Consider the following 55,044-nt stretch of genomic DNA (forward strand, 5'->3'; position numbering starts at 1 on the left):
CGCTCGGCACACGGTCGATCCCGAGCTGGAGCGGCGGTTGCTGGCCGCCGTGGCGGAGAGGGAGCTGACCTGGCCGGACATCCGCGAGATCGGGCACGGCATCCCCTTCACCTCGCTCGATGTCGCGGCGCTGGTGCTGCGGCACCGGTGGACATGGGAGCTGGGCCCCTACCGGCTGCGTTCCACCTGAGGCGAGCCGGGCTCCGCCGGCTCCGCACCAGCCTGCTCCCCGCGCGTCGCGCGATACCAGCGCCCCCAGGCGTCGAGCTGGTTCGCGATGGCGTCCAGGCTCCGGCCCGTCTCGGTGAGCGTGTAGTCCACGCGCGGCGGCACCTCACGGTGGACGGTCCGCGTGACCAGCCCGTCCGCCTCCAGCTCCCGCAACTGGCGCGTGAGCATGCGCTGGGTGATCCGCGGCAACGCGCGCTTGAGCTCGCTGAACCTCTTGGTGCCGTCCAGCAGTTTCTTGAGGATCGCCAGTTTCCAGCGGCCGCCGAGCACTTCCATCGCCGCCTCGACGTCGCAGTACTCCGGTGTGTCCTCGATGTCGCCCCGCACGGAGCCCACCTCCCCAACTCGGTATACAGAATGGCACTATGGCACATTCATGACCGTACTTGTCCTGTGCGTCAGTAGCGGCCCATAGTGCCGTCATGCCCCGAAGCGAGACGCCGACACGTACGAATCCCCCCACGGCCAAGGATCAGCCCTTCCCGCCCGCACGGCGCTGGACGGTCCTGGCCGTGCTCTCCACCAGCCTGCTGCTCTGCGGCATCGACCTGACCGTGCTCCATGTGTCCGTGCCGAGCATGACGAGGGACCTGCACCCCAGCGCGGTGGAACTGCTGTGGATCGTCGACGTGTACTCGCTGACGCTGGCCTCCCTGCTCGTGACGTGCGGGACGCTGGGCGACCGCATCGGCCGCAAGCGCATGGTGCTGAGCGGGTTCGCGGTCTTCGGTCTGGCGTCCGCCTGTGCCGCGTTCTCCGCGACCACGCCCCAGCTCATCGCCGCGCGCGTGGGGCTCGGGGCCGGCGCCGCGATGATCATGGCGTCCACCGTCGCCGTGATCCGCGTCGTCTTCACCGACGACCGGGAGCGGGCCGTCGCCATCGGCGTCTGGACCGCGGCGCACAGCGTGGGAGCGACCGTGGGGCCGCTCGTGGGCGGGCTCGTGACCGAACGATGGGGGTGGGGAGCCGTCTTCCTCGTCAACGTCCCCATCGTGCTGGTCATCCTCGTCATCGGCGCGCGTGTCATCCCCGAGTCGAGGAACCCCGCGCCACGCCGCTGGGACCTGGCCAGCGTGGCCCTGTCGGTCGTGGGCCTGGCGGGGGTCGTGTACGCGCTGAAGCGCGCCGGCGAGCATCTGACGGTCGACGTCTCCGTCGTCGTCACCGCCGCGGTCGGCGCCGGCCTGCTGGTGCTCTTCGTACGGCGTCAACGGCGCCTGGCCGAACCGCTCCTGGACGTCGCCCTGTTCAACGACCGCCGCTTCTCCACCTCGACCGTCTGCGTGATCAGCTGCTTCGGCTCCTATGTCGCCCTGCTGTTCTTCCTCACCCAGTGGCTCCAGCAGGTCGGGGGCTACTCGCCGCTGAGCGCCGGGCTCGCCCTCGTGCCCCTGGCCGCCACCAACGCGGTGGGAGCCGCGACCGCGCCCTGGCTCTCGGCGCGCTGGGGCAACCGCTGGTCGCTCACCGGCGCCCTCACCGCCTGCGCCGCCGCCTTCGCCCTGCTCGCCCTGATCGGTGACGCCGCCCACTACGCCACCCTCGTCGGCACGATGCTCGTCGCCGGTTACGGGGCCGGTGTCGTGATGACGCTCGGCGCCGACTCCATCATGGGGGCGGCCTCCCCCGAACGGTCGGGTGAGGCCGCCGCGATCCAGGAGACATCCTTCGAGCTCGGCGCCGGCCTGGGCGTGGCCGTACTCGGCACCGTCCTCGCCGCCGCCTACCGCACGGGCCTCCCCGGCCTCCCCACGCTGGGCCCGGACGACCGGTCCGCTGTCGAGCAGTCCTTCGGCGGGGCCGAGGACGTCGCCGACCGTGTCGACACGGCGGCCGCCCGGCAGGTCATGACGGCCGCCCGGCACGCCTACGACCACGGGTTCACGGCCGTGGCCGCGGTCGCCGCCGCGGGTCTCGCCCTCACCGCTCTGCTCGCGGCCCTCGTACTGCGCCCGCGCGGGACGGACCGTTAGGCGGGACGGACCACCAGGAGCGCGCCGAGGCCGGCACGCACCCCGCCTGAGCGCTCCGCGGGAGGCGTCACGGCGGGGCGTCGATCGGCTGCGGCGCCGTCGTGGCTGGTCGCGCAGTTCCCCGCGCCCCTTCGGGCGCGGCCGGGCCCACCGGCCCCTCAGTCCTCTGCGGACCGGGCCGGTGGAAAGGCCTGCCGCATGCGCGCGAGGAGGGCCCTGGCCGCCGGTGCGGCCGGGCCGTCCGCCGGCCAGGCGAGAGCGACCCGGCCACGGAGGCGGGGGCCGGTGATGGGGAGGGTGCGCAGGCCCAGCGCCGCGGCACCCTCGGGCGGCAGCTCGGGGAGGATGGCCACCCCGAGGCCACGGGCGGCGAGCCGGGCCAGCAGCTTCGGCGCGGCACTCTCGAAGGCTATGCGAGGCTTGAACCCGGCCTGCTCACAGGCGTGTTCGAGCACCGCGCGCAGGCCCGTGCCGCGCGGCAGGCTGATCAGCGAACGGCCGGCGAGCGCGCTCAGCGGGAGCGCGGCACGGCCGGCAGGTGCGAGCAGCGGATCGTCCGGGGCCATGGCGGCGACCAGCGGGGTGTCGACGACGACCTGGAGGTCGATGCCCGGCAGGGGGTCCTCGCCGGCGAGGCCGACGACGGCGAGGTCGAGTTCGCCGAGGCGCAGGGCCGCGAGCATTCGCTCGGACGTGTCCTCGGTGAGCGCTATCTCGACCCGTGGGTGGTCCTCGTGGAAGTCGGCCAGCACGGTGGCCACGTCGAATCCGTCGGCGACCGCGCCGGAGACGAGCCCGATGGTGACCTGCCCCCGTATGAGCCCGGTGAACTCGTCCACCGTCTGCCGCAGCCCCTCGACGGCCGCGAGTGCCGCCCGGGCATAGGGCAGGACCGCCTCGCCCACGGCGGTCGTGGTGACAGTGCCGCCGGAGCGGTCCAGCAACGCCTGCCCGAGCTCTCGTTCCAGTTGCCGGATCTGAGCACTCACTCCCGGTTGGGCGAGGTGGAGACGGGCGGCGGCGCGGGTGAAGTTGGCCTCCTCGACGACGGTGAGGAAGTACTTCAGCTGGCGGAGCTCCATAAGCAGGGATTCTAGCGACGAGAAATACCGGCTCTTGGACTTCTCACAGGCTCTCGATCAGGCTGGTGGCCATGGAGAGTACGACGGTGGATGTTCGTGCGGCGGTAGCGTCGGAACGGCGTGAACTCGCCGATGTCCTCGACGGCTTGACCGAGGCCCAGTGGGACGCGCCGTCCCTGTGCGCGGGATGGCGGGTACGGGAGGTCGCCGCCCACATGAGCCAGGGATTCCGGTACTCGTTCGGCAGGACGGCACTGGAACTCGCCCGGTCGGGCGGCAACCTCCACAGGATGACGGACCGGCTCGCACGCCGTGACGCCGCGGCCCTGTCCCGGCTCGAGATCGCCCAGGCGCTGCGGGACAACGCCCATCACCCCTGGAAGCCGCCGGTGGGCGGGCTGCCGGCGGCGCTCGGGCACGACGTGGTCCACGGCCTGGACATCACCGTCCCCCTCGGCCTCGGGCGCCGGGTCCCCGAGGAACGCCTGCGGATCGTGTTCCGGACCGTCCAGCCGAGCACGCTCCGGTTCTTCAAGGCGAAGCTCGAAGGCGTCGAGCTTCGCGCCACCGATCTGGAGTGGTCGTACGGCTCGGGCAGGACGCTGACGGGACCCGCCCAGGAGCTCCTGCTGCTCGCGTACGGGCGTGAACTCCCGGCCGGCCACGCGACGGCGACCCTGAGCTGAACCGCCTTGCCCGAGCGCCTACATGGCCACACCCTCCGGATGACAGGCTGTCACTTTCCGTTGCCATTCGGGGTGATGGAAGCCCTCAAGGAGGGTGGGTGAATGCCGTAAAGGTGACGCATCATATTTAACCCGTCACCCTTCCCCCGGTCGGCAGTTAACCCGAAGTGAAAGTACGCCGGTCATACGTGCGCCGGCGTCGACTGGAGGGGAATCCTGTGGGCATCATCCAGCGGGTCGCCGCGGCCGTCACGCTCGCCATCACCACCATCGGAGTGGGTTGCGGGACCGCCTCGGCCGCTTCGGCGGATTCAGGGCACGGCGAGGGTTACACGAACATCTACTGCAACAACCCGTACAACGCCAGCCTGGTCGACGCCTCCGGAGGAACCGCGGTGGTGCGGCAGGCGCAGGATCTCCTGGGTGTCGGTGTGGGTGGTGACGGGACGGGCGGCTCCGGCGCCGGTGGCACCGGCTCGGGCGGCAACGCCTCCAGCGGTGACGCCAGCGGCGGGTCGGCCGGGGCCGGCGGTGGCGGCAGCGTCTTCGGCGGCGGCAGCCCGGACGCCACGGGCGGCAGCGGCACCAGCGGCCCCGCCTCGGGCGGACCCGGCACGGGCGGCCTCGGCACCGGCGGCCCGGGCAGCGGCGGCTCCGGCTCGACCAACGGCGCTCAGCACCAGGGGGCGACGGCCAACGGCGGCAAGGGCGGCACGGCGGACCTCTCCAACGTCCAGCAGGCCAACCACAACCGTTGCGGGCAGATCTCGGAGTCCCAGGTCAGCACCACGGTCGACAAGAGCACCACGATCGACAACAGCACGTCGGTCGACAAGTCCGTCAGGACGAACAACCAGCGCTACGACCGTGTCGGCCGGCACCCGCAGCACTGATGCGCGCTGAGACACAGCCGGCCGAGCCGACGGACCGGTAGCGAGCCCTCGGGGGTGTTCCGCCGTGACGAACACGGCGGAACACCCCCGCTCTCACGGTCAGGCGAGGTCGGAACGCCACCACTGCTGGGACTGGAAGTTCTTGGCCCACAGCTGCGCGCGGGCACCGTTGCCGGGCACGTTGGTGTCCCGGTCCAGGACGGTGTTGCCGCCGTTGTAGAACAGGTCGTTGTAGATCGCGAGGTCGTTCCGGAACGTGAACCACCGCTGTTGTGCCGTTCCGTTGCACTGCCACAGCTGCACCTTGGTGCCGTTGCGGCCGCCGCCGTTGGTGTCGGCGTCGAGGCACATGCCCCGGAACCGGACGCTCTCCAGCGCCCCGTTGTCCCAGGAGATCCACGCCTGCTGGTCACTGCCGTTGCATGCCCAGACCTGCACCTTGGTGCCGTTGCCGCCCGCGTTGGCGTCCGCGTCCAGGCACTGGCCGGGGGTCCGGCTGTAGAGGCTGGCGATCCTGACGACCCCCGACTGGACCCGCTCCCCGAGGGTACGGGCACCCTGGTGGGCCCTCTGGAGCGAGGTAGCGGCAGCGGTGCCGGCGTTCGCCGGTCTTGCGTCACGGGGTGTGGCCGAGGCCGTGGCGAGGCCCGTTCCGGTGAGCAGCGCCGTCGTCAGTGCAAGACCGATCGTGACGTGTCGAGGTGACATGGACGATCCCCTTCCTGATTCCGTCATGAGCGCGCTTCATGTCGTGGTCATGACTAGCCCTGCCGACAGCGGTCGTCCATATACAGAACCGGCCACCCCTACTACCCCGCCAGCACCGTCGACGCCCCGGCCAGAGCAGCGGCCGCGGCGAGGGTGAGAACGGGGAGCGGAGGCAGGACCGATCCCGCGCCGCGGCCGTCGCCCAGTTCGAGGGTGAGGGTGACGACGGCGATTCCGAGGGCGGTGCCCAGGGCCCGGGCCGTGTTGACCATGCCGCCACCCGTGCCGGACAGCCGGCGTGGCACGGCCCGCATCAGGGTTTCGTTGTTGGACGGGGTGAACAGGCCGAGCCCCAGGCCCAGCACGGCGAGCCAGCAGATCAGCCACCGGTCCGCCGGGCAGGCGAACGCCAGTCCCATCAGCCCCGCCATGGACAGCGCGGCCCCGGTCAGGGCGCGGCGGCGGCCGTTCCACCGCCGGGGAAGCAGGTGCTCCTGAAGGTTGGAGGCGAGCGCGAACGCGGCGGGCAGGGCGCCGAGCAGCAGGCCGGCCCGCATCTCGCTCTCCCCGTGCCGCGTCAGCACCAGGGGGACGAGCACCAGCGGCCCGAACAGGACGAGGTACCCGGCCAGGGCTCCCACCAGCCCCCATCCGATCCGCCGGTCCCCCAGCAGCGACAGCGGCACCAAGGGCTCGGGGGCGTGCGCCTCGCGCCGTGCGAAACCCCAGGAAGCCGCCGCCGACACCGCGAGCAGCACCATGCCGGACCAGCCCGGCAGCGGCGTGCCGGAGAACACCGAGACCCCGCCGAGCAACGCGGCCGACGCCACCGCGAGCCAGGCCGTCCCCCGCAGATCGAAGCGGGTGCCGCCGGCCCGTTCGACCGTACGGGGCAGCAGGTAACGGCCGAGCAGTGTCGCCAGGACGCCGACCGGCACATTGATCCAGAACACCCAGCGCCAGCCCACCGTCGACACCAGCACCCCGCCCAGCGTCGGCCCGGCCGCCAGGCCCAGCGCCTGCCCTCCCGCCTGCATGCCCAGCGCGGTGCGCAGCTTCTCGCGCGGGGCCACCAGGCTGACCAGGGCCACGCTGTTGCCCGCTAGCATCGCCGCCCCCAGCGCCTGTACGGCGCGGAAGCACACCAGCGCCGTCAGGTCCGGGGCCAGGGAGCAGGCGGCGGAGGAGAGCGCGAACAGGCCGAAGCCGTGGAGGTAGACCAGTTTGCGGCCCACCACGTCCGACACATGGCCGACCGCGACCAGTACCGCCGCCGTGACCAGCATGTACACCAGTGACACCCACTGCACGGCGGCCAGCCGTTCGCCGAACTCCCGCTCAAGGCTCGGGTAGGTGAGGGTGACGATGCTCGCGTCCAGCTGGCTCATGAAGCCGCCGAAGCAGACCGTCAGCACCGCCAACCGCCAGGAGACGGGCGACTCCCGCACCCATCGCGGCCGCGCGCGCTCACGCGGTACCCGCGTTCTCCATCCCGTGGGCCGGTCGTCCATGGAGAACACTGTCGGCGCGGGCGGACGAGAACACACGGCCGGGCGCACACACGGGTGCCGGGTTCACCGGATCGGCGCAGATGTCGGCCGTGGCGGGCAGGGGTGGCGGGCTCAGTCCTCGCGGCCCGCGCGGAAGGCGGTGGCCCGGGCGAGGCGGGCACGGGCCTCGAGGTCGTAGGGGCACTGGGGGCGGAGGCCGGCGCGTTCGCTCAGCAGGGTGCGGGCCAGGTCGTGACGTCCGGCGCGCAGGGCCGCTTCGACCAGGGTCTTCTGGAGGACGTCGCGCTGGGCGTGGCTGCCGCCGAAGAACTGGAAGCGGCGCCGTAGCGGAAGCAGCTCGTCGACGACGTCGCCGTAGCGTCGCTGCCCGTACGCCACGAGGGCGCGGCAGGCCGGGAGCCCGATCCCGGCGGTCATCGCGACGTTGGACACGCCCGCTCCGGTGCCGGCCCCCTCCAGCCAGGTCCGCCGGTCGTGGATGAGGCGTTCGGCGTCGGGCAGGCGGTCGGCGCCAACGTAGGCCATGACGGCGTGGACGTCGTTGAAGGCGTAGTACGGGCCGTCGTGCCGCGCTGCCCAGGCGTCGGCCAGTACGGGCCAGCGGTCGCCCGTGTCGGTGTCCGCCAGGTACAGCCGCCAGAGCAGCGCGGCGGCGTCCAGGAGTTCCATCGCGCTCCCGGCGGAGCCGTCGTGGTGGACGGCGGCGTCGTAGACGGCCAGGACGTCGTCGGTGCGGCCGGTCTCAAGGATGTAGAGGGCGTAGTGCCACCAGTTGTGCACGGTGAGGTAGTTGCCGGTCGACCAGTCGTCCGTACGGTTGTCGAGGAAGCGAATGCCGTCCTCGTGCCGGCCCTGCATCTCGTAGGAGTGCACCACGGCGTGGATGCCCCATACGTCGCGCGGGTTGCGTTCGACGGCTTCCAGGCCCACGTGTTCGGCGCGGGTGTAGTGGCCCGCCTCCTCCAGGCCGAACGCGTACATGCCCTGGAGGAGTCCGTAGTGGGGATCGTGCTCGTCCCAGGCGGACAGCGCGCCGCCGATCCGGTCGCGCAGCAGCGCGGCGTTGCCGGTGAAGAAGTCTGTCTGGTGCCCGACCGCCAGGGCGAGGGCGTCCTTCGGGTACGCCACGACGAGCTCGGCGAGGAGGCGGCCGGCCTTGTGGAAGTCGCCGCCCAGCCAGGAGGAGGCCGCCTCGACGTGGATGCGTTCGCGCGGGGTCAGCTCGGCGACCGGTACGTCCTTCCGGTAGGCCGCGAACGCCGTGGCCGCCTCGGCCGCGTCCTTCTCCTCCGTACCCAGCAGTCCCAGATACGCCCTGAGGACGTTGCCCATGGCGGAGCGGGGCGAGGCGTCGAGCGTCGCCCCGGCCTCCGCGGCCGTCTCCTCGCGGAAGAAGAGGAGGTTGTCCAGCGCCTTCTCGTAGTGCCGCACCGCTTCGGCGCCGGTGTGCGTCATCGCGTGGGCGTGCCGGTCCGTGGCCACTCGTCGTCCTTCCGCCGGGTCACCTCATCCGGTCGGGATCCCTGCCCCGCCCGGGAGCGGTGGACACAAGCGCCCTTCCTCCCTTGGGGGGTTCCTGGAACCCGCAGGCCACGACCACCCCAACTCTTGCTACATTGCGCAACTATATAACCGACGAGTGGGGCGAGCCGGCCGTTCCCCGGTAGCCACGCGGACGAAAGCGCACATATGACAGGCACATCGGTGGCTCCTCGGCGTCAGAGCCGGCAGGCCATCCGCATCCGGGAGCGCCGTCGCGGCCGGGTGCGGCTCATCACCGCCATATCGGCGTCCACGGCCGTGCTGATGGTGGCCGCCGGGGGCTGGCTCTACTACGAGTTCAACGGCAACATCGACAGCTTCGGCGCGGAGGGCCTGTCGAAGAACCGGCCCGCCGCCGGATTCGGTGGCCAGAACGTCCTGGTCATCGGATCGGACTCGCGTTCCGGGGACAACGCGCGGATGGGCGGCGGAGGCGACGACTTCGGCCGCTCGGACACCGCCTTCCTCCTGCACGTCTACGGCGACCAGAAACACGCCGTCGCGGTGTCCATCCCCCGTGACACCCTGGTCGACATCCCCTCGTGCCGGCTCCCCGACGGCACATGGACGGCTCCCCAGAGCAATGAAATGTTCAACTCGGCCTTCTCGGTCGGGCGCACCGCGAAGGGCAACCCCGCCTGTACGCAGAACACGGTGGAGAAGCTGACCGGTCTGCGCGTCGACCACACGGTCGTCGTGGACTTCGTGGGCTTCTCGAAGATGACGTCCGCCGTCGGCGGTGTGAACGTCTGCCTGCCCAACGACGTCTACCAGGGCGACCTCAACCCCAACCTCGGCTCGAAGGGCCGGCTGATCTTCCCCAAGGGCCCCCGGACGGTCTCCGGCCAGGAGGCGCTGGACTATGTGCGGTTGCGGCACGGCATAGGGGACGGTTCCGACATCGGCCGCATCAAGCGGCAGCAGGCGTTCGTCGCGAGCCTCATCAAGAAGGTGAAGGGTCAGGGTTTCAACCCCACCACCCTGCTGCCGCTGGCGGACGCGGCCACCAAGTCCATGACGGTCGACCCCGGCCTCGACTCGGCCCGCAAACTGCTCTCCTTCGCGATGTCGCTCAAGGACGTCGACCTCCACAACACCAAGTTCGTCACGCTCCCCTGGCAGTACCAGGGCAACCGGGTCGCGATCGTCCACCCCGACGCGGACGCCCTCTGGGAAGCGATCAGGAACGACCGCACCATCGACGGCCAGAACGCGCGCGGTAAGCAGGACGACAAACCGCCCGCGCCGAGCACCGCCGCCCCCTCCCCCGTGTCCGGTTCGGGCATCGACGTGGCCGTGCACAACGGCACCACGACACCGGGCCTGGCCGCCCGCGCCGCCGAGACGCTGAAAGGCAGCGGATTCACCGTCACCGGAACCGCGAACAGCCGCTCCCACCAGGGGACGGCCACGGTCATCGGCTACGGCCCCGGGCAGCACGACCACGCACAGACCGTCGCCCGCCTGTTCCCCGGAGCCGAACTGCGCCCCTCCGGCACACCGGGCATCATCGTCACCCTGGGCCGGACGTACGCGACCGCCCCGACCCCGGCCGAGCCGACGACGCCGGCCCAGGCGCCCACCGCGGTGCCCACCCAGGTGGCCGGCACCGCCCGGTCGGCGGACGACGACGTGTGCTCCAACCTGTCCTACGGGTGACCGGGCGGCCGGAGCCGAACACCCCGAAAGGATTGCGAAGTTGCGCAACTGGGCAAGTGTTGTGCGCCGGGCACGCGAACGCACGAAGGGGGCGGCAATTGGCGCAGGGCAGGACGACATCGACAGGTGGTACCGACTTGCGCCTCGGGGCGGTCGTGTCCGAGATCGAGGGCCTGTACACCGCCCTCCGCGCCACGCCCGGCGGGCCGCGCCGGGACCGGATCCTCGCCGACCTGGCCCAGGCGGGCCGGCGCCTCACCGCCCTCGCCCTCGATCCGGGGCGCGGCCGGGGCGGCGTACCGCCCCGCTCCCGCTGGGAGCGGCGGCGTCATCTCGCCGCGCGCGGAGCCGAATTGATCTCGGCGTTCCTCACGGGCTGGGCCGAGGGAAGGCGGTCCGGCGAACAGGAGGCGACGCGCACGCCGGGGAGCCGCCACGGGTAGGGCCGGTACGGTCCCCGACGCCGTCGCTCACACGCCGTCGTCCGGGCGGATGTGCCGGGCGATGAGATCCAGAAGACGCCGTACGGCCGCGTCCGCGTCGGGCCGGTGTACGGCGGCGACGGTCGTGCGGAGGTACGGCGAGGGGTCCCGGAGCGGCACGAAGGCGATGCCCGGGACGGGGAAGTCCCGCAGGTCCTCCGGCAGGAGGCTGACGCACAGCCCGGCGGCGACGTAGCCGAGCAGGCCGCTGAGGTCGTCCGCCTCGGCCCGGCGGCGCGGCGTGAACCCCGCGTCCTGGCAGGCGCGTTGGGCCTGGAGGGCGAGCCCGGGCAGGGCCGTCGCGCTGGGGAGGACGAAGTCGTCGTCGCACAGCTCCGAGAGGGCGATCGACGCGGCCCCGGCCAGGCGGTGGTCGTCCGGCACGGCGGCGACGACGCGTTCGACGGCGAAGGCGTGGGCCTCCAGGTCGTCCGGTATGGGTGACGGGTCGCGGAGGAAGGCGAGGTCCAGGGTCCCGGCGCCGAGCATCTCCACGAGCGCGGCCGTGGAGTCCTGGCGCAGGTGGACGCGCAGGCCGGGAAGCTCGTCCGCCGCGGCGCGCAGCAGCCGGGGCAGGTGGCGGTGGCTGAGGATGCTCACGTACCCCACGCGCACATCTCCCTCCAGGCCGTGCGCTACGCGCCGCACCCGCTCGACGGCGGCGGCCTGCGCGTCGAGCAGTCGCCGGGCCTCGACGGTGAAGGCGGCTCCCGCCGGGGTGAGGCGGACGCCGCCCGGCCCCCGGTCCAGCAGCGTCACCCCGAGCCCCCGCTCAAGGCGCTGCATCGCCTGGCTGAGCGGGGGCTGGCTCATCGACAGCCGCTCCGCGGCACGGCCGAAGTGCCTCTCCTCGGCCAGCACCAGGAACTGCTCCAGCAGGCGCTTGGTGAACTCCATATGGTTGAGCATATCGAATCTGCCAGAAACATATATTGGACAGAATCAGTGCGGGAGGAGTGAGGTGGTTCCAGGCGCTGAAAGGAAGCCCCCATGCAGATGCACGACGTCGCCCGGCTGTTCACCACTCCGCTGGACGCACCCGCTTTCGCCCCCACCCGGTACCGGTTCACCGACCGCGAGTACCTCAACATCACCTACCGCACCGACCCCGAGGCCCTGCGCCGGGTCGTCCCCGAACCGCTGAAGGTTCCCGAGCCGCTGGTGCGCTTCGAGATCATGCGGATGCCGGACGTGACGGGCCTGGGCGACTACACCGAGGCCGGCCAGGTCGTCCCCGTCGAGTACGAGGGTGAGCGCGGCGAGTACAACCTGGCCATGTACCTCGACAGCGTTCCGGCGATCTCCAGCGGCCGGGAGCTGAGCGCCTACCCGAAGAAGGCCGGGTCGCCCAGGCTCTACACCGACTCCGACACCCTCGTCGGCACGCTCGACTACGGCTCGCTGCGAGTGGCCACCGCCACCATGGGCTACAAGCACCACCCGATGGACCTCGACGAGGCCCGCGCCGAGATCTGCGTCCCCACCTTCATGGTCAAGGCGCTGCCCGGCTACGACGGCCGGCCTCGCATCTGCGAACTGGTCCGCACCCAGATCACCGACATCACGGTCAAGAGCGCGTTCCGCGGCCCGGCCCGCCTGGAGCTGTTCGCCCACGCGCTGGCGCCGCTCGCGGACCTGCCGGTCCTCGAAGTCGTCGCGGCCAGCCATATTCTCACCGACCTCACCCTGAACCCGGCCGAGATCGTCCACGACTACCTGGCGCACTGAAAAGCGGGGGTACACACCATGAACGCACACACATCGGTCCCGGATGCGTACGGCCGCGTCGCGGTTATCGGCGGCGGCGTGATCGGGATCTCCTGGGCCGGGCTGTTCCTGGCCCACGGCCTGGACGTCGTCGTCAGCGACCCGCGCCCCGAGGCGGAGGAGCAGGTCCTGGCCGGGCTCGAGGAGATCGCCCCGGCCCTCGCGGAGCTCGGTATGCCCACCGAGCGACTGACGGCCCGGCTCCACTTCGAGCCGGACCTGGCCGCCGCGGTCGCGGAGGCCGACGTCGTCCAGGAGAACGGCCCCGAACGGCTGGACGTCAAGCGGGAGATCTGGCGGACCGTCGAACAGGCCGCTCCCGCCCACGCGCTGCTGGCCACGTCGACGTCCGGCATCCCCGCCACCGCGATCGCCACGGCGATGCGGCAGCCGGAACGCCTGGTCGTCGGCCACCCCTTCAACCCGCCGCACCTCGTCCCGCTGGTGGAGATCGTCCCGGGTGAGCGGACCTCCGCGGAGACCCTGCTGCGGGCCCGTGACTTCTACGCGTCGCTTGGCAAGAAGCCCCAGATCCTCCGCAAGGAGGTGCCCGGCTTCGTCGCCAACCGCCTCCAGGCCGCGCTCTTCCGCGAATGCGTGCACCTGGTGGCCGAAGGCGTGGTCACCGAGGCCGAGCTCGACGACATCGTCACCGATTCCATCGGGCTGCGCTGGGCGGTCGCGGGCCCCTTCCGCACCTTCCACCTCGGCGGCGGCCCCGGCGGTCTGCCGCACTTCCTCCGGCACCTCGGCCGCGCCATGGAGGCGACCTGGCCCGGCCTGGGCGAGCCGTCGTTCGACGAACCCACCGTCGCCCTGCTCACCGCACAGGCGGAGGAGGCGTTCGGCGGCGAGCCGGTCGGTGAACTCGCCGCCCGCCGCGACCGCGCCCAGATCGCCCTGATGCGCGCCCTCGCCGAGCCCGCCCACGCACAGCCCGCCCAGCACTGACAGGCAGCACCATGAACCTCACCGACAAGATCAAGGCCGCGCTCGACTCGCCGGTCACCGGCGAGTCCGGGGACGACTTCGACATCCACGCCGCGCTCGACGACGTCCTCGGCGGCGTCGGCATGAGCGAGCGGGACGCGGGCGGCACGGTCTCCTTCACCGGCGCCGACCCCGTCGTCCCCTCCACCCTGCGGCTGGCCGCCGCCCCCGCCCTGGGCCTGACCGCCAAGTCCGTCGCCCTGGCCAAGCTGTGGCAGCACCGCGGCGGCCCCGGCCAGGACATCGGCATGGACCTGCGCAAGGCCCCGCACCGGCTGTGCCCCTTCTACGACGGGAAGTGGGAGAAGCTCAACGGCTACCCGATCGTCGCCCCCGACGACCCCTTCGCCCTGTCCTTCTACCGCGCCGGCGACGGCCGTTGGGTGATGCCCCTGAACGTCTACCCCGCGCTCAAGTCCCGCACCCTGAAGCTGCTGGGCGCGCCCGACGACGCCCTCGCCGTCGCGAACGCCGTCTCCCGCTGGGACGGCGCCGAGCTGGAGCGCGCCGGAGCGGACGCCGGGGTCGTCATGCCCATGCTGCGCGGCACCCGGGAGTTCCTCGACACCCGCCAGTACCGCGACGTCCTGGCCGACCTGCCCCTGATCGAGATCGAGAAGATCGGCGACAGCGACCCCGAGCCGTTGCCGCCCGGCGCCACCCAGCCCCTGGACGGCGTACGCGCCCTGGGCCTGGGCCATGTCATCGCCGGCGCCGCCATCGGCCGCACCATGGCCCAGCACGGCGCCGACGCCCTCAACGTCTGGCGCCCCGGCCAGTTCGAGAACGACATCCTCTACTACACCGCCCAGGTCGGCGTACGCTCCACCACCCTCGAATACGCCCGCGACCCACAGGCCGCGGCCGTCCTGCGGGACCTGCTGCGCGGCTCCGACGTCTTCTACGCCAACCACCGCGCCGGCTACCTCGAGCGCATGGGCCTCACCCCGCAGGAGGCCGCCGCGATCCGGCCCGGCATCATCCACACCACCGTCAGCCTCCACGGACAGCACGGGCCCTGGGCGAACCGCGTCGGCTTCGACCAGACCGCCGGCTGCGTCGCGGGCATGATGAACCTCGAAGGCAGTGACGACAACCCGGCGCTGCCGCCGATCAAGGTCGTCAACGACTACCTGGTCCCCTGGCTCGCCACCACCGGCGTCATCGCCGCCCTGATCCGGCGGGCCACCGAGGGCGGCAGCTACCGCGTCCACGTCTCGCTCACCCGCGTCGCCCTGTGGATCCTCAGCCTCGGCGTCCTCGACAAGGACTACGCCCGCGAGCTCGCCGGCACCGGTGAACACCACGCCTACCTCGACCCCGACACCTTCACCGCCGACACCCCCTGCGGCCGCTACCAGGGCGTCACTGACCAGGTCGTGATGTCCGGGACCCCCGGCGCGTTCCGCACCGTCCTCGTCCCGCGCGGCTCGGGCCGCCCCGAGTGGCTCGCGCGGTAACCGACGCACCACAGGGGGCCGGCGATATCGTCGCCGGCCCCCTCCCCGTGCCGCCCTGACCGGGTGTCATTCCCGGGCGACGGTCAGCTGTGCCACCGTGGCGGTCGTCAGCTCGGTGGCGAGCACGCTGTTCGCGAGCGGCAGCAGGCGATGCGCCTTGCACATCTGCGTCGGCAGCGCCGCGTACTCCTCCTCGACGATCCGCGTCCACGACGAGTCGAACCGCACCCGGATGATGAGATCCCGTGCGTCGTCGGAGACGATCGACGACGCCAGCAGCCACAGCATGGGCTCCCGTCCCCGCCCGAAGGCCAGGTGCAGCAGCGACGCCGAGCGGCCCTGCGGGGCGCGCAGCCGGTGCCAGGTGATCCGGCCGTCCTCGTCGATCCGGCCGAACGTGCCGGTCCCGGCCTTGTCCGTGCCGAGCAGCACCACCCAGACCCCGCCGGCTCCGCCGATCAGCCCGACCGGGGTGCTGCCCCGCTCGGCGGGGATCGGCATCTGAGAGGTGCGTCCGCTCCCCGGATCGATCCGCAGCACCGTGCTCGCGCTGTCCTGGCTGACGTAGAAGTCGCCGCTGCCGGGGTGCCGGGCGGCGAAGATGGGGTGTGCTTTCGCCTCGAACAGCCGGAACCGTTCCGGACGGGTGTGGTCCAGGGCCAGGACCTGGTCGCTCCCCTTCAGCGTCACCCACAGCGTGTCGCCGTACTCGTTGACGTAGTGCGGGCCCCGGCCACCGCCCGGGATGCCGATCTCCCGCTCGACGCGCGGCGCGGCATCGAGCTCGTCCGCCCTCGGATCGACCAGCAGCAGCCGGTTCCCGCCCTCGTGCGTGGCCCAGATCCGTCCGGGGTGGCGCTCCGACACCGCCAGCCCGTGCAGCATCGCGTCCTTGGGCCCCAGCGCGAACGCCTTGACGCCGGTGACCCGCTCGGTGCGCGGATCCAGGGCCAGCTTCACCAGATGGCTGTCGGACATCTGCGACACCAGTGCCATCGGTTTGTCCGGCACCTTGACGATCTCGTGCGTCTCCTCGGCGGGCGGCAGCCCGTACTCGACCACCGACCGCCGGGGCGGCACCCCCTCGCTCCCCGCCGGCTCGGCGGCCGCGCTCCCCCACGTCCCCGGCAGCGCCCCGGCCACCGTCAGACTCCCCAGCGAAACAAGTCGGCTCTGAAACGTGCGGCGGTCCAACCGGCCCTCCCGAATGCGCGCGCGACTTCCCGACAACGGGTCCATGGAAGCGGCATTGCCCGACAATCAGATGGTGGTTTTGACGGATTCATCCGTGTGGGCGACGGGATAGCCATTTCTCGTCCCTGGCCAGGCGGACGAGGGCGATGACGCCGAGGAGCCAGAAGGCCAGCCCCACCAGGGGGCGCAGTACGGTCGGCAGGTAGTCGGCGTGGGCCGAGTTGTAGACGAAGTGGGCCAGCATGAAGGGCCATACGATCCGGGTCCGCCGGTAGACGAGGACGTATCCGCCCATCCAGATCAGGCAGAGGGCGAACGCGCCGTACCCGTAGTAGAGGTGGAAGGGTACCCGCAGGGCGATCAGTACCGCGAGCTGGGCCCACCACGGCCGGCGGAGCCGTGTCATCACCGCCATGGGCAGGGCGAGCAGGAGGGTCTCCTCGACGAGGGCGCTGTGGAGGTTGGCCGGCAGCTGCTCGCCGGCGCCGGTGCGGCCGGTGGGGGTGTATCCGGGTGACGGGAAGAGCCGCATCACCTCGAAGCCGATCCACATGCCGAGGTAGGCCACCCCGGCGGCGCCGAGTCCGCCGTAGGGGAAAGGCTGGCGGGGGCGTGCCGCCAGGCCCAGGTCGGCGGCGCTGTGGCCGAGCCACCGGTGGGCGAGTGCCATCGCGACGGCGGCGACCAGGAAGCCCGCCTTCATACCGGGGAGGTGGCGTACGGCCCAGTCGGGGAGATCGATGTGCCCGGTCAGCAGGATCTGTACGGCGACGGCGCTCGACAGCCCGAAGGCGAGCAGGAACCCGGCGACGATCAGGCACCAGTCACGGGCGGGGCGGGGTACCGGCGTGCCCCGGGCGCGGGAAGCGGATGAAGGGGAACCCATGGTTACCTCGTTCCGCGGGAGCGGGGATCGCCACCGCAATGCGGAAGGCCTCCACCGCATCGGTGGAGGCCTTCCGTTACAGAGCCCCAAAACGGAATCGAACCGTTGACCTTCTCCTTACCATGGAGACGCTCTGCCGACTGAGCTATTGGGGCCGGCGACGAGAAGAAGCATACCCCATGGTCAGACGGGCTTTTCGCCGCCCGGAGGAGCCGCGCCGGGCGGTCGGCGCGCTACCGCCGCACGCGCACGGTGGTCTGCCAGGGAACGACCGCTTGCGAGCACACGTGGCCGGGCTGATCGGCGACACACCTCAGCTGGGAGTCCAGGGTGGTCGTCCCGTCCGCCTGGGCGTGGAAGACGGCCGTGGTGTCGCCGTTCGGGGCCGTGCCGACGGCGCCGCGGCGCAGCACGGTGCCGTCGGCGGCCGTGGGCACGGTCCACGACCAGGTCGAGTTGGGCGTCCGCTCCCCCGAGAGCCGGACGGTGATCTCGTCGCCTTTATGCACCGCGAGGGACTGTCTGTTGTCCTGGTTGGTGAGGTTCAGATGCCTGTGCTTCGGGGGCTTCGGGGCCGCGGACGGCGTCGTCGCGGACGCCAGGGGCGCGGCGGTCAGGGGCGCCGCGGTCAGGGCAAGGGCCGCGGTCAGGACCGCCGTCAGCAGCCGGGTTGTCGTCATCGCTCCACCTCGTGGCCGGTCGTGTCGGGTTCGGGGCCAGCCTTCCCGCTTGCCGCCGCGCGCGGGTGCGGACCCGCCGTGAAGCTCACCGGTGTGGGTGACGGTCGCCCGGAGCCTCCTTTGCCCCCGGCCCGGCTTCCCGGGCTCGTCGGCGGGCCCGGCAGGCGCGCAGATTGGCCGCGTTGCCACAGGACTTGACCTCGTGCCAGACGCCGCTGTTGTTGCGCGAACGGTCGTAGAAGGCGACGCGGCAGCGCGGGGCACGACAGGCCTTGAGGCGGCCCCACGTGCCGTCCCGCTGCGCTTCGAAGACGGCCACCAGGACGAGGGCGGCCAGGAGCCGCCGGCCCGAGCCGCACGGCTCCAGGCGGACGACGCCGTCCTCACCGAGCCGCAGCGCCGCCGAGCCGCGGTACGGGACCATCGCGCGGAGGCCCGCACCGGGCTCGTCCCCGGCGCCTTCCGTGATCATACGCCGCAGGTCGTCACGGAACGCCCGCAGCTTCTCGGCCTCCTCGGCGTCGAGGCGCACCGGGGGCACCGGCTGCCCGGTGACGGCCGTCCACCGCGCGACGGCCGCGTCGGCCCACGCCCGCGCGTCGTCGGGGGCGGCGAGGAGGTCCACGGAGCCGGGCGCCTCGACGGCGGCCGTGTTGAGCAGGTCCTGGACGAGGCCGAGGCGTCCGGGGGCCGCCTCCAGGCCGTAACGTGCCGTCGCGGGCCAGGTCATCGCGTGAACCGTCCTTCCGGGAAGCCGGCGCGCCGGGGGCGCCGGGGTCAGACCAGTGTGCCGAGCTGCGCCACGTCGTACGGAACGGCCTCGTGGAGCCGGTCAGTCAGGGCCTTGGCGGGCCACTCGGCGTCGGAGATCAGGGCCCGGCCGATGGCGACGGCGTCGAACTCGTCGCGCTCGAGGCGGTCCAGGAGCGGCTCGATGCCGGCCACTCCCGCGTGGCCGGGGCCGCCGCTGCGCACGCCCCTGAACTCCTGGTCCAGGCCCACCGAGCCGACGGTGATGACGGGCTTGCCGGTGAGCTTCTTCGTCCAGCCCGCGAGGTTCAGGTCGCCGTCCTCGAACTCGGGCAGCCAGTAGCGCCGGGTGGAGGCGTGGAAGGCGTCCACGCCCGCCGCCGCGAGCGGGGCGAGCAGCCGCTCGAGCTCCTGCGGAGTCTCGGCGATCCGGGCGTCGTAGTGCTCGGTCTTCCACTGCGAGAAGCGGAGGACGACGGGAAAGCCGGGCGAGACGGCGGCGCGCACCGCCGCGACGATCTCGGTCGCGAAGCGGGCGCGGGAGGCCTGGTCGCCGCCGTAGGCGTCGGTGCGCTTGTTGGTGCCGTGCCAGAGGAAGGTGTCGATCAGGTAGCCGTGGGCGCCGTGGAGCTCGACGCCGTCGAAGCCGGCGCGCTCGGCGTCGGCGGCGGCCCGCGCGAAGGCTCCGACCACCGCGTCGATGTCGGCCAGTGTCATCTCCTTGCCGTGCGGGCGGCCGTTGAGGTCGGTCCCGGACGGGGTGTCGGCCGGTACGCCCAGCGGTGCGGCGCCGTCGGGGCGTGCCACGCCGGTGTGCCACAGCTGGGGCATGATGAGGCCGCCGGCCTCGTGCACCCGCTCGGCCACCCGGGCCCAGCCCGCCAGGGCCTCCTCGCCGTGGAAGTGGGGCACGCTGTCGTAGGCCGCGGCGGCGTCGCGGGCCACGTAGGTGCCCTCGGTGATGATCAGGCCCACGCCGCCGGCCGCCCGCCGGGCGTAGTACGCGGCGACGTCCTCGCCCGGCACGCCCCCCGGTGAGAAGCGTCGCGTCATGGGCGCCATCACCATGCGGTTGGCCAGGGTGACATCGCCCAGGGCGAGGGGGCGGCCCAGCAGGCGCGCGGCACGCGAGGGCAGCTCGGCCGGGCCGGAGGTCGTGGGTGTCGTGGTGGTCATGGGGGGATCGTCCTCCACTCGTTACGTCATATCGATGACATAGGCGTAACCAGTGTTGGTTGTGTCGCATTCCCTCGGATTCCCGAGGCGTGAAAACGGCCGCACCCTCATGTCCCGGGTGCGGCCGCCGTGTTCTTCCGCTCGCCGACCGCTAGCCCTGCGTGCCGTTCCGGTCGACGGGGTACAGGCCGAGCTTGCCGGCGGGGTCGGCGGGGTTCGCGCCCTTGACGTCACCGACGTAGAGGCTGACGCGCGCCTTGAAGCGGTCCAGGGCGGCGCGGTCGCTCATGAACCGGCCGAGGCCGCGTTCTTGAGGTAGTCGGCCTGGCCCGGCTTGCCGCCGCCCGCGTGGACGACCAGGCGGCCGCCCTCGGCCAGAGTGTCCTCGTAGAGCTTCTGAAGCCGCTCGCCCTCGCTCGCACTCTTCGACTCTTCTTGAAGTTTCAAGAAAGCTGTTCGCCGAGCTCACCGTGCCCCGCGGCGCGGCGGCGGACCTGGTCCTCCTGCGCGAGCCGGCGCAACAGCTCCAGCACCGGGGCGGAGAGGGCGAAGACGATGACCGCCCGTTCGGCCACGGCCTCCGGATCGTCACCGAAGGTGGCCGCGCGCTCGAGGTCCAGACGGGCGATGGAGTTGGCCAGTGCCGCGTAGGCGGCGAGCTCGCCCGGCCGGTAGTCCGCGTCGACCCGCCCGAGCGCCTTCAGCGCCTCGGTCAGCCCCCGTACATGCGGGGAGGTGTCGGGCGTCTGCCAGTCCATGGCCGCGATCAGGTCCGCCACCTCCGCCTCGGCGGCCGCCTGGTCCGCCGCCTCCTGGCCGGAGTCGGCGACGACCGACCCGGCGACGGGCACCGGCAGGGCGTAGCTGATCGCGCCGAGCTTCCCGTCGGTGGTGTGGGCCTCACCGACGGCCGCCAGGACGTCCCGGGTGGCGGCGATGGACAGCCCTCCCAGCGTGGTCAGCGCCTTGATCAGCCGCAGCCGCTGGACATGCTCCTCCCCGTACTCGGCCAGCGTCGCGGCCGTCGCCCGGCCGGCGGGCAGCAAGCCTTCGCGCCGGAAGTACTTGATGCTGGCGACCGGCACGCCGGCTCTGCGGCTGAGCTCCGAGATCTTCATGCGGCTTCCTCGCTGATGGTGCGAACCGGGTATCCGCGTTCAACGATTGGACACCCCTGTTGGATACTGCCACTATCTAGCACCTGGATACCTTCGATATCTAGCTACTCTGCGTCATCACCCCGGAGCGATCATGCCTTCCCTCCCGTCCTCGTCCGTGCTCCGCAGCCCACGGCTGTGGATCGGCTCGGGCCTCATCCTCGCGGTGGTCTCCGCCTTGTTCGCCCTGCTGTACGTGGGCGGCAACGTCAACCCCAAGGGCAACCTGCGCGACCTTCCCGTCGCCCTCGTCAACAGCGACAAGGGCGCCGAAGCCAACGGCAAGCGCCTCAACTTCGGCGAGCAGGTCGTCTCCGGCATCAAGAAGTCCACCGCGGGCAACGACAGTTTCGACTGGCAGGTCCTCAGCCGCCAGGAGGCCGACAAGAAGTTCGGCCAGGGCAAGCTTTACGGCGCCATCGTCGTACCGGAGAACTTCACCGCCGCGGTGGCGGGGCTGAGCAGCCCGCAGCAGCAGGCCCAGCCGGTCCGTCCGGCCCTGTCGGTGCTCACCAACCAGTCGGCGGGCAGCTTCGGCTCGTCCATGGCCAGCCAGGCCACGCAGAAGGCCGCCCACGCCGCCTCCGCGCAGCTCGGCAAGCAGCTCCTCGACCGCGCCGCCGCCCAGAAGGCCCCGCTCGCCCCTGCCGCGAAGCTGATGCTCGCCGACCCCGTGTCCGTCCAGGTCGCCGACGGCCACCCGCTCGGCACGCACAGCGCCATGGGCCTGAGCGCCTTCTACTACGCGCTGGTCCTCGTCGTCTGCGGCATGCTCGGCGCCAACGCGATCACCAACCAGGTCGACACCGCGCTCGGCTACCTCCACTCCGACTTCGGCCCCTTCCGCCTGCGCAACCCCCTCCAGCACACCAGCCGGGTGCGCACGCTGGCCATCGGCTCCATCCTCATGCTCGCCTTCTCCGTGGTGATGGGCTCCATCGTCGAGGGCGCCACCGTCGGCATCCTCGGCATGGACGCCTCCCACCTCGGCCTGCTGTGGGTCTACTCCGTGGCCACGATCGCCGTCGTCGGCATCAGCGCCCTGACGCTGCTCGCCGCGTTCGGCGTCCCCGGCATGCTGCTCTCGGCCATCGTCTTCGTCGCCATGGCCGTCCCCTCCTCCGGCGCGACCGTGCCGCTGGAGGCGCTGCCCGGCTTCTTCCGTGGGCTCTCCGAGTTCGAGCCGCTCCGGCAGATCACCGGCGGCATGCGCTCGATCCTCTACTACGACGCCCAGGCCGACGCCGGCCTGACCCGCGCCTGGGTCTCCATGGGCGTCGCCCTGGCCGTCGCCCTGCTCTTCGGCTTCGGTGTCACCCGGTTCTACGACCGCAAGGGTCTGCACCGTGTCCCCCGCCCCACCGAGCCGGCCGACGACGCCGTGCCGGCGACCGCGGCGGCCTGATGTAGCCGACGGCAAACAGTGAGGGGCGGGGTCCGAAACGGACCCCGCCCCTCACTGTTTTTCTTCACGCCAACTCAAGGTTTTTCCAAGGGAGTTGAGAATAGGCCAAGCTGCGGTACGCGCGGCTGACTCCTTCTCCGCGCGTGTCCCCCGCCCCCTCGTCGCTCTCCCGCGTCGCGGCCCCGCTCGGCGCGCGGCGACGCTCCTCCGGCACGAGGGTTCACGCCACGACAGCGGTGTCCTGTTCCCTGCGCCATCCCCAAGGCGCGGGGTTGAGCCGTCCCGGCGGAACCGGGAACCTGGGCCGCCGCAGCCGAAGGAGGAGCCATCCATGCCCCGTGACACCGGCACGACCTGGACCGCACAGCAGCTCGAAACCCGCTACCGGAATTCGTTCGGCCGGGCCGCCGGCTATCTGCCGAAGAGCCGGGCGGCGCTCGACGCGTGGCTGGAGGACTTCAGCCGCGTCGTCCACGAGAAGCACGCCCGGAACGCGATCGTACGGCGCCGTTCCGTCGACGACCTGGCCCGGCTGATCGAGCGGGACGGGATCGTCCGCATGTATGCGAGCCGGATGATCGACGAGGCCGACGAGCTCCACCCCGAGGCCAAGCACAAGGTGAACGACATCCCCGACCTGCTCGATCACCTGGACTGTATCGTCACGTCCACTCCCGAGTACCTCCCGAAGAGCGACCCGGACCGCAACTTCTTCCCCATGTCCTCCCTGTTCGTCTACATGATGATGACGGAACCCGGGTACGCGGTCTTCCGCGACCAGGGGTTCAACGGGGCGCTGCTCGGCATCCTGCGCGAGTGGTGCGCGCACCTCGACAGCGACGACAGCCAGGAGGTGCTGAACCGCGCGGACGGCTGGCTGTCGCCGGCCGCCTGGGACGAGCTCGGACTCGACCAGTTCCGGATCGACCCGAACGACCCCCACGGCGGGTTCCCCTCCTACAACGCGTTCTTCCGCCGCGAGCTCAAGGCCGGCACCCGGCCCGTCGACGGCAAGGACGACCCGAGCATCGTGGTCGCGGCCAACGACGGCAAGGTGGTGCGGATCCGGCGGAACATCCAGCACCGCGACGAACAGTTCTGGGCCAAGGGACAGCTCTACTCCCTCGCCGACATGCTCGACGGCAGCGATCTGACCGACTCGTTCATCGGCGGCGACGTCTTCCAGTCGTTCCTCTCGGGCGGCGACTACCACCGCTGGCACGCACCCGTCACCGGCGTCGTCCGCAGCGCCCGCGTGGTCGAGGCCCTGATGTTCACGGAGCTGGAAGGGGTGGACGAGCCCAGCGCGGGCACGCAGTCGCAGGTCTACGGCGCCTCGGTCAACACCCGGGGGCTGGTGTTCATCGAGGCCCCCGCGCCGATCGGCATGGTGTGCGTCATGCCCCTGGGGATGACCGAGATCTCGTCGGTCACGCTCACCGTGCGCCCCGGTGACCGGGTCACCAAGGGCGACCAGCTCGGCTACTTCAGCTACGGCGGCTCCAGCATGTGCCTGCTGTTCCAGAAGGGGGCCATCGGCGAGTTCCTCGTGCGGGACAACACCACCGGCGACATGGAGAAGGGCGATCCGATCAAGGTCAACGCCAGGATCGCCCGCACCACCGGCAGCACCGGCAAGGCCTGAGAGCGGACGGGAGAGGAGACGGCCAATGGAAACGAACGGCTGCGGCCAACCGGCCACGGGCGAGGAACTCCACGTCTGCATGGGCCTCAACTCCTGCGCGGGCCAGGACGTCGACAAGAGCGCCACCATGGCCGGCACCGGCCGGTGCGCCACCGTACAGCACGTGTGCCACGGCGAGGGAGCCTGCCGCGGACAGGGCGGATGCGGTTACGCCGGTGACGACTTCGAGCAGTTCCACCCCGGCGAACAGGCCTGCCGCTACAACGGCAGCTGCGCCAGCCCCATCAACGAGAGCCGCGTCTTCTCCGGCGGCCCGATGAAGGGCAGGAGCGTCTGGCAGCAGGCGCGCCGCCTCTTCGAGGCTCGCATGTACGCGGCGGGCAAGGCGTTCGGCCCCTCCCCCGGGCAGGGCATCCCGGACGACCGCATCCCCGACTACGACCACCTCACCACCCCGACGGCCGGGGCCTCCGACAAGGTCACCGCCCTGTTCCGCGCCTCCGCCGACAACCCTCGCCGGCACGAGGGCGTACGGTTCCCGGACCTGCGGGCCATCGCCCGCAACAGCGCCGGCCGGCACCTCCCCGACGCGTCGATCACCTTCACCATCCCCGCCGAAGCCGCCACCCTGCTGTACTTCAAGCCCGACGGCGGTCAGCAGAGCGCCACCTGCACGGTCACCAGCGACGACCAGGGGATCGCCACGGCCGTCCCGCTCTACGCCGGGCACACGGCCACCGGTGACCAATGGGTGACGGTGACGGCCACGGACCCCGACGCGTCCGCGCGGTGCGAGTTCCATGTGACGGTCCTGGCACCCCAGGGGCAGCGATAAAGCCGGGAAAGGCGGCCGGCCCGGCGACGCGGACGGCCACCGCGGCCCGACGCCCGACCCCCCATCTGGGGTTCGGGCTCGGGCTGCGGGGGCCGCACATCCCCTACATCCGCGCGCACCGGCCGCCCGTCGACTTCTTCGAGATCATCTCCGAGAACTACCTCCGGCCCGGCACCGACCGCCGGCGCGTCCTGGACGAGATCGCCGAGCACTACCCGATCGTCCTGCACGGCGTGTCACTGTCCATCGGCAGCACCGACCCGCTCGACCTCGGCTACCTGCGCCGGCTGAAGCGGCTGGCGGACGCGGTGGACACCCCGTGGGTGTCGGACCACGTGTGCTGGACCGGAGTGCTCGGCGTGCACACCCACGACCTGCTGCCGCTGCCCTTCACCGAGGAATCGCTGCGGCACGTCGTACGCCGTGCCCGGACCGTGCAGGAAGTGCTGGAACGCCCGCTCGTCCTGGAGAACCCCAGCAGCTACGTGGAGTTCCGCGCCTCCACCCTCACCGAGTGGGAGTTCCTGAGCCGGCTGGCCGAGGAAGCGGACTGCGGGCTGCTCCTCGACGTCAACAACGTCCACGTGTCCGCCGTCAACCACGGCTACGACCCCGAGGTGTACCTCAAGGCCCTTCCGCACGACCGGGTGACGCAGATGCACCTGGCCGGGCACACGGACTACGGCACCCACCTGGTCGACACCCACGACGCCGAGGTGCCCGGCCCGGTCTGGGATCTCTACCGGCTCGCCGTGGAGCTCACCGGGGGCGCCGCCACGGTCATCGAACGGGACGACAGTCTGCCGCCCTTCCCCGTCCTCCAGGCCGAACTCGACAAGGCCAGGGCACTGGCGACGGAATGCGCCACCCCGGAGGGCGGCCGTCGTGGCTGACGTACCGCGGTCGCTCGACGCGATCCAGCAGTGGATGCAGACAGCCCTGCTGGCACCCGGCGGGGCCGCACACGTGGAGGAGGTGATCACCGCGTCGGGGCGGATGTCGGCCGAGGAGCGCTTCCGCGTCTACTACCGGGGCTACCGGCTCCGGCTGCTGGGCTGTATGCGCGGCCAGTACCCCGCGATGGTGCACCTCCTGGGGCGCGAGCTCTTCGACGGGTTCGCCATGGAGTACCTGGACGCGCACCCGTCCCGCTCCCCCACCCTGGACGACCTCGGCGCCGGCTTTCCCGGTCACCTGGCCCGCACCCGGCCGGACGCCACCGCGGGTGACGCACCGCCCGAGTCCTGGGTCGACCTGCTGATCGACCTGGCCCGGTTCGAACGGGACTTCGCGGCCACCTTCGACACACCCGACGCCGACACCGACACCGGTTCCTGCACACGGTTCTTCGAGGCCCGGTTCCCTGTCCACCGCTACGCGGCCGCCGTCCGGCGCGGCGAGGAGCCGGAGCCGCCCGAGGCCGAAGCGGTCCGTCTCTCGCTGACCCGCCGCGACGGCACCGTCGTCGTCCACGACCTGACCGCGCACCGGCCCTCACAGGCCGGCTGACACCGCTCCGTCCGAATCGGAGGAACACATGCCCCATCTGACCACCCGCTCGGCCGTCCGGACGGGCGACGGCATCACCACCCGCGACGAACTGGCCCAGCATCTGGCCGACGCGGCGCGCATCGAACTGTCCACCATTCCGCCCTACCTCTACGCCGCCTACTCCATCAAGACCTCCGGCTACTCGCAGTGGGCCCAGGGCGCGTCGGCGCAGCGCACCCTCATCGGCATCGCCATCGAGGAGATGCTGCACATGGCCCTGGTGCGCAACGTGATGGTCGCGACCAAGTGCGAGACGGTCGGCGGGAAGGAGTTCCGCTTCTACGACAAGGACAACATCCCCGGCTACCCCGGTGACATGCTCCACCGCGTTCCGCCGCTGACGCTGCACATGCAGCGCATCTCGACGGCCGCCGTCGAGGGGTTCATGGAGGTCGAACTCCCCGAGAGCAAGCAGCAGCAGGCCCGCAAGCCCTCCGACGAGTACCACACGCTCGGTGAGCTGTACGACGCGATCGGCAAGGGCATCGTCGCGCTGAGCGGTCAGATCGAGTGGGGGCTGGAGAACACCCGTTGGCGGCAGCAGTACCGGCGCGGGTACTGGAACCAGTGGGGCGGGCCGCCCAAGCCCCTCCCGGTCGTGGACCAGGGCAGCGCGCTGGACGCGCTCTACGTCATCGTCGAGCAGGGCGAGGGCGCCCCGGACGAGCAGGAGGACTCCCACTACCAGAAGTTCACCCGCGTCCGCGATCACGTGGACGGCATCGGTGTCGTGGAGGACGACTCCGGGCGGCAGAAGTACACCATCGACAGCGGGGAAGAGGCCGTCTGGCCGGTGGTGACGGACCCCAAGGCGACGGACTTCACTGGGCCGACGCAGACGCTGGCCCAGCTCTCCGACGCCGCCTACTGCTACGTACTGGCACTGCTCGACAAGCTGTACCGGACCCCGGCGGACGACGAGCCGGGACCGGCATCCGTACGCTACGGCCTCGAGCGCGGGTTCGTCGCCGCCATGCAGGGCGTCCTCTCCCCCGTGGCCGGCCTGCTGGTCTCCACGCCCGTCGGCGACGGGAAGAACGCGGGCCCCACGTTCGGGTACTACGACCTGGGATCGAAGCCCAAGCAGACCCTGCTGGACCTGTGCGCCCAACCGGAGCTGATGAAGGCGTTCCCGCAGCTGGGTGGCGGTGACGGGGTGCTGCACCAGATCTCGCTGCTGCCCGACTTCACGATCTAGCGACCCGGCGGCTCATGCCCCGATGTCCTCGCCGAACTCGACCACGGACTCGTCGGGCACGATGTGCATCGCCGCCTCCTCGGCGGAGGCCGCGCCGCCGTCGATGCCCACGTCCCGGGCGAAGACGTCGTTGCGCCGGGGCGGCATGGCGTCGATGGTGGCGGTGAGCCGCCCGGCCCGCGCGTCACCGACCTCGTCGTCGATCGGCTCGCCGTCGCCGCCGGGCTGATCGCCGATGCCGTCCCCGTCGGGCATCGCGATGTCGGGGACCTCCTCGGCGAGCCGCTGGTCGAGACTCTCGCGCTCCCGCTGCTCCCGGGCCGTGGTGCCGTGGTGGCCCACGCCGAGGGGCTTCTCGGGGGGCGAGTAGCCCTCGTCGAGCACCTCGTCGAGGAGGTCACCGTCGAGGGCGTTCTGCAGGTCCAGGTCACCGGGGTTGTCCCGGCGGTCCGAACGGGCCGGCTGATAGACCTCGTCACCCATCACGTCGTCGGACATGGTCCCCTACCCTTCCTCCTCCCGCGCGCTCCCGGGACTGCGGCACACCTCCAGTCTCCTCTTTCCGGCTGCCCCGCGCTCTTCGAAGGACGACAGCGAGTAAGTACCACTTTCAACCAGTCAGGTCGTTCCGCGCCCGGTCGTGCGGCCGTCCGCCGCGGAAGGTGCGGCGGTAGGTGTCCGGGGGGACGCCGACCGTCCGGTTGAAGTGCCGGCGCAGCGAGGCGGCCGTGCCCATGCCGGTGGCCTCGGCGATGGCCTCGACGCTGTCGTCGGTGGTCTCCAGGAGCTCCTGGGCGCGGTGGATACGGTGTGTGCGCAGCCAGCGCAGCGGGGTGGTGCCGGTGACGGCGTTGAAGTGGCGGGCCAGGTTCCGTGAGCTCATGTTCGCCTGGCGGGCGAGGTCCTCGACCGTCAGCGGCCGGTCGAGCCGCGCCAGCGCCCAGGAGAACAGGCCGGAGAGCGCGTGGGAGCGGGGTTCGGGAGCCGGGGTGGCGACGAACTGGGCCTGGCCGCCCTCGCGTTGGGGCGGTACGACCAGGCGGCGGGCCACAGCGTTGGCGACGGCCGAGCCGTGGTCGAGCCGGACCAGGTGGAGGCACAGGTCCATGGCCGCCGCTTTCCCCGCGGAGGTGAGCACGCTGCCGTCGTCGACGTAGAGCACGTCCGGGTCGACCCGTACCCCGGGGTAGCGGGCGGCCAGCGCGGGGGCGTGCAGCCAGTGGGTGGTGGCCCGCCGGCCGTCCAGCAGGCCGGCGGCGGCCAGGACGAACGCCCCCGTGCACAGCGAGACGATCCGCGCACCGGCCCGGTGTGCCGCGCGCACGGCGTCGACCAGCTCGCCGGGCGGCTCCTCGTCGAGGTCCGCGCAGGCCGGGACGATCACCGTGTCCGCCCGCACCAGCCACTCGAGCCCCTCGTCGGGTTCGAGCCGGAAGCGGCCGCCGACCCGTGCGCCGGCGGGTCCGCAGACGGTGAGCTCGTACCACGGGTCGGCGAGGTCGGACCGGTCGACGCCGAACACCTCGCAGGGCGCGGCGAGTTCGAAGTGGCTCACCCCGTCGGTGACGGCAAGCGCGACGGTAGTCATGTCCGAAACTGTACGAGGCGTGGCACTCCCGACACTCGTCGCCCCCACCCACCTCGGGAGAGTCTGTCCCCGGTCGATGGATCACATGGATCACCAGGACAGGAACGACGGGGAGCACTCATGGGAACGACGGGAACGAGCGGAGAGGTGGCCGTCCTCGGCGCCTACGGACACACCGGGCGCTTCGTGGTGGACGAACTCCTGGACCGCGGCCTGCGGCCGGTCCTCTGCGGCCGTGACACCGGCCGGCTCGACGCGCTGGCCGGCCGCCATTCCGGTGTCCGCCCCGGGCTCGACGTCCGGCCGGCGACGGCCGACGATCCCGCCTCGCTCGACCGCGCGCTGGCCGGCGCGGACGCCGTGATCAACTGCGCGGGCCCGTTCGCCGGGACGGCCTCCCCCGTGATCGAGGCGGCGCTGCGCGCCCGGATACCTTACGTGGACGTCGCGGGTGAGGTGGAGGCCGTCGCCGACACGTTCACACGCTTCGCGGAACGGGCGCGGGCCGCCGGGATCGCGGTCGTCCCGGCGATGGCGTTCTTCGGCGGCCTGGGTGATCTGCTGGTGACCGCCGCGCTGGGCGACCGGCGGTCGGCCGACGAGGTGTCCCTCGCCTACGCGTTGAGCAGCTGGCACCCCACCGCCGGGACCCGGGCCTCGTCCCGGGTCTCCAGGGAGCGCCGCGAGGGCCGTCGTCTCGTGCACGCGGACGGCCGGCTGGAGCTCCGCACCGACACGGCACCCACCGGCCGGTGGTCCTTCCCCGCGCCGGTGGGGGACCAGGCGGTGGTGCGGGAGTTCACCACGGCGGACAGCGTGACGATCTCACGGCATGTCGCCGTGCCCATCATTCACAGCTGTATGACGTCCGAGGCCGTCACCGACGTACTGGCCCCCGGCGCACCGGCTCCGGCTCCGGTCGACGACCGTGGACGTTCGGCCCAGACCTTCCTGGTCGAGGTGGTCGTACGGTCCGGCGGCACCGAACGCCGCGCCGTGGCCCGGGGCCGGGACATCTACGCCGTCAGCGCGCCCCTGGCGGTGGAGGCGGTCAGCCGTGTCCTCGACGGGCGGGCGAGGACGGCCGGGGTGGCTTCCCCGGGGGAGCTGTTCGACGCGCGGGACTTCCTGACCTCGCTCGCCCCGCATGTCTCGGTCGAGTTCGCTCACTGACCGGTGGGCGCCGGGACCACACCGTCGGCCACCAGCCCCGCCAGGACCGCCTCGCCCATGGCGTGGACGGCCGACCGCGGCCGGACCATGACCGTGAACTCCTCGATCCTGCCGTCGTCGTCGAAGTGCAGCAGGTCGATCCCGTGGATCTGTTTGCCCTCCACGGTGGCCCGGAAGAGCAGGACCGCGGAGGGGCGGGTCTTCCCGTCGGCGCTCGTCTCCGCCTCACCGGCGTAATGGCCGACGTAGCGGAAGTCCTCGAAGGTGCGCAGGAGGACCTTGAACAGGGCGAGCACCGTCGGCTTGCCCTCGAACGGCCGGAACTTCACGGGGCTGTAGAAGCGGATGTCGTCCGTGAACAGGTCGTCCAGCGCGGCGAGGTCACGATTGTCGACGGCGGCGCGGAAGCGGTCTGCGGTGGTCACTGCTCCTCCTCGATACCGGGTGCGATACTCATGATGATGAGTAATCAGGTTCATGAGTAGTAGCATGCGGGGACGCCGGTGGAAAGAGGCGGACGGAACAAGGAGGCGATCCGGTGGCGCTGCGGCACGCGGTCCTGGCGGCCCTGCTCGACGAGGAGCTCAGCGGGTACCAGCTGACGAAGGCGTTCGACCTCGGTGTGGCGAACTTCTGGCACGCCCGGCCCCAGCAGCTCTACGCCGAGCTGACGCGGCTGGAGAAGGAGGGGCTGATCGCGGGGCGCGAGGTGGTCCAGGACACCCGGCCCACCAAGCGCCTGTTCCGGGTCACGGACGCCGGCGCGGCCGAGCTGGAGCGATTCACGGCCACCGCCACCAAGCCGTCCTTCATCCGTGACGACCTTCTCGTCAAGGTCCAGGCCGCCGATCACGTCGACAGCCGGGCCCTGGTCACACGGCTCGCCGAGCGCGCCGCGTTCGCGCAGGCCAGGATCGACCTGTTCGGGGAGCTGCTGCGCGCCATGCGGGGCGATCGTGACGAGGAGGAGTTCCTGCGTCACGGCGAGCGCGTCGGCCCCTATCTGACGTGTCTGCGCGGTCTCGCCTTCGAGCAGGGCAACCGTGACTGGTGCGAACGCGCGGCCGCCGCCCTCCGGGAGCGGGCCGCCGCGTGTACCGGGCGCTGACAGCTGTGACGGCCGCACCGGATCCCGGTGCGGCCGTCACGCCGTGGTGCTCGGCTCAGCAGGCGCGGGCGATCTGCGAGCGCGCGAAGACCGTCGGACCGTCGTCCGGGTGCGCGTGGGGGTCGTTCTGCGGAACGGTGAACTCGTCGACGACGCCCTGTTCGAAGACCAGGGCCATGCTGGACCCGCCGTAGCTGAAGTACCCCAGCTCCTGGCCCCTTCGCACCTCGTCGCCCACGCCGACCGACCAGGAGACCGACGAGACCTCCTCCATGCCGATCACCACGGCGCAGACCATGCGCCGGCCGAGTTCCTCGCCGCACTCGATGAACGCCAGACCGCGGGTGTTCACATGCGCCTGGTAGCTCTGCGAGTGGGTCCACGTCGTCGGGTCGGGCGACTCCTTCCAGGCGGCGCTGAACATCAGGCCGGGCACGATCTCCAGGTGCTTGACCGTCCCGTCCACGGGCACGGTCCACCGGTGGAAGCTGTTGACGGAGAGGAACGACTGGTACACGTCACCGCCGACGAAGGTGCTGACGTACTCGTCCCCGCACTCCGGCGCGCGCAGCATGTCGCTGAGCGAGTACTGCTCCTTGAGCCAGAAGTCCGTCTCCCTGGCCGCTCCGCGCTGGATGTTGTAGACCGTTCCGTCGTTCGGGGCGACGATGACGCCGGGATCGCCGTTCCCGGCGAGCGGCCGGAGTTCGTCCTTGATACGACGGTGGAAGAAGTCGTTGAAGGACGTGAACCCCCAGTGCTTCTCGTCGCGCCGCTCCCAGCATTCGTACTCGTACAGCTTGTTCATCTCGACGGCGGGCTGTGAGAACCAGCCGCTTTCGCGGGCGTTCAGCACATGGGTGCTCTCCTCGCTGTTCAGGTAGGCGCACCACTTCTGGAGGACCGGCCGGAGCTTGTCGTTGAACTGCGGCATGCGGAACACGACGGAACCCGACGGCGTCAGCCGCATGTACCCGAACAGCGCCGACATCGGCAGGAATATCTGGTGGAGCGGGTTGCGGTTGTACGCGGGCGCCCACCGGACGACGACGTTGAGGTGCTCGATGAGGTCGTCCACGGTGTGGATGTGGCGGTGCGCCTCCGGGACCTCAAGGAGCATGTTCGTCACATACATCCGGGTGGTGAGGTCGGAGTGGATGAAGTCCGCCAGCTCCTGGACGGTGGGGTCGAGGTCCTTCTTGAGGTCCGCTGCCCGCTGGGCGATGCCCTGGTGGAACTCGTCGATCGCCAGCGGGTTTCTCGGCAGATACCCGCCGGCCCGGCCGAAGGTCTTCTGATAGCGCGTGTGGAGTTCCTGCGGGGTGATGACAGCGGTCATGGCCGCACTCCCTAGTGCTCCTGGGTCTCCGGATCGGCGGGACACATCCTCCAGGGCCGGGAATCGTCTGCGAATCGGTAATCAAGCCATCTCGGACATGGCTGTTTGCCTTCGAACACGGGGTCGGTGGTGCCGGGAGGGGCTCGCCGCGACGCGGCGGGCCCCTCCCGGCCACTCCCGGCCGCGTCAGCCGCCGAGGGCCCCGGGGGCGGGCAGGATCCGGGTGACCGCGGTGGGGTCGCCCATCAGTCCGGTGACCGTGTGCGTGAGCCCGGCGAGCACGCGGTCACCGGGCTGGACCTCACGGTTCTTCCCCGCGCCGTCGGTGGACGTCGAGGACCCGTCGGCCGCGCCGGCGCTCGTGGTCATACCGCCGCACAGCAGGCCGGCCGTGAGCGCGGTGAGGGCCAGCGCGCGGATGCGGCTCACGCGCTTGGAGCTGAACATAGGAACCTCCGTGACATCGCCGGTGAATTCTTGGCATGCGAGAGTTCCACGGCCCGTCCGGCCGTGTCCGGGCTTTCCCGGAAACCACCCTCAACGGCGAACGGACGGACAAATGAGCTCCGCGGCCCCTCCGGCTCCGGCCGGGCGGCGGTGCGTTTGCGACCTTTACGGACGCGTCCCAGCCTGGTGTTGATGACCGTGCCCGGGTTAGAGGGAGAGCGCCCATGCGCGTCGACGTACATGCCCACGCGTGGTCCGACGAGTATCTCGACCTGCTGGAGGGCTGTGGGAAGACCGGCACCGCGGCCCACCGCGGCATGGGCGCGGGACTCGGCGAGCAGGAGCTCGAGGCGCGTCTCACGCTGATGGACTCGGCGGGCGTCGCCTGCCAGGTGCTCTCCGCCCCGCCCCAGTCACCCCACTTCGCCGACCCCGGTCACGCGGTGCGCGCGGCGCGGTTCGTCAACGACCAGTACGCCGAGACCGTGGCGCGCCGGCCACGGCGGTTCCTGGCCTTCGCCTCCCTGCCGTTCCCCCACACCGACCTCGCGCTGGCGGAGCTCGCCCGGGCCCTGGACGAGCTGGGCATGGCAGGGGTCTGCGTCACCACGACGGTTCTGGGCCGTTCGCTCACCGACCCGGCGTTCGAGCCGGTCTTCGCCGAACTCGACCGCCGCGGCGCCGTCCTCTTCGTCCACCCGGCGGGATGCGGCGCCGGCAGCGCCCTGATCACGGACTTCCATATGACCTGGTCCGTCGGCGCTCCCATCGAGGACACCGTGGCGGTCATGCACCTGATCCGCGCCGGTGTGCCCAGCCGCTTCCCCCGTATGAAGATCCTCTGCACCCACCTCGGCGGGGCCCTGCCCATGCTGCTCCAGCGCGTGGACAACCAGTACGCCGGGGAATGGCAGGCCCCGGACATCCCCGAGAAGCCCGGCGTGGCCGCGCGCCGGCTGTGGTACGACAGCGTCGGTCATGGCCACGGGCCCGCGTTGTGGGCCGCCGTGGAAACCCTCGGCGCCGACCGGATCGTCCTGGGGACGGACTTCCCCTACGAAGACGGTGATCTCTTCCGCACCGCCGTCGCCTATATCGAGAGCTCCGGGCTCCCGCCCCAGCAGGCGACGCGCGTCCTCGACACCAACGCGACCGCTCTTCTCGGCCTGTAACACACCTCGAGTACAGTCCCTCCCTCCAGAAGGGAGCGACACATGGACCAGAACACCGCCGTGACGGCCGGAACGCGGATCCGCCCGGGGACCGAAAGTCATCTGAAGCAGCTCACCGACATCTACAACCACTATGTGACCGGCACCCCCGTCACCTTCGACATCGAGCCCGTCACCGTCGAGGAGCGGCGGCAGTGGCTGGCCGGCCACCCCGCCACCGGGCGGCACAGGCTGCTGGTCGCCGAAGAGGCCGGCATCGTGCTGGGGTACGCCACCAGCGGCCCGTTCCGTGCCAAGCAGGCCTACGAGACGTCGGTCGAGACGAGTGTCTACCTCGCTCCGGAACACACCGGACGCGGCCTCGGCGGCATGCTGTACCGCGCGCTCTTCGAGGCCCTGGCCACGGAGGACGTCCACCGCGCCTACGCGGGCATCACCCAGCCCAACGAGGCGTCGATGCGGCTCCACGAGCGCTTCGGCTTCCGCCCGGCGGGCGTCCTCCACGAAGTGGGGCGCAAGTTCGGCACGTACTGGGACGTCGCCTGGCTCGAGAAGCCCCTCCGTCAGGGGCCCACCGGGGCCCCTGACGTCGTATAGGCGCTCTATCGGTCAGGCGGGCTCCATCGGCGGCTCTAGCCGTCGTTGCGCTCCTGCCAGGAGCGGTAGACCTCCACCGCGTCCTCGCGGGGCTCGTACCGCAGGGGCAGCCGGCGCTCGTCCCAGTCCTTGGCGAACTCGTCGTAGAAGGTGCTCAGCTCGAAGTACTTGCGGTCGTCGACGTAGTACGGCTCGTAGGCGTCACGGGTCGTCAGGAAGACGACCGCGTCCGGCGAGCAGTAGTACAGCGAGCCCAGGCACATCGGGCAGGGGTGGGCCAGCACATAGATGGTGGTGCCGGTCAGGTGCTCGGTGCCGAGCTTCGTACAGGCCTCGCGGACGGCGAGGATCTCGGCGTGCGCGGTGGGGTCGTTGGTCTGCGCCACCTTGTTGGCGCTCTCGGCGAGGATCTCACCGTCCTTGACGATGACGGTCGCGAAGGGGCGGCCACCCTCGGCGACGTTCCGGCGGGCGAGGTCGATGGTGCGTTGCGCGAAGTCCATGAACGGTCCTCTCTGGTGAAGGTGAAGGTGCCCCGACGGGGTCAGAACGGCTTGGTCGGCAGGTACTTGCCGTCCAGGGTGATGACGGCGCGCTCGCCGCCCTCGGGGTCGGCGACCTTCTTCACGTCCAGCTTGAAGTTGATCGCGGAGATGATGCCGTCGCCGAACTGCTCGTGGACCAGGGCCTTGAGGGTGGTGCCGTAGACCTGGAGCATCTCGTGGAAGCGGTAGATCGTCGGGTCGGTGGGGATGCCGCCGGGGATCGAGCCGCGCGTGGGGACGGTCTGGAGCAGCATCGCCGCGTCCTCGTCGAGGCCCAGCAGCTCGGCCACGGCCTTCGCGGACTTCTCGGGCAGGGGGTGCTGGCCGAGGACGGCGGCGGTGACGAAGGCGACCGACAGGTCGGCGGCGTCGGCGATCTGCTGCCAGGTGAGGTTCTTGCGGGTCTTGGCCTCGACAGCGGCGTTGGCCAGGGCCTGACGGGCGGTGGGGTCGAACTGGGCGTGCACCATGAGAGGGCTCCTTTTTCCGGGTGGGTTTTTCGGGTGGGGTTCGGGCCGGGCCCCGGTCAGGCGGCGGTGTTCGTGCCGGTGACCTCGAGGGCTTCGACGCGGCCGGTGGCGATGTCGAAGACCCAGCCGTGCAGTGCCACCTTCTTCTCCGCCAGCGCCCGGGCGACGGAGGGATGGGTGGTCAGGTTCGTCAGCTGCGCGTACACGTTCTGGCGGACCAGGGCGCCGGTCTTCCGCGGGCCGGCCGCCATGCCGGCGATGCGGGCCACGGCGGCGTCCGCGTGCCGCAGCCAGTCGGCTACCACCGGCGCGCCGGACAGGTCGTGGCCTTCGGCCAGGGCGGTCATCGCGCCGCAGGCGGAGTGACCGCACACCACGATGTCGCTCACGCCCAGGACGGCGACGGCGTACTCGATGCTGGCGGTGACCCCGTTGGCACCGGGCGTGTAGGCGGGGACGAGGTTTCCGGCGGTGCGGATGACGAACAGCTCGCCCGGCTCACCCTGGGTGATCAGCTCGGGCACGACACGGGCGTCCGAGCAGCCGATGAACAGCGTGTGGGGCTTGTGATGCGTGGCCAGGTGGGTGAAGAGGTCCACCTTGGCCGGGAAGACATCGCGCTGGAACCGCGCGACGCCCTCGGTGAGGTCCTGCATGGGTCACTCCATTCGGTAGCCGCCGGGCCCCTGGGGGCCGACGGGTTCCACCATGCACGACCTGCACCTATAGCGTCCAAGAGTCATTGACCATGGCTCCTATTGACGGCATCTATAGTTGCTTCCATGGCCCTGGAACTCCGCCACCTGCGCTATCTGCTCGCCGTCGCCGAGCACGGCAACTTCACCCGTGCCGCCGAGGAGCTGCACATCTCCCAGCCCACCCTCTCCCAGCAGGTCAGACAGCTCGAGCGCACGCTGGGCGTGCAGCTCCTGGACCGCACCGGCCGCACCGTGCGGCCCACCGACGCGGGCGAGGCCTATCTCCACCACGCCCGGCGGGCGCTGCGCGACCTCGCCGCCGCCGAACGCGCCGTGCACGATGTGCACGACCTCTCCCGGGGCCACCTCCGCCTGGGCGTCACCCCCACCTTCACGGCCTATCTCGTCGGCCCGCTCACCGCCGGGCTCCACACCCGCCATCCCGGTATCACCCTGTCCGTGACGGAGGCTCCCCAGGACCGGATCGAGTCCGCGCTGCTCGCCGACGACATCGACCTGGGCATCGCCTTCACCGGCTCCCATCTGCCCGGTGTCACCGCCGCTCCCCTGTTCACCGAGACCCTCGTCCTCGTCACCGGCGGCGCGCCCACCACTGCCCCCGCGCCCATGCCGGCCGAGGAGCTGAATAGCCGTCACCTAGCCCTGCTCAGCAGCGACTTCGCGACCCGGGGCCATATCGACGCCTACTTCACCCATCACCGCGTCCACCCCCGTATCGCCGTGGAGGCCAACTCGATCCAGGCCCTCACCGAGATCGTCCAGCGCACTCCCCTGGCCACCGTCCTCCCGGACGCCATCACCCACGACCACCCCCACCTCACCCCCGTCCCCCTCGCCCCTCCCCTGCCCACGCGCACCGTCGCCCTGCTCACCCGCGAGGGCACCTACCGCAGCGCGGCGGCCGAGGCCTTCACCCGGCTCACCCACGACCTCGTGCGCAGCCGCGGGTACGCCCCGGCGACATGACCGCGACGACACACCCCGGACGCGCACCCATACGGCCGCCCCACGGCTGGCAGCCATGATCGGACCCGAGGATGCTGGAGCGTGACGTACGGCTCGTACTCGTGGGAGAGCGGAGCGGCCACGTGAAGGCACCGAGCGCGGGGCGCACGGAGGCGCTGCGGTGGTTCCTGCGCCACCTCCAGGCGCTGCCCCTCCTCCTGCTGATCGGTGGTGCGGCACTCGACTACAACACCCCTCCCCGGTTCAGCGCCGAGGCCTTCTACACCGCCGCGCCGATGTCGGCCGCCGCTCTGCTGTCATTGCGCGCGACGATCCTGGCGGGCATGGGCGCCATAGCCGCGGACTTCGCCCTGCTCGCCCACTTCGGTTTCATCGGGGATGCCAGTGGGTGGAGCGAGCTGGCCACGGTGGCGACCGTGTCGGCGTTCGCCGTCGTCGTCAACCGCCTGATGCACTACCGGAACGTACGGCTGGAGTCGGCGCGGGAGGTCGCTCTCGCCGTGCAGCGTGCCGTGCTCCCCCACCCGCCGACCTCCATCGGATCGCTGCGGATCGCCGTGCGCTACCGGTCGGCCATGAAGGAGGCGCAGATCGGTGGCGATCTGTACGGCGTGCAGGACACCCCGTACGGCGTGCGCTGTCTGGTCGGTGACGTGCGGGGCAAGGGCATGGGGGCGGTCAAGGCGGTGGACGTGGCGCTGGGGGTGTTCCGGGAGGCGGCCGAGGAGGAGCCCACGCTCGCCGACATCGCGGCCAGGCTGGAGAGGGGGCTGATCCGGGAGGCGGAGCGACGGGCGGGGCTCGAGCGCGCGGAGGGGTTCGTCACCGGTGTGCTCGCGGAGATTCCCCACTCCGGTGACGAACTGCGCCTGTTCAACCGCGGGCATCCGCCGCCGTTGGTGTTGCGCCCCACGGGTGAGGTGCGTGGCGCGGAGCCTTCCGTGCCGGCTCTTCCCCTGTGCCTGTCGGAGCTGGGCCCCGGCGACGGTGTGACCGATACGGTGCCGTTCCCGCCGGGGTCCTGTCTGCTGCTGTACACGGACGGCCTCACGGAGGCCAAGGACCGTTCGGGGGCTTTCTACGACCCCGTCGCGGCCCTGACCGGGCATGCGTTCTCGGGCCCGGAGGACCTGCTCGACACCCTGCTGGCCGATGTCGGCCGGCACACGGGCGGCCGTATCACCGATGACATGGCGCTGCTGGCGATCGCCCGGGTGCGGGACTCTCGGGGCCCCGGACCCGGGCGGTGACGATCGGCAGATGGTGAACAGGGCGGCTCAGGCGGGCAGGACCGCTTCGATGGCGGTGGTGACCTCGGCGGCGTCCGGCTCGGTCCGGGGTGAGAAGCGGGCGGCGACCGTGCCGTCGGGGGCGATGAGGAACTTCTCGAAGTTCCAGCGGATGTCCCCGGTGTGGCCCTCGGCGTCCGCGGTGCCGACGAGGCCGGCGTACAGGGCGTGGCGTCCCTCACCGTTGACGTCGGTCTTCTCCGTCATGGGGAAGGTGACACCGTAGGTGGCCGAGCAGAAGGTGACGATCTCCTCCGGGGTGCCGGGCTCCTGCCCCATGAACTGGTTGCAGGGCACGCCCAGGACCGTGAAACCGCGCGGGGCGTACTGCTGCTGGAGCCTCTCCAGCGCGGCGTACTGCGGGGTCAGGCCGCACCGGGAGGCGACGTTCACCAGCAGGACGGCCTGGCCCTTGTACTGGGCGAGCTCGGCCGGGCCGCCGGTCAGGGCGTCGATCTCCACATCGAAAACAGACATGTCGTTCCTTTGAATTCTTCGGATATGTGCTGGGCAAGCAGAGTGGACGTGCCGGGTCTACGGCCGGTGCGCGAAGACGTAGTGCGCGTCCCGAGCGGCGAGCGAGGGTGACAGCGGCCGCCCGTAGCCCGCCGCGGCCTCCGTGGCCGCCACGCTGCGCGCGCTCCAGCCGAGGCCGGTCAAGTGATCCGCCGGCGCGGGCCGTTGTTCGGTGTGGATCAGGTCGAGGACGTTGACGCCCAGGGTGCGGACGCTGTCGCCCACCGAGGTGTCCGTCAGGGCCCCCGACATATTGCCGATGATCTCCACCGCGAGCCGGCTTCCGGGGGCGGAGAGTTGGTGGATGTCCTGGAAGAGCCTTTCCTCGGCCTCCGGTGGGAGGTAGGGCAGCAGGCCCTCGGCGAGCCAGGCGGTGGGCCGCGCGCGGTCGAAGCCCGCCGCTTCCAGCGCCGCCGGCCAGTCCTCCCGGAGGTCCGCTCCCACCGGCCGGTGGACGCCCCCGGCGATCGCCCCGTGCTCGCGCAGGACCCGCAGTTTGAAGTCCAGGACGAGGGGCTGGTCGATCTCGTGAATGACGGCGCCCTCGGGCCAGGGGAGCCGGAACGCCCGGGCGTCCAGCCCCGACGCCAGCAACACCGCCTGGGTGACACCGGCTTCGGCGGCCCGCCGGAAGTAGTCGTCGAAGGCTCTGGTCCGCACGGCGATGTAGGTGCTCACCTCCGACCAGTACCCCTGGTCGTCGAGCGCCGCCGCTTCGGCCTGGGTCGTGGGCATCTTCACCGGCGCCCCCGCCGCCTCGACGAAGGCGAGCGCGTACGGGTCCTCGATCAGGGCGCCGGGACGGCTGGTCTCGACGGCCCGGGCGGCCGCCACCGCCAGTGCCGTGACGCCGACTCCCGAGACCACGTCCCACTGCTGGTCCATGCTCACAAACGCCTCCCCGCTCCCATGGCCGCCGCCGCTTTGCGGAGGCACCCTCACCCTACGCCCCTGGTCACGCGCCCGGCCGCCCCGCCGGGCCGGTCCGGCAACCCTCGCGAAAGCCCTGGCCGGGCCCGGGTGTCCGGGCATGGACGCTATTCTGGTACAACGTACGAGAAGCATATGCACGGCAATCATTCCGAGGGGGAGCAATGACAACACCCGCGCACACCACCGCTTCGAGGCCCACCTGGACGCCGCCCGCCGGACGGCCTCCGCTGTCCTCACGGATGATGAGGGCGAGCTGGCGACGTCTCCCGGCCGGGCGGTACCGGGCCGGATGGGAGCCGGGGCTGGTGGTCCCGGCCGCCGACGGCAGCCCGCTACTGACGGACCATTACTTTCCCCGCGCCGAGGGCGACTTCCCCACCCTCCTCGTGCGCTCCCTCTACGGCAGGGGCCTGCCGTGGTCATCCCTGTACGGCGTCCTCCTCGCCGAACAGGGCTTCCACGTCGTGATCCAGAGCTGTCGCGGCACCGGCGGCTCGGGCGGCCGGTTCCACCTGTGGCGCAACGAGGCGGCGGACGGCCTGGCCACGGTGGCGTGGCTACGGGAACGCCCCTGGTTCGACGGGACACTGGGCACGGTCGGCCCCAGCCACCTGGGCTACACGCAGTGGGCCCTCGCCCTGGACCCGCCGCCGGAGCTCAAGGCGATGGTGGTGCAGACGGGCCTCCACGACCCCCATCGCTATTTCCACGCCCACGGCGCGCTCCACCTGGAGAACGCCCTCATCACCTGCCTCGGCATGACCCACCAGCACCGGGGCCTCGTCCCCTTCGCCAAGGCCACGCTGCGCCTCCAGCGCCGAATGCGCCGCATCACCACCGCTCAGCCACTCCGCGGCGCGCACATACCCGTCCTCGGGGACGAAGCGGCCTGGCTGGACGACGTGTTGGCGCACCCGGACGCCGACGACCCGTACTGGTCGGGCGCGCGCCTGGGCGAGGTCCTGGACCGGCTGAGCGTGCCCACCTGTCTGATCGCGGGGTGGCACGACGTCATGGCCGACCAGTCCTTCGAGCAGTACGAGCGGCTGCGCCGGGCCGGGTGCGAGACTTCCTTGCTCGTCGGCCCCTGGACGCACACCTCCGTGTTCCAGCAGGGCTGGACCGAGGCGTTCACCGAGACCCTGGCCTGGCTGCGCGCCCACCTGTGCGCCGACCGCTCCGGCCTGCGGCCCGCGCCCGTGCGCGTGCACGTCGGCGGCGAGGACGCCTGGCACGATCTCGACGCCTGGCCGCCGTCCACAACCGCCGCGTCATGGTTCCCCTCCCCGGGCGGCCGGCTCATCCGCCAGGCCCCCACGGACTCCGCGCCGCTGGCGTCCTTCCGCTACGACCCGGCCGCGCCCACCCCATCCCTCGGCGGCCGCCTCCTCTCCCCCACCGCCGGCCCCCGCGACAACAGCGCCCTCGAAGCCCGGGACGACGTCCTGACCTTCACCGGCCCACCGCTGACGGAGCCCCTGGACGTCCTCGGCCCGGTCTCCGCACGGCTGACCGTCTCCTCGGACACGGGACACACCGTCGTCTTCACCCGCCTGTGCGACGTGGACGCGCAGGGCCGTTCCGTCAATGTCTGTGACGGGGTCGCCCGGATACGGACCACCGCGCACACCCCCGCCGAGGTCACCGTGCCGATGAGCGCCACCGCCCACCGCTTCCCCGCCGGGCACCGCCTCCGCTGGCAGATCGGCGCGGGCGCCCACCCCCGCTACGCCCGCGACCCGGGCACCGGCGAGTCGCCGCTCGACGCCTCCGTGTTCGTACCGGTCGTGGTCACGCTGCACACGGACTCGGCGCTGACCCTCCCCCTGGCGTCCGTCGAGGGATCTCCGAAGCGGTAGCTCCGGTCAGTGGCCTGCGGCGAGTTCGCCGGTGAGTTTGCCGTGCAGGTGAGCGCTGGGGTCGTTGAGGCCGGTGATCTCGACGGTCTTGCCGCGCTGGGCGTATTTGTGCTCGATGGCGTCGAGGGCGGCGACGGAGGAGGCGTCCCAGATGTGCGCCGCGCTCAGGTCGATGACGACCTTGCCGGGGTCGCCGGCGTAGTCGAACCGGCCGACGAGGTCGTTGGAGGAGGCGAAGAACAGCTCGCCGCTGACCCGGTAGACGACGGTGCCGCCGTCGGGGTCGGTGACGGCGGTGACCTCGGCGACGTGGGCGACGCGCTTGGCGAAGATGACCATGGCGGTGATCGAGCCGACGACGACGCCGACGGCGAGGTTGTGGGTGGCGACGACGCAGGCGACGGTGATCACCATGACGGCGATCTCTCCGGCGGGCATCCGCCGGAGCGTCCTCGGCGCGATGGAGTGCCAGTCGAAGGTGGCGAACGACACCATGATCATGACGGCCACCAGGGCGGCCATCGGGATGTCGGAGACGACCGGCCCGAAGACGATGCACAGCACCATCAGGAACACGCCGGCCAGGAAGGTGGACAGCCGGGTGCGAGCGCCGGAGACCTTTACGTTGATCATGGTCTGGCCGATCATGGCGCAGCCGCCGATACCGCCGAAGAAGCCGGTGACGATGTTGGCGATGCCCTGGCCGATGGACTCGCGGGTCTTGTCGGAGTGGGTGTCGGTGATGTCGTCGACCAGTTTCGCGGTCATCAACGACTCCATCAGGCCGACCAGCGCCACCCCGAGCGCGCCCAGGACGATCTGGAGGACGCCCGCGAGGATGACGGCGGCGATCAGGTAGCCGAGGCCGTGCTCACGGTTGAGCGGCGCGATGACCAGGGCGACGGCGCCGGTGGCGGCGGAGATCATCGCCCGGCGGCCGCCGACGATCGCGATGGTCACGGCCATCGTGAACGAGGCGAACAGGCCGAGCGCCGGCTCGACACCCGCGATGATCGAGAACGAGATCGCCTCGGGGATCAGCGCCAGGCCGACGACCAGCCCCCCAGGATCTCGGTGCGCCAGACCTTCGGATCACGCAGCCAGTCGGGCTTCGGACCGCGCAGGCGCGCGGCCGGGGACACAGCGGTGGCAGCAGAAGACAAGGAAGCAGGAACCTGTCCGGGAATCGGGACTTCGCCGGGGGCTCCATCGGCCCCACGCGGCAGCGGCGGAGCAGCGGTCGGCCGCCCTCGCCACCGGCAACTCTGCCTTCCCGCTGCCCGGCCCCAGGGCGGCTTCGGCCGCGCCCGGCGGCCGCTCGCACGGGGTCAGGCCCGGTCGTTCGCGGCGAACCGGTCGAGGGCCGCGAGCACATGGTCGCTCGTCGTGGCGCCGCCCAGGTGGCCCGCGTCGTCGACGACGGTCAGCTCGGCGCCGGGCCAGGCCCGGGCGAGCTCCCAGGCCGTGGCGAGGGGGCCGGCCAGGTCGAGCCGGCCGTGGATCAGGACGCCCGGGATTCCGGCCAGCCGGTGCGCGTCGCGCAGCAGCGCGCCCTCCTCCAGCCACGCGCCGTGGGAGAAGTAGTGGGAGCAGATGCGCACCAGCGCGATCCGCGCCCTGGGCGGCCGGTCGGCGTACGGGCGGGCGGCGGTGCCGCGTGTCTCCCCCGACAGGACCGCGTCCTCCCACGCGCACCAGTCGGCCGTGGCCTTCTCACGTATCGCGGTGTCGGGGTGCTCCATCAGCCGTGCGTACGCAGCGACGACGTCCCCGTCGCGCGGGGTGCCCGGGGCGCCGGCGAGGAAGCGCTCCCACGCCTCGGGGAAGAACCGGCCGGCGCCCCGGTAGAGCCAGTCGATCTCCGAGCGACGGGTGGTGGTGACACCGGAGATGACGATCTCCGAGACCCGCTCGGGGTGCCGCTGGGCGTAGGCCAGGATGAGCGTCGACCCCCAGGAGCCGCCGTACAGCAGCCAGCGGTCGATGCCGAGGTGCCGGCGAAGCCGTTCCATGTCGGCGATGAGGTGCTCGGTGGTGTTGTGCCGCATGCCGGTCGTGGGGTCGGCGGCGTGCGGGGTGCTGCGGCCGCATCCTCGCTGGTCGAACAGCACGACGCGGTACCGGTCCGGATCGAAGTACCGGCGTGCCCCCGGGCCGCATCCGGAGCCCGGGCCGCCGTGGACGACGAGCGCGGGCCGGCCCTCCGGGTTGCCGCAGGCCTCCCAGTACACGAGGTTGCCGTCACCCACGTCGAGCATGCCCTTGTCGTAGGGCTCGATCGGCGGATACAGCTCCCTCATGGCGGGACTCCCTCACATCCGGCGTCAAAAACGTTGTCACGTTACGGCATCCCCGGCACACCGCCGGGCCCGCGAGTGACGCGGAGGCGCAGCGCGGGCGGCGAGCCGGCCGGTCGGCCGCGTACGGGCACGTTCCGCCCGTGGGTGGAGGGCCTTCGGTGGAGTCGCGGCCGTACCCGGAGAGGCCCGGGCCGAGTCCTTCCCCGGGGAGGTAGCGGCCGGGGAGGTGCAGGGGCTCGTTCGCGGCGTCAGGGGAGCCGGGCGGACGGTGGACGACGCTGCGGCGTTGCTGACGCTGATTCATACGGCGGTCGATGCTGTCGGCGGGCCAGTCGCGGCCGACCTTGTCGGCGGAGATGTTGCGGGCCGCCGCGATGTCGGCGACCTTGACCCCCCGGTCGCGGGCCTGCTGGACGATGGCGGCGTCCAGGTCCTGGAGGTCCTTGCAGGCCTCCGCGCTGCCCTTGAGGAGGGCGAGGGCCTGGGAACGGGGGGAGTCGGCTCCGGTGAGTCCGGTGCGGTCGGCGTGGGCGAGGTCGCGCAGCCGGTCGATCCGCTGCCAGAGCTCGTCGAGGATCTGCTGGACGTACCGGTCGTGGCGCTCGGCGTCGGGGGAGACTCGGCGTGCGGGGCTGATGCGGTAATACGCCCTTCGGCAGGCGTCGCTGCAATATATCCGGGGCCTGCCGTGCCGGGTGGGGGGTACGGGTTCGGAGCACGCCGGGTTGCGGCAGATCGCCGTACTGTCCGCGCCGTTGGTCATCTGGGGGGTAGCCCTTTCGGGGTGCTGTCCTGTGGAGTTCTGTCCCGGCCGTCGCCGGTGACGGTGCGCGGTGCCGCCCGGACCGTGCGTCCCCTCCCGCCGGCCCGGGCGGCTGACGGTGTCTCACATACCGCTCATACGCTCAGCCGCCGGTAACGGAGGCAGGAGCGGCCCGCGTACGGCAGGGCCGTGAGCACGGCCGCCGCGGCGGCGGGCAGGACGTCGGGCGAGAAGATGAGCACCAGTCCGGTCACCACCAACGCCACGAACGCGCTTGCCTGGAGGTCCACGGTCAGGTCACGGACTTCCCGGACTCCGGCGACGCCGGAGCGCGGGGTGTTACCGTCGGTCGAGTGCCGCGCCGCGCCGGGAACGGCTCGTCGCGGCATGTGGTCAGGAGGCATGACGCCCTCCGGGATCGAAGCGAACAAGAAAAGGGGCTCCGGCACTGCTTGACGGCCAGCCAGGGCTCCCTCGTTTCCACGGACGCTACCGGGCCATCACTTCGATACGCCAACATTACGAACCGTAATGGGCAGCGTTGCCCGAACGAGCGAAAAATTCTCAAATCCGGGCACGGTCAAGGTCGGTTTCGATCTCCGACCCACCACTTCACGCCAGTAGCGGCCATCCCACCCCCTCCCCCCTCAGGGAGTCCCCGTGACCGACTGGATCTCCACTCCCCTCGACTCCCGCGTGCTGCGCGGCGCCCTCGACCTGGAGCACACCGCGGCCGGTGTACGGCCGCACCGGCTGCCCGCCTGGGCGCGGAAGCAGTACCCCGATCCGTTCCTGTCGCTGGTCGAGGCCCAGCCCTCCGGAGTGCGGCTGGTCTTCCGGACCGCCGCCACGGCCGTCGAGCTGGACGTCCTGCCCACCAGGACCGTCTTCCGGGGCACTCCGCCCCTCCCGGCCGGCGTGTACGACCTGCTCGTCGACGGCCGGCCCGGCGGGCGGGCCACCGTCCCGGGCGGCAACGTCCTCAGCGTCGACACGGCCACCTGGGCCATGACGCTCCGGCCCGGACCGGCCGGCACCGTGCGGTTCGCCGGACTGCCCGCCGGCGACAAGGACATCGAGATCTGGCTGCCGCAGGCGGAGATGACCGAGCTGATCGCCCTGCGCACCGACGCCCCGGTCGAGATCGCGCCGGACCGCGGCCGCAGGGTGTGGCTGCACCACGGCAGCTCGATCAGCCACGGCTCCAACGCCGAGAGCCCCACAGCGACCTGGCCGGCGCTGGCCGCCTCCGCCGGCGGCGTGGAGCTCGTCAACCTCGGTCTGAGCGGCAACGCCCTGCTCGACCCGTTCACCGCGCGGACCGTGCGCGACACCCCCGCCGATCTGATCAGCCTCAAGGTCGGCATCAATCCCGTCAACTCCGACGCGATGCGCCTGCGTGCCTTCGGCCCGGCGGTCCACGGTTTCCTCGACACCGTCCGCGAAGAGCACCCCGGCACACCGTTGCTGGTCGTCTCCCCCATCCTCTGCCCCATCCAGGAGGACACCCCTGGGCCCGTCGTAACGGAATCCGACGACGGAAAGGTGGTGTTCCGGGCCCTCGGCGACCCCGAGGACCGCGCCTCCGGGCGGCTGACCCTCAGTGTCGTCCGCGCCGAGCTCGCCCGGATCATCGCGCACCGGGCGGCCGACGATCCCAATCTCCACTACCTCGACGGCCGCGCCCTCTACGGCGAGGCGGACTTCGCCGAACTCCCGCTCCCCGACCGGCTCCACCCGGACTCCGCGGGCCACCGCCGCATCGGCGAACGCTTCGCCGAGCTGGTCTTCGGCGCCGACGGACCGTTCGCTCCCGGACACGCCCGAGCCACCCACCGAAGGGGAACTTAGGTTAGCCTAAGCTCCCCTTCGGTCGAACGGCTCGCCGGATCCGCTTGTGAGGACGGACAGCATGCAGCGACAGCACAGCCAGGGCACACCCGGTACCGCGCGCACCCGCGACGGCCGCGAACTCTTCTACATGGAGCACCCGGGCCCCGCCGACACCGGCCAGGTGACGGTGGTGTTCGAGGGCGGACTGGCGGCGACCCGCTCGTACTGGGCACTCGTCCAGCGGGAGGTGGCCCGCTCGGCACGCACCGTGGTCTACGACCGGAGCGGCCTCGGCCGCAGCGCCCCCGACCCGTCGGGGACGCGCGACCTGCGACGGCTCACCGACGATCTGGGCGATCTCCTCGACCACCTCGGCCCGGGGCCCTTCGTACTGGTCGGGCACAGCTGGGGCGGTCCGGTCGTCCGCCTCGCCGCCGCGGACCGGCCCGAGCGGATCGCCGGGCTGGTGCTCGTCGACCCCACCGACGAGGCGTGCGAGCTGCTCCTCGACCCGTCCATCCGCAGACTGGAGAAGACCCGCCTGCGGGCGGCCCTGCTGCTGGCGCGCCTCAAGGTGTTCGGGCTCCTCTTCCGTAAGGTCACCGCCGCCCTGCCGCCGGACGCCGCGGCCGACATGCGCGCGGAGGCCTTCGGCGTCGCGGCGGTGCGCGCCATGGGCGCCGAACAGGCGGGCATCGAGGCCGACTTGCGGTACTTGCTGGAGCACCCGCCGGCCCTAGGCGACATCCCGCTCACGGTCATCTCCGCCACGCGGCGCACCCCCGGCATGAGCGCGCGGGCCCGGGCGTCCGTCAACGCCTCCCACGCCCACCGGGCCCGGCAGTCGCCGCGCGGGCGGCACGTCCTCGCCCTGCGGGCCGACCACATGGTCCCGACGGCCGAGCCCGAGGTGATCGCAGCCGAGGTGCGGAGCCTGCTCACCACCCCGGAAACCACCGCCGGGACCGCCCCCGAGGCCGCCCCGGAGCGCTGATCCCGCCACGGCGTGTCCTATCGTCGGACCGCAAACTGCCGTGTTCCGGGGGGCTCCCATGACGATTCCGTCGCGCTCCACCGTGTCGCGGGCGTCGTCGCCCGCCCGCGCGGCGGGCCGGCCGTGGCGGCCGTCCTGGGTGGACGTCGCGGTCGCGGCGGCGGTGCTGGTGGGGATGTACCTCCTGCTGCGCGTCGGCGAGAAGGCCACCGTCTCCTTCGACCCGGCCCACGTGGTGAAGGTGGACACCTCCCCGGCGGAGCTGCCGTACTACGCGGCGCGGAGCCTGCTGCGGATGTTCGCCGCGCTGGCGGTCTCGGTGACCTTCGCCCTGGGCTACGCGTACGCGGCGGCGCACAGCCGGCGGCTGGAGCGGGTGCTGATCCCGGCGCTGGACATCCTCCAGTCCGTGCCGGTGCTGGGCTTCCTGACCGTGGCGGTGGCCGGCTTCGTCTCGCTCTTCCCCGGTTCCACGCCCGCCCTGGAGTGTGCGTCGATCTTCGCCATCTTCACATCGCAGGCGTGGAACATGGCCTTCGGCTTCTACCACTCGCTCATCACCCTCCCCCGTGAACTCGACGAGGTGTCCCGGTCGTTCCGGTTCACCCGCTGGATGCGGTTCTGGAAGGTGGAGCTGCCCGCCGGGGCGATCGGGCTGGTGTGGAACGGGATGATGAGCTTCGGCGGCGGCTGGTTCTTCCTCGTCGCGTCCGAGGCCATCAGCGTCTCCGGCCACAGGCACGCCCTGCCGGGTGTGGGTTCGTTCGCGGGCACGGCCATCGCCGACGGCGACCTGGGCAAGGTCGGCTGGGCGATGGTCACCATGGCCGTCATGGTCGTCGGGGTGAACTTCTTCTTCTGGCGGCCGCTGACCGCGTGGACGGAGCGGTTCAAGAACGAGCAGTCCGAGGCGGCCGACGTCCAGCGGTCGCTGGTGCTGGACTTCGTACGCCGCTCGTCCTGGCCGGCCCTGCTGGGGCGCCTGCTCCGGCCGGTGGCCGAGCTGCTGGGGCGGGCCGGGCGGATCCTCGGCGTCGACGACCGGCCGCTGATGACCGGCCGCCGGCGCGGCGGCGATCCGGTCTTCGCCCTGGTGGCGGGCGGGCTGATCGCCTGGGGGCTGGCCGATCTCCTCGGGTACCTCCGGGACCGCACCGGCCTGGGCGTCTTCGGGGAGCCGTTCCTGCTCGGCCTGGCGACGCTGGCGCGCGTCGTGGTGCTGGTGGCGGTGGCGACGCTCGTCTGGGTGCCCATCGGCGTACGGATCGGCTTCTCGCCGCGGCTGGCCCGGATCGCCCAGCCGGTGGTGCAGGTCCTGGCGAGTTTCCCCGCCAACTTCCTCTTTCCACTGGCGACCTGGTTCTTCCTCAGGACGGGACTGTCACTGAACGTCGGCGGCATGCTGCTGATGGCGCTGGGCGCCCAGTGGTACATCCTGTTCAACACCATCGCCGGGGCGTCCGCCATCCCCACCGATCTGCGCGAGGCCATGGACGACCTGGGCGTCCACGGTTGGCAACGGTGGAGACGCCTGATCATCCCGGGCATCCTCCCCTCCTATGTCACCGGTGGGATCACTGCCTCCGGTGGCGCCTGGAACGCCTCGATCGTCTCCGAGACCGTCACCTTCGGGGGCACCACACTGAGCGCCACCGGGCTGGGTTCCTACATCTCCCGGGCCACGTCGGAGGGCGACTACCCGCATCTGATCGCGGGCATCGCGGTAATGGCCGTGTACGTCGTCGGCCTCAACCGGCTGCTGTGGCGCAGGCTCTACCGCCTCGCCGAGACCCGCTACTCGCTCTGACACCGACGCGTCCCCTTTGAAAAGGAGCCTCGCCATGGCAACCGACGCCGGACCCGCCGACGGCGAGGTGCTGCTCGCCGCCCGGGGGCTGACCAAGTCCTACGCCGGGGCCGACGGCGAGCTGCCCGTCCTGGCCGGCATCGACCTGGAGGTACGGGCCGGGGAGATCGTCGCCCTGCTGGGGCGGTCCGGCTCCGGGAAGTCCACCCTGCTGCGCTGCCTGGCGGGCCTGATACCCGCCAGCTCCGGCACCGTCACCTATCGCGGCAGGCCCCTGGACGGCGCCAACCCCGGCACCGCCATGGTCTTCCAGACCTTCGCGCTGCTGCCCTGGCTCACCGTCCAGCAGAACGTCGAACTCGGCCTGGAAGCCCGTGGGGTGCCCGCCCGCGCCCGGGCGACCGCCGCGCTCCAGGCCATCGACCTCATCGGGCTCGACGGCTTCGAGTCGGCCTACCCCAAGGAGCTGTCGGGCGGTATGCGGCAGCGCGTCGGCTTCGCCCGCGCCCTGGTCGTCGAGCCGGACGTCCTGATGATGGACGAGCCGTTCTCCGCCCTGGACGTGCTCACCGCCGAGAACCTGCGCGGCGAGCTGATGGAGCTGTGGGCCTCGGGCCAGTTCCCCACCCGCGCCGTCGTCCTGGTCACCCACAACATCGAGGAGGCCGTGCTGATGGCCGACCGCGTCGTGGTGCTCGGCTCCCGCCCCGGCTCCCTCAAGGCCGCCTTCGACGTGCCCATGACCCACCCCCGCGACCGGGGCGCGCCCGGGTTCGGGGCCCTCGTCGACGGCGTCTACCGCGTCATGACGGGGCGTGAGAAGGCCACCGCCCCCGCCCTGCTGGGGCGGGCCGGGCGCGAGGCGGACGGGCCCGCGAGACGTACTGTCGCCACCACCCCGCTGCCGAGGGCCGGCGTCGACGGGCTCTCCGGTCTCGCCGGGATCCTGGCCCGGCACGGCGACCGCTGCGACCTCGCCGACCTGGCCGAGGACCTCGGCCTGGAGATAGACGATCTGCTGCCCCTGGTCGACGCCCTGGACCTGCTCGGCTTCGCCGTCGTCCGCGACGGCGACCTGGTGCTCACCCCGGCGGGCCGGGGCTTCGCGGAGGCGGACGTCCAGGAGGCCAAGAGGATCTTCGCCCAAGCCGTTCTGGACACCGCGCCGCTGGTCCGGCTGATCCTGACGAGCCTTCAGCGCGGCGACGGCACGCTGCGCGCCGGTTTCTTCCGCGACCTGCTCGCCCACCACTACACCAGCGAACAGGTCGTCCAGCAGCTCGAGACGGCCACCGACTGGGGCCGTTACGCCGAGCTGTACTCCTATGACGCCGGTCCCGAGCAGTACGCGCTGGACCAGGGCGCCGCCGGCTGAGCGCGTACCCCCGGGGGGCGCGGCCCGCGGCCGGTGCCCGGGCCGCCGTGCTCAGCCGCCCGTCGCCCTCGGCCGCAGGCGGCGCACCGCGCGCTTCGCCAGGGCGGTCTCGCGCGCGGGGGCGGTCTCCGCGGGGGCTGGGCCGCCTTCGGCTCCGGCCTCCGGTCCGGCCTGGGCGACCAGCATCGCGCCCTCCAGCAACGTCCGTACATGGTCACCGGCGACGCGGTAGAAGATGCGCGTGCCCTCACGGCGCGGGACGACCAGGCCCACGGCCCTCAGCCGGGCCAAGTGCTGCGAGACCGCGGCCACGTGAGCGCCCGCCATCTCGGCCAGCTGTCCCACGGAGTGCTCCCGCTGGGCCAGCGCCCACAGCACATGGAAACGCGTCGGGTCGGCCACGGCCTTCAGCACGGCGACCGCCTGCTCGAACGCCGGGCCGGCGTCGGGTGAACCATGCGCGTCCATGCGAGGAGTCTAGGGGCCCTCGTGTTCACCGGCGAGGGGGAAGATCACCGCTTTCGCCCGGGGTGTCGAGGCGCCAGTGGAGGTCGCGCACGCCGGGTTCCCGCGACAGTTGCTCCACCAGGCGTTCCAGGGCGACGAGTGCCGGGTCGCCCTGCGCGAAGGTCAGCCGGACGGCCACGACGACGTCGGCGGTGTCGTCCGGGTCGACGATGTGCAGGCTGCTCAGCCGGGCGCCGGGGCCGGAGAGCCCGAGGACGCACAGGGCGCGGACCTTGCTCTCCACGCGCCGGTCGCACCGGGCGTGGAGGGTGCCGGTGGTCACCGCCGGTCGCGACGGCAGGGGGCGACGGGAGCGGGAACGGGGCAGCAGTCTCATGACGCGCCTTTCGGGCCGATCGCGGTGAACGGGGGCGCCGGACGGCCTCGTTGGCTCGGGGCCGTCCGGGGCGAAGGAGCGGGGCCGGGTCTCCGGGGCGGCGGACGGGGCACGCCGCCCCGGAGACGTGCGCGGGCCTCAGTGACCGAGGGCGAGCTGCGCGATGCGGACGATCACCAGGATCATCGCGGCGAGCAGGTAGACGCGCAGGGCGGTGAGGCCGACCTTGCGGCCGGTGGAGACGATGGGCTCGGGCAGTTCGTCCAGCGGCGGCATCCGCCAGTTCTCCTTGCCCGCGCGGTCGACGGGTCCGGCCAGGGTCCAGCCCTTGCGGCGGCGGCGTGTCTCGGCGTAGCCGAGGGCGAGGATGCCGGCGACGCCGCAGATGCCCATGATGTCGAGGATCGCCCCCGAGGTGATGTCGGGGAAGACGACGGCGGCGGTCAGGATGACGGACAGGGTGACGAGGACGGCGACGACGACGGAGGTGAAGATGTTGGTCGCGCGCCCGTTGACCCAGGGGCCCAGGACGGACTTGTCGTTGCAGAGCAGGAGCAGGAAGACCGAGGCGGAGGGGAGCAGGACGCCGGCGAGGGTCTGGACCCCCTCGGTGAGCAGACCGAGCGGTGAGCCGGGGATGACCACGACGACGGCGGCGGTGAGGATCAGGCCGGCGAAGACCGCGTAGAACCCCTTGGCGCCCCGGATGCCGCGGTGCAGCGAGTGCTTGAGCCCCATGACGTCGCCGATGGCGTAGGCCGTCGACAGGGAGACGGCGCTGGCACCGATGATCGAGGCGTCGAGCAGCGCGACGGCGAAGAGCACGCCCGCCGTCCTGCCCGCGTACTTCTCCAGTCCGTCGGCGACACCGGCGGCGTCGGTGAAGCCGCCGGATCCGGCGTGGCCGGCGAACGCGGCGGCGCAGAAGCCCATCATGGCGGCGGCGCCGATGACGACGATGCCGATGCCGAGCCACAGGTCGGCCTTCTCGTAGCGCATGAAGCGGGGGGTGATGCGCTTGTCGATGACGTACGACTGCTGGAAGAACAGCTGCCAGGGGGCGACGGTGGTGCCGACGATCGCGATGATCAGCAGCATGACGTCGGAGAGCCGGCTGTGGTGCGGCATGCCCGGTACGACGAAGTCGTGGGCCATCTGCCCGGCCGGCGGGTGGACGATGAAGTAGATGGGGATCAGTAGCAGCGAGCCCGCGCACAGGAGGATCGCGGTGCGCTCGAACCGGCGGAACGAGCCGGTCGACGCGGCGGCGACGACGATCACGGCGGCCAGCAGGACGCTCGGCACCTTCGGCAGCCCGAGGTAGCCGACGGCCAGGGTGATGCCGATGAACTCGGTGACGATCGTCAGCGCGTTGAGGAGGAAGAGGTCGATGACGGAGAACGCGCCCCAGAACCTGCCGAACCTCTCCAGGATCAGCCGCGCGTGCCCGACGCCGGTCACCGCGCCCAGGCGCAGCACCATTTCCTGGTTGACGTAGAGGACGGGTATGAGCAGGAGCAGCGTCCACAGCAGGCTGGTGCCGTAGTTCTGCCCGGCCTGGCTGTAGGTGCCGAAGGCGCCGGCGTCGTTGTCGCCGACCATCACGATCAGGCCCGGTCCGATGATCGCGAGGAGCGTCTTCAACTTGGCGGACAGGCCCCGGCGGGATGCCGTGTCGTCGCTTTTGATGGTGCCGAGGGCGCCACGAATGTCGCCCACGTGGGCGTCGTCGAGCACGGCGGTGCGCGGTGCGGGGACGGTCGGTGCGGTGATGCCCATGGTGGTGGTGCCCGTGGTGGTGACAGTGGCGGCGGTGCCTGCGGTGGCGGTGGTCAGATCGGTCATGACAGCCTCCCGGTCCCCCGTCCGGGGGAGATGTGGGGCACGCGGCAGCGATCCTCCCTGCGAGCGGGCAGCACGAGGGCCCGAAGCGGCGGATCGCCGCACGGGTACCGACTGCGAGGCTGTGGCGCTGGCGCGCAGGGAAGGTGGTTACCGCGTACCGGAGGTCAACGAGGACATACGGATGCGGGGCCTACTGTGACCCGGACTGTGGCTACTGCCGTCCATGTCTCTCGCCTCCTCCCGGCCGGGGCGCACGCGGGCGCCGTGACGAACGCGGCAAAGGCGTCTCTCGACGTCGAACCATCGCGAACGTGGAGCAGCATAGCGCGTTACTTGCACGCTTACGCAAGTAATTGACTCAAGCTTGACGCCCCCACGGCGGTGAGCCGCCTCCCGCGTAATTCCGTTGCCGCCTCCACCGGTTCCCCGTATGTTGCTCCTGTTCCTTGTTGCCGCCGATCGGAGTAGGACGTTGCTCGTCTGAGGTCCGGAGACACCGCGCCACGCAGCCGCGCCGCCACAGTGCCGCCGCTGCCCGCGTTCCGTGTGCGACCTCGACGTTTTAGCCGTCCCCCTGCCGGTCCCGGGTTCCCCGCTCGATCCCCCGCCGGCCACGGTCGCCCCCTGGTGTCCCCACGCGTCGCCCCTCACCACCTTTCCCAGCGACCGCCGGAGGCCCGCATGACCGTTTCGTCTTCCTTCATCACCTGCACTTCGCTTTCCTACGCCTGGCCGGACGGCACCGCTGTCTTCGACGACCTCCAGGTCTCCTTCGGCCCCGGCAGGTCCGGGCTCATAGGGCTCAACGGCTCGGGCAAGTCGACGCTGCTGAGGCTGATCGCCGGGGAACTCGCCCCGGCCGAGGGCGCCGTGCGCGTCGCCGGTGACATCGGGTACCTGCCGCAGAACGTCACGCTCGGCACCGCGCTCCGCGTCGACGAGGCCCTCGGCATCGCCGCCACGCGCGCGGCGCTCCACGCCATCGAGGCGGGCGACGCGCGCGAGGAGCACTTCACCACGGTCGGCGACGACTGGGACGTCGAGGAACGCGCTCTCGCGGCGCTCGACGGGCTGGGCCTGGGCCACATCGGCCTGGAC

57 protein-coding genes, 1 tRNA gene and 1 pseudogene (2 of these 59 running past the window's edge) are annotated in these 55,044 nt (G+C 71.6%); 27 read left to right on the forward strand and 32 right to left on the reverse strand.

Annotated features, from left to right (window positions below):
• Positions 1-190: the 3' end of a TnsA endonuclease N-terminal domain-containing protein gene (locus tag RM609_RS11350; protein ID WP_311610121.1), read on the forward strand. The gene continues 1,619 nt to the left of window position 1, outside the view; 190 of the gene's 1,809 nt are visible here — the last part of the coding sequence; its start codon lies off the left edge, out of view; the stop codon is at positions 188-190.
• Here RM609_RS11350 and RM609_RS11355 read toward each other — a convergent pair.
• Entirely contained in the window at positions 169-558 is a 390-nt protein-coding gene (locus tag RM609_RS11355) for a winged helix-turn-helix transcriptional regulator (RefSeq protein ID WP_311610122.1), read from the reverse strand. The two genes, RM609_RS11350 and RM609_RS11355, sit on opposite strands and share 22 nt — an antisense overlap.
• 95 nt (positions 559-653) lie before the next feature.
• Here RM609_RS11355 and RM609_RS11360 point away from each other — a divergent pair, with 95 nt between their 5' ends.
• Positions 654-2,207: an MFS transporter gene (locus tag RM609_RS11360; protein WP_311610123.1), complete on the forward strand. Its 1,554-nt coding sequence runs from the start codon at positions 654-656 to the stop codon at positions 2,205-2,207.
• Positions 2,208-2,365: 158 nt separating this feature from the next.
• On the opposite strand, the gene RM609_RS11365 is transcribed toward RM609_RS11360, so the two are convergent.
• Positions 2,366-3,289: a LysR family transcriptional regulator gene (locus tag RM609_RS11365; RefSeq protein ID WP_311610124.1), complete on the reverse strand. Its 924-nt coding sequence runs from the start codon at positions 3,287-3,289 to the stop codon at positions 2,366-2,368.
• 71 nt (positions 3,290-3,360) lie between these two features.
• On the opposite strand from RM609_RS11365, the gene RM609_RS11370 reads away from it, so the two are divergent.
• A complete protein-coding gene (locus RM609_RS11370) occupies positions 3,361-3,975 on the forward strand; it encodes a maleylpyruvate isomerase family mycothiol-dependent enzyme (RefSeq protein WP_311610126.1) in 615 nt (204 codons plus the stop codon).
• A 218-nt stretch (positions 3,976-4,193) separates the two neighbouring features.
• Positions 4,194-4,868, forward strand: a complete 675-nt coding sequence (locus tag RM609_RS11375; protein ID WP_311610128.1) for a hypothetical protein — start codon at positions 4,194-4,196, stop codon at positions 4,866-4,868.
• A gap of 99 nt (positions 4,869-4,967) precedes the next feature.
• Here RM609_RS11375 and RM609_RS11380 read toward each other — a convergent pair whose 3' ends face one another.
• From RM609_RS11380 to RM609_RS11390, 3 genes are all read right to left on the reverse strand, one after another.
• The gene (locus tag RM609_RS11380) at positions 4,968-5,576 is read right to left on the reverse strand and encodes an RICIN domain-containing protein (RefSeq protein ID WP_311610130.1); all 609 of its coding nucleotides are present in this window, start codon (positions 5,574-5,576) and stop codon (positions 4,968-4,970) included.
• A gap of 101 nt (positions 5,577-5,677) precedes the next feature.
• A complete protein-coding gene (locus RM609_RS11385; RefSeq protein ID WP_311610131.1) occupies positions 5,678-7,087 on the reverse strand; it encodes an MFS transporter in 1,410 nt (469 codons plus the stop codon).
• Positions 7,088-7,198: 111 nt separating this feature from the next.
• Positions 7,199-8,569 carry a tetratricopeptide repeat protein gene (locus RM609_RS11390; protein ID WP_311610132.1) on the reverse strand — a complete coding sequence of 457 codons (1,371 nt, stop codon included), beginning with the start codon at positions 8,567-8,569 and terminating at the stop codon, positions 7,199-7,201.
• Between the two features lie 207 nt (positions 8,570-8,776).
• Here RM609_RS11390 and RM609_RS11395 point away from each other — a divergent pair, with 207 nt between their 5' ends.
• Both RM609_RS11395 and RM609_RS11400 read left to right on the forward strand, forming a co-directional pair.
• Positions 8,777-10,288 carry an LCP family protein gene (locus RM609_RS11395; protein WP_311610133.1) on the forward strand — a complete coding sequence of 504 codons (1,512 nt, stop codon included), beginning with the start codon at positions 8,777-8,779 and terminating at the stop codon, positions 10,286-10,288.
• Between the two features lie 155 nt (positions 10,289-10,443).
• Positions 10,444-10,731, forward strand: a complete 288-nt coding sequence (locus RM609_RS11400) for a hypothetical protein (RefSeq protein WP_311610134.1) — start codon at positions 10,444-10,446, stop codon at positions 10,729-10,731.
• 27 nt (positions 10,732-10,758) lie between these two features.
• On the opposite strand, the gene RM609_RS11405 is transcribed toward RM609_RS11400, so the two are convergent.
• Positions 10,759-11,667 carry a LysR substrate-binding domain-containing protein gene (locus tag RM609_RS11405; protein WP_311610135.1) on the reverse strand — a complete coding sequence of 303 codons (909 nt, stop codon included), beginning with the start codon at positions 11,665-11,667 and terminating at the stop codon, positions 10,759-10,761.
• Positions 11,668-11,760: 93 nt separating this feature from the next.
• Here RM609_RS11405 and RM609_RS11410 point away from each other — a divergent pair, with 93 nt between their 5' ends.
• Genes RM609_RS11410 through RM609_RS11420 form a run of 3 tightly spaced genes read left to right on the forward strand, consistent with a single transcriptional unit; the run spans position 11,761 to position 14,987 of the window.
• Positions 11,761-12,498 (forward strand): acetoacetate decarboxylase, encoded by a 738-nt coding sequence (locus RM609_RS11410; protein WP_311610136.1) that lies wholly within the window; start codon positions 11,761-11,763, stop codon positions 12,496-12,498.
• Between the two features lie 18 nt (positions 12,499-12,516).
• On the forward strand, positions 12,517-13,488 hold the full coding sequence (locus RM609_RS11415) for a 3-hydroxyacyl-CoA dehydrogenase family protein (RefSeq protein ID WP_311610137.1): 972 nt from the start codon (positions 12,517-12,519) through the stop codon (positions 13,486-13,488).
• A gap of 11 nt (positions 13,489-13,499) precedes the next feature.
• Complete coding sequence (locus RM609_RS11420; protein ID WP_311610139.1) at positions 13,500-14,987, forward strand: CoA transferase; 1,488 nt, start codon at positions 13,500-13,502, stop codon at positions 14,985-14,987.
• A gap of 66 nt (positions 14,988-15,053) precedes the next feature.
• Here RM609_RS11420 and RM609_RS11425 read toward each other — a convergent pair whose 3' ends face one another.
• The 9 genes from RM609_RS11425 to RM609_RS11465 all read right to left on the reverse strand — a co-directional run bounded on the left by RM609_RS11425 (position 15,054) and on the right by RM609_RS11465 (position 20,791).
• Positions 15,054-16,130 (reverse strand): NHL repeat-containing protein, encoded by a 1,077-nt coding sequence (locus RM609_RS11425; protein ID WP_311610140.1) that lies wholly within the window; start codon positions 16,128-16,130, stop codon positions 15,054-15,056.
• Between the two features lie 139 nt (positions 16,131-16,269).
• Complete coding sequence (locus tag RM609_RS11430) at positions 16,270-17,067, reverse strand: CPBP family intramembrane glutamic endopeptidase (RefSeq protein WP_311610141.1); 798 nt, start codon at positions 17,065-17,067, stop codon at positions 16,270-16,272.
• An 82-nt stretch (positions 17,068-17,149) separates the two neighbouring features.
• Positions 17,150-17,222, reverse strand: a tRNA-Thr gene (locus RM609_RS11435).
• Positions 17,223-17,300: 78 nt separating this feature from the next.
• Positions 17,301-17,747 (reverse strand): hypothetical protein, encoded by a 447-nt coding sequence (locus RM609_RS11440; RefSeq protein WP_311610143.1) that lies wholly within the window; start codon positions 17,745-17,747, stop codon positions 17,301-17,303.
• Between the two features lie 85 nt (positions 17,748-17,832).
• The gene (locus RM609_RS11445) at positions 17,833-18,477 is read right to left on the reverse strand and encodes a CGNR zinc finger domain-containing protein (RefSeq protein ID WP_311610144.1); all 645 of its coding nucleotides are present in this window, start codon (positions 18,475-18,477) and stop codon (positions 17,833-17,835) included.
• A gap of 47 nt (positions 18,478-18,524) precedes the next feature.
• Entirely contained in the window at positions 18,525-19,673 is a 1,149-nt protein-coding gene (locus RM609_RS11450) for an NADH:flavin oxidoreductase (protein WP_311610145.1), read from the reverse strand.
• Positions 19,674-19,824: 151 nt separating this feature from the next.
• Complete coding sequence (locus RM609_RS11455) at positions 19,825-19,962, reverse strand: hypothetical protein (RefSeq protein WP_311610146.1); 138 nt, start codon at positions 19,960-19,962, stop codon at positions 19,825-19,827.
• On the reverse strand, positions 19,959-20,120 hold the full coding sequence (locus tag RM609_RS11460) for a hypothetical protein (protein ID WP_311610147.1): 162 nt from the start codon (positions 20,118-20,120) through the stop codon (positions 19,959-19,961). Before RM609_RS11460 ends, RM609_RS11455 begins: the two co-directional genes overlap by 4 nt.
• Complete coding sequence (locus tag RM609_RS11465) at positions 20,117-20,791, reverse strand: MerR family transcriptional regulator (RefSeq protein ID WP_311610148.1); 675 nt, start codon at positions 20,789-20,791, stop codon at positions 20,117-20,119. The genes RM609_RS11460 and RM609_RS11465 overlap by 4 nt, the downstream gene beginning before the upstream one ends.
• Positions 20,792-20,924: 133 nt before the next feature.
• Here RM609_RS11465 and RM609_RS11470 point away from each other — a divergent pair, with 133 nt between their 5' ends.
• The 6 genes from RM609_RS11470 (at position 20,925) to RM609_RS11495 (ending at position 27,464) form a co-directional block, all read left to right on the forward strand.
• Positions 20,925-22,235, forward strand: coding sequence for a YhgE/Pip domain-containing protein (locus RM609_RS11470; protein ID WP_311610149.1), 1,311 nt, complete (start codon positions 20,925-20,927; stop codon positions 22,233-22,235).
• 331 nt (positions 22,236-22,566) lie between these two features.
• Complete coding sequence (locus RM609_RS11475) at positions 22,567-23,880, forward strand: phophatidylserine decarboxylase associated domain-containing protein (protein ID WP_311610150.1); 1,314 nt, start codon at positions 22,567-22,569, stop codon at positions 23,878-23,880.
• Positions 23,881-23,905: 25 nt separating this feature from the next.
• Entirely contained in the window at positions 23,906-24,715 is an 810-nt protein-coding gene (locus RM609_RS11480; RefSeq protein ID WP_311610151.1) for a hypothetical protein, read from the forward strand.
• Complete coding sequence (bufB, locus tag RM609_RS11485) at positions 24,670-25,608, forward strand: MNIO family bufferin maturase (protein WP_311610153.1); 939 nt, start codon at positions 24,670-24,672, stop codon at positions 25,606-25,608. The genes RM609_RS11480 and bufB overlap by 46 nt, the downstream gene beginning before the upstream one ends.
• Positions 25,601-26,224 carry an HvfC/BufC N-terminal domain-containing protein gene (locus RM609_RS11490; RefSeq protein ID WP_311610154.1) on the forward strand — a complete coding sequence of 208 codons (624 nt, stop codon included), beginning with the start codon at positions 25,601-25,603 and terminating at the stop codon, positions 26,222-26,224. Before bufB ends, RM609_RS11490 begins: the two co-directional genes overlap by 8 nt.
• A 28-nt stretch (positions 26,225-26,252) precedes the next feature.
• Positions 26,253-27,464, forward strand: a complete 1,212-nt coding sequence (locus RM609_RS11495) for a ferritin-like domain-containing protein (protein ID WP_311610156.1) — start codon at positions 26,253-26,255, stop codon at positions 27,462-27,464.
• A 12-nt stretch (positions 27,465-27,476) separates the two neighbouring features.
• Here RM609_RS11495 and RM609_RS11500 read toward each other — a convergent pair whose 3' ends face one another.
• Together RM609_RS11500 and RM609_RS11505 are read right to left on the reverse strand one after the other, a co-directional pair.
• The gene (locus tag RM609_RS11500) at positions 27,477-27,962 is read right to left on the reverse strand and encodes a DUF5709 domain-containing protein (RefSeq protein WP_311610157.1); all 486 of its coding nucleotides are present in this window, start codon (positions 27,960-27,962) and stop codon (positions 27,477-27,479) included.
• 112 nt (positions 27,963-28,074) lie between these two features.
• A complete protein-coding gene (locus tag RM609_RS11505) occupies positions 28,075-29,052 on the reverse strand; it encodes a helix-turn-helix domain-containing protein (RefSeq protein WP_311610158.1) in 978 nt (325 codons plus the stop codon).
• Positions 29,053-29,172: 120 nt separating this feature from the next.
• Here RM609_RS11505 and RM609_RS11510 point away from each other — a divergent pair, with 120 nt between their 5' ends.
• Positions 29,173-30,225: a saccharopine dehydrogenase family protein gene (locus RM609_RS11510; RefSeq protein ID WP_311610160.1), complete on the forward strand. Its 1,053-nt coding sequence runs from the start codon at positions 29,173-29,175 to the stop codon at positions 30,223-30,225.
• Here the strand turns inward: RM609_RS11510 and RM609_RS11515 are convergent.
• Positions 30,219-30,650 (reverse strand): nuclear transport factor 2 family protein, encoded by a 432-nt coding sequence (locus RM609_RS11515; protein ID WP_311610162.1) that lies wholly within the window; start codon positions 30,648-30,650, stop codon positions 30,219-30,221. The genes RM609_RS11510 and RM609_RS11515 overlap by 7 nt on opposite strands.
• 113 nt (positions 30,651-30,763) lie before the next feature.
• Between RM609_RS11515 and RM609_RS11520 the strand changes: the two genes are divergently transcribed.
• On the forward strand, positions 30,764-31,333 hold the full coding sequence (locus RM609_RS11520; RefSeq protein ID WP_311610163.1) for a PadR family transcriptional regulator: 570 nt from the start codon (positions 30,764-30,766) through the stop codon (positions 31,331-31,333).
• Between the two features lie 55 nt (positions 31,334-31,388).
• On the opposite strand, the gene RM609_RS11525 is transcribed toward RM609_RS11520, so the two are convergent.
• On the reverse strand, positions 31,389-32,672 hold the full coding sequence (locus RM609_RS11525; protein WP_311610164.1) for a phosphatidylserine decarboxylase family protein: 1,284 nt from the start codon (positions 32,670-32,672) through the stop codon (positions 31,389-31,391).
• Positions 32,673-32,858: 186 nt separating this feature from the next.
• On the reverse strand, positions 32,859-33,119 hold the full coding sequence (locus RM609_RS11530) for a hypothetical protein (protein WP_311610166.1): 261 nt from the start codon (positions 33,117-33,119) through the stop codon (positions 32,859-32,861).
• A 224-nt stretch (positions 33,120-33,343) separates the two neighbouring features.
• On the opposite strand from RM609_RS11530, the gene RM609_RS11535 reads away from it, so the two are divergent.
• Together RM609_RS11535 and RM609_RS11540 are read left to right on the forward strand one after the other, a co-directional pair.
• Entirely contained in the window at positions 33,344-34,291 is a 948-nt protein-coding gene (locus RM609_RS11535; RefSeq protein WP_311610167.1) for an amidohydrolase family protein, read from the forward strand.
• Positions 34,292-34,333: 42 nt separating this feature from the next.
• On the forward strand, positions 34,334-34,888 hold the full coding sequence (locus RM609_RS11540; RefSeq protein WP_311610169.1) for a GNAT family N-acetyltransferase: 555 nt from the start codon (positions 34,334-34,336) through the stop codon (positions 34,886-34,888).
• Between the two features lie 35 nt (positions 34,889-34,923).
• Here the strand turns inward: RM609_RS11540 and RM609_RS11545 are convergent, their stop codons facing one another.
• From RM609_RS11545 to RM609_RS11555, 3 genes are read right to left on the reverse strand one after another with little or no spacing between them, the layout of a single operon-like run.
• Positions 34,924-35,391 (reverse strand): nucleoside deaminase, encoded by a 468-nt coding sequence (locus RM609_RS11545; protein ID WP_311610171.1) that lies wholly within the window; start codon positions 35,389-35,391, stop codon positions 34,924-34,926.
• A gap of 41 nt (positions 35,392-35,432) precedes the next feature.
• On the reverse strand, positions 35,433-35,903 hold the full coding sequence (gene cynS / locus RM609_RS11550; RefSeq protein ID WP_311610173.1) for a cyanase: 471 nt from the start codon (positions 35,901-35,903) through the stop codon (positions 35,433-35,435).
• Positions 35,904-35,959: 56 nt separating this feature from the next.
• Positions 35,960-36,559 (reverse strand): carbonic anhydrase, encoded by a 600-nt coding sequence (locus tag RM609_RS11555; RefSeq protein ID WP_311610174.1) that lies wholly within the window; start codon positions 36,557-36,559, stop codon positions 35,960-35,962.
• A 126-nt stretch (positions 36,560-36,685) separates the two neighbouring features.
• Between RM609_RS11555 and cynR the strand changes: the two genes are divergently transcribed.
• Both cynR and RM609_RS11565 read left to right on the forward strand, forming a co-directional pair.
• Positions 36,686-37,588 (forward strand): transcriptional regulator CynR, encoded by a 903-nt coding sequence (gene cynR / locus RM609_RS11560; RefSeq protein WP_311610175.1) that lies wholly within the window; start codon positions 36,686-36,688, stop codon positions 37,586-37,588.
• 122 nt (positions 37,589-37,710) lie between these two features.
• Entirely contained in the window at positions 37,711-38,838 is a 1,128-nt protein-coding gene (locus RM609_RS11565; protein ID WP_311610176.1) for a PP2C family protein-serine/threonine phosphatase, read from the forward strand.
• 27 nt (positions 38,839-38,865) lie between these two features.
• On the opposite strand, the gene RM609_RS11570 is transcribed toward RM609_RS11565, so the two are convergent.
• Both RM609_RS11570 and RM609_RS11575 read right to left on the reverse strand, forming a co-directional pair.
• On the reverse strand, positions 38,866-39,354 hold the full coding sequence (locus tag RM609_RS11570; RefSeq protein ID WP_311610177.1) for a glutathione peroxidase: 489 nt from the start codon (positions 39,352-39,354) through the stop codon (positions 38,866-38,868).
• Between the two features lie 57 nt (positions 39,355-39,411).
• The gene (locus tag RM609_RS11575) at positions 39,412-40,278 is read right to left on the reverse strand and encodes an SAM-dependent methyltransferase (RefSeq protein WP_311610255.1); all 867 of its coding nucleotides are present in this window, start codon (positions 40,276-40,278) and stop codon (positions 39,412-39,414) included.
• A gap of 209 nt (positions 40,279-40,487) precedes the next feature.
• On the opposite strand from RM609_RS11575, the gene RM609_RS11580 reads away from it, so the two are divergent.
• Complete coding sequence (locus RM609_RS11580; protein ID WP_438828419.1) at positions 40,488-42,185, forward strand: CocE/NonD family hydrolase; 1,698 nt, start codon at positions 40,488-40,490, stop codon at positions 42,183-42,185.
• A 6-nt stretch (positions 42,186-42,191) separates the two neighbouring features.
• Here the strand turns inward: RM609_RS11580 and RM609_RS11585 are convergent.
• From RM609_RS11585 to RM609_RS11600, 4 genes and pseudogenes are all read right to left on the reverse strand, one after another.
• A pseudogene (locus tag RM609_RS11585) lies at positions 42,192-43,327 on the reverse strand (SulP family inorganic anion transporter).
• 186 nt (positions 43,328-43,513) lie between these two features.
• The gene (gene pip / locus RM609_RS11590) at positions 43,514-44,485 is read right to left on the reverse strand and encodes a prolyl aminopeptidase (protein WP_311610179.1); all 972 of its coding nucleotides are present in this window, start codon (positions 44,483-44,485) and stop codon (positions 43,514-43,516) included.
• Complete coding sequence (locus RM609_RS11595) at positions 44,427-45,248, reverse strand: hypothetical protein (RefSeq protein WP_311610180.1); 822 nt, start codon at positions 45,246-45,248, stop codon at positions 44,427-44,429. Before RM609_RS11595 ends, pip begins: the two co-directional genes overlap by 59 nt.
• 134 nt (positions 45,249-45,382) lie before the next feature.
• Positions 45,383-45,652, reverse strand: coding sequence for a hypothetical protein (locus RM609_RS11600; protein WP_311610182.1), 270 nt, complete (start codon positions 45,650-45,652; stop codon positions 45,383-45,385).
• A 256-nt stretch (positions 45,653-45,908) separates the two neighbouring features.
• Between RM609_RS11600 and RM609_RS11605 the strand changes: the two genes are divergently transcribed.
• From RM609_RS11605 to RM609_RS11620, 4 genes are all read left to right on the forward strand, one after another.
• The gene (locus RM609_RS11605) at positions 45,909-47,099 is read left to right on the forward strand and encodes a GDSL-type esterase/lipase family protein (protein ID WP_311610183.1); all 1,191 of its coding nucleotides are present in this window, start codon (positions 45,909-45,911) and stop codon (positions 47,097-47,099) included.
• A 61-nt stretch (positions 47,100-47,160) separates the two neighbouring features.
• Entirely contained in the window at positions 47,161-48,075 is a 915-nt protein-coding gene (locus RM609_RS11610; RefSeq protein WP_311610185.1) for an alpha/beta fold hydrolase, read from the forward strand.
• A gap of 58 nt (positions 48,076-48,133) precedes the next feature.
• Positions 48,134-49,882, forward strand: coding sequence for an ABC transporter permease (locus RM609_RS11615; RefSeq protein ID WP_311610187.1), 1,749 nt, complete (start codon positions 48,134-48,136; stop codon positions 49,880-49,882).
• A gap of 34 nt (positions 49,883-49,916) precedes the next feature.
• On the forward strand, positions 49,917-51,257 hold the full coding sequence (locus RM609_RS11620; protein ID WP_311610188.1) for an ABC transporter ATP-binding protein: 1,341 nt from the start codon (positions 49,917-49,919) through the stop codon (positions 51,255-51,257).
• A 51-nt stretch (positions 51,258-51,308) separates the two neighbouring features.
• On the opposite strand, the gene RM609_RS11625 is transcribed toward RM609_RS11620, so the two are convergent.
• The 3 genes from RM609_RS11625 to RM609_RS11635 all read right to left on the reverse strand — a co-directional run bounded on the left by RM609_RS11625 (position 51,309) and on the right by RM609_RS11635 (position 53,880).
• On the reverse strand, positions 51,309-51,725 hold the full coding sequence (locus RM609_RS11625) for an ArsR/SmtB family transcription factor (RefSeq protein ID WP_311610189.1): 417 nt from the start codon (positions 51,723-51,725) through the stop codon (positions 51,309-51,311).
• Positions 51,726-51,750: 25 nt separating this feature from the next.
• A complete protein-coding gene (locus RM609_RS11630; protein WP_311610190.1) occupies positions 51,751-52,101 on the reverse strand; it encodes a hypothetical protein in 351 nt (116 codons plus the stop codon).
• A 138-nt stretch (positions 52,102-52,239) separates the two neighbouring features.
• The gene (locus tag RM609_RS11635; RefSeq protein ID WP_311610258.1) at positions 52,240-53,880 is read right to left on the reverse strand and encodes an NRAMP family divalent metal transporter; all 1,641 of its coding nucleotides are present in this window, start codon (positions 53,878-53,880) and stop codon (positions 52,240-52,242) included.
• Positions 53,881-54,627: 747 nt separating this feature from the next.
• Here RM609_RS11635 and RM609_RS11640 point away from each other — a divergent pair.
• Positions 54,628-55,044 carry the beginning of an ABC-F family ATP-binding cassette domain-containing protein gene (locus RM609_RS11640; RefSeq protein ID WP_311610191.1) on the forward strand. Its footprint extends 1,224 nt past the window's final position, so the window shows 417 of its 1,641 coding nt (coding positions 1-417); it begins with the start codon at positions 54,628-54,630; its stop codon lies off the right edge, out of view.

The sequence above is a fragment of the Streptomyces hesseae genome (assembly GCF_031845785.1).
Lineage (GTDB): Bacteria > Actinomycetota > Actinomycetes > Streptomycetales > Streptomycetaceae > Streptomyces > Streptomyces hesseae.

Excerpts from the sequence above, each read along its gene's own strand:
- RM609_RS11595 (WP_311610180.1), bottom strand. The coding sequence starts at position 45,248 with ATGACCAACGGCGCGGACAGTACGGCGATCTGCCGCAACCCGGCGTGC.
- RM609_RS11365 (WP_311610124.1), bottom strand. The coding sequence starts at position 3,289 with ATGGAGCTCCGCCAGCTGAAGTACTTCCTCACCGTCGTCGAGGAGGCC.
- RM609_RS11635 (WP_311610258.1), bottom strand. The coding sequence starts at position 53,880 with ATGGGCATCACCGCACCGACCGTCCCCGCACCGCGCACCGCCGTGCTC.
- RM609_RS11410 (WP_311610136.1), top strand. The coding sequence starts at position 11,761 with ATGCAGATGCACGACGTCGCCCGGCTGTTCACCACTCCGCTGGACGCA.
- RM609_RS11395 (WP_311610133.1), top strand. The coding sequence starts at position 8,777 with ATGACAGGCACATCGGTGGCTCCTCGGCGTCAGAGCCGGCAGGCCATC.
- RM609_RS11540 (WP_311610169.1), top strand. The coding sequence starts at position 34,334 with ATGGACCAGAACACCGCCGTGACGGCCGGAACGCGGATCCGCCCGGGG.
- RM609_RS11525 (WP_311610164.1), bottom strand. The coding sequence starts at position 32,672 with ATGACCGCTGTCATCACCCCGCAGGAACTCCACACGCGCTATCAGAAG.
- RM609_RS11370 (WP_311610126.1), top strand. The coding sequence starts at position 3,361 with ATGGAGAGTACGACGGTGGATGTTCGTGCGGCGGTAGCGTCGGAACGG.
- RM609_RS11380 (WP_311610130.1), bottom strand. The coding sequence starts at position 5,576 with ATGTCACCTCGACACGTCACGATCGGTCTTGCACTGACGACGGCGCTG.
- RM609_RS11470 (WP_311610149.1), top strand. The coding sequence starts at position 20,925 with ATGCCTTCCCTCCCGTCCTCGTCCGTGCTCCGCAGCCCACGGCTGTGG.
- RM609_RS11455 (WP_311610146.1), bottom strand. The coding sequence starts at position 19,962 with ATGAGCGACCGCGCCGCCCTGGACCGCTTCAAGGCGCGCGTCAGCCTC.
- RM609_RS11495 (WP_311610156.1), top strand. The coding sequence starts at position 26,253 with ATGCCCCATCTGACCACCCGCTCGGCCGTCCGGACGGGCGACGGCATC.
- RM609_RS11500 (WP_311610157.1), bottom strand. The coding sequence starts at position 27,962 with ATGTCCGACGACGTGATGGGTGACGAGGTCTATCAGCCGGCCCGTTCG.
- RM609_RS11360 (WP_311610123.1), top strand. The coding sequence starts at position 654 with ATGCCCCGAAGCGAGACGCCGACACGTACGAATCCCCCCACGGCCAAG.
- RM609_RS11450 (WP_311610145.1), bottom strand. The coding sequence starts at position 19,673 with ATGACCACCACGACACCCACGACCTCCGGCCCGGCCGAGCTGCCCTCG.
- RM609_RS11600 (WP_311610182.1), bottom strand. The coding sequence starts at position 45,652 with ATGCCTCCTGACCACATGCCGCGACGAGCCGTTCCCGGCGCGGCGCGG.
- RM609_RS11430 (WP_311610141.1), bottom strand. The coding sequence starts at position 17,067 with ATGGGTTCCCCTTCATCCGCTTCCCGCGCCCGGGGCACGCCGGTACCC.
- cynR (WP_311610175.1), top strand. The coding sequence starts at position 36,686 with ATGGCCCTGGAACTCCGCCACCTGCGCTATCTGCTCGCCGTCGCCGAG.
- RM609_RS11465 (WP_311610148.1), bottom strand. The coding sequence starts at position 20,791 with ATGAAGATCTCGGAGCTCAGCCGCAGAGCCGGCGTGCCGGTCGCCAGC.
- RM609_RS11510 (WP_311610160.1), top strand. The coding sequence starts at position 29,173 with ATGGGAACGACGGGAACGAGCGGAGAGGTGGCCGTCCTCGGCGCCTAC.
- RM609_RS11535 (WP_311610167.1), top strand. The coding sequence starts at position 33,344 with ATGCGCGTCGACGTACATGCCCACGCGTGGTCCGACGAGTATCTCGAC.
- RM609_RS11415 (WP_311610137.1), top strand. The coding sequence starts at position 12,517 with ATGAACGCACACACATCGGTCCCGGATGCGTACGGCCGCGTCGCGGTT.
- RM609_RS11620 (WP_311610188.1), top strand. The coding sequence starts at position 49,917 with ATGGCAACCGACGCCGGACCCGCCGACGGCGAGGTGCTGCTCGCCGCC.
- pip (WP_311610179.1), bottom strand. The coding sequence starts at position 44,485 with ATGAGGGAGCTGTATCCGCCGATCGAGCCCTACGACAAGGGCATGCTC.
- RM609_RS11555 (WP_311610174.1), bottom strand. The coding sequence starts at position 36,559 with ATGCAGGACCTCACCGAGGGCGTCGCGCGGTTCCAGCGCGATGTCTTC.
- RM609_RS11405 (WP_311610135.1), bottom strand. The coding sequence starts at position 11,667 with ATGGAGTTCACCAAGCGCCTGCTGGAGCAGTTCCTGGTGCTGGCCGAG.
- RM609_RS11505 (WP_311610158.1), bottom strand. The coding sequence starts at position 29,052 with ATGACTACCGTCGCGCTTGCCGTCACCGACGGGGTGAGCCACTTCGAA.
- RM609_RS11615 (WP_311610187.1), top strand. The coding sequence starts at position 48,134 with ATGACGATTCCGTCGCGCTCCACCGTGTCGCGGGCGTCGTCGCCCGCC.
- RM609_RS11575 (WP_311610255.1), bottom strand. The coding sequence starts at position 40,278 with ATGGACCAGCAGTGGGACGTGGTCTCGGGAGTCGGCGTCACGGCACTG.
- RM609_RS11480 (WP_311610151.1), top strand. The coding sequence starts at position 23,906 with ATGGAAACGAACGGCTGCGGCCAACCGGCCACGGGCGAGGAACTCCAC.
- RM609_RS11610 (WP_311610185.1), top strand. The coding sequence starts at position 47,161 with ATGCAGCGACAGCACAGCCAGGGCACACCCGGTACCGCGCGCACCCGC.
- RM609_RS11545 (WP_311610171.1), bottom strand. The coding sequence starts at position 35,391 with ATGGACTTCGCGCAACGCACCATCGACCTCGCCCGCCGGAACGTCGCC.
- cynS (WP_311610173.1), bottom strand. The coding sequence starts at position 35,903 with ATGGTGCACGCCCAGTTCGACCCCACCGCCCGTCAGGCCCTGGCCAAC.
- RM609_RS11440 (WP_311610143.1), bottom strand. The coding sequence starts at position 17,747 with ATGACGACAACCCGGCTGCTGACGGCGGTCCTGACCGCGGCCCTTGCC.
- RM609_RS11475 (WP_311610150.1), top strand. The coding sequence starts at position 22,567 with ATGCCCCGTGACACCGGCACGACCTGGACCGCACAGCAGCTCGAAACC.
- RM609_RS11385 (WP_311610131.1), bottom strand. The coding sequence starts at position 7,087 with ATGGACGACCGGCCCACGGGATGGAGAACGCGGGTACCGCGTGAGCGC.
- RM609_RS11530 (WP_311610166.1), bottom strand. The coding sequence starts at position 33,119 with ATGTTCAGCTCCAAGCGCGTGAGCCGCATCCGCGCGCTGGCCCTCACC.
- RM609_RS11630 (WP_311610190.1), bottom strand. The coding sequence starts at position 52,101 with ATGAGACTGCTGCCCCGTTCCCGCTCCCGTCGCCCCCTGCCGTCGCGA.
- RM609_RS11625 (WP_311610189.1), bottom strand. The coding sequence starts at position 51,725 with ATGGACGCGCATGGTTCACCCGACGCCGGCCCGGCGTTCGAGCAGGCG.
- RM609_RS11445 (WP_311610144.1), bottom strand. The coding sequence starts at position 18,477 with ATGACCTGGCCCGCGACGGCACGTTACGGCCTGGAGGCGGCCCCCGGA.
- RM609_RS11420 (WP_311610139.1), top strand. The coding sequence starts at position 13,500 with ATGAACCTCACCGACAAGATCAAGGCCGCGCTCGACTCGCCGGTCACC.
- RM609_RS11570 (WP_311610177.1), bottom strand. The coding sequence starts at position 39,354 with ATGTCTGTTTTCGATGTGGAGATCGACGCCCTGACCGGCGGCCCGGCC.
- RM609_RS11580 (WP_438828419.1), top strand. The coding sequence starts at position 40,488 with ATGACAACACCCGCGCACACCACCGCTTCGAGGCCCACCTGGACGCCG.